Consider the following 57,376-nt stretch of genomic DNA (forward strand, 5'->3'; position numbering starts at 1 on the left):
GATGGCGGTGCCGTGCTGGTCGTCGTGGAAAACCGGAATATTCATCCGCTCGCGGCAGAGCTTTTCGACGATAAAGCAGTCCGGCGCCTTTATATCCTCAAGATTGATCGCGCCGAAGCTGGGCTCAAGGCTTTGCACGATGGCCGCCAGCTTTTCGGGGTCGTCCTCGGCCACCTCAAGATCGAAGCAGTCGATATTGGCGAATTTCTTGAACAGAACCGCCTTGCCCTCCATCACCGGCTTGGACGCAAGCGGGCCGATATTGCCCAGACCCAGAACGGCAGTGCCGTTTGACACCACCGCGACCAGGTTCCCGCGCGCGGTATAGCGCGCCGCATCGGCCGGGTTGGCCTTGATCTCAAGGCAGGCTTCGGCCACGCCGGGGCTATAGGCGCGGGCCAGATCGCGGCCATTCGCCAGCGGCTTGGTCGCCCGCACCTCGAGTTTTCCCGGGCGCGGAAATTCGTGATACTCCAGCGCCGATAACCGGGCCTTGTCCTGCCGCTGCTCATCCATGTCTGTCCCCCAAGACCCTTCGCGGCGCCTCTGCCGCATGTAGTTCAGCGTTAAACCATTTTTTGCGGCACTTAAAGCGGTCCCGTTTCGCGGCCAGCTTGCATCAGGTGCCGGGCGAGCGCAAAGTCGGCGCAGCCCACCAGACCCGGAGACCGCCATGTCGCTTCTTGATGCCGCCCGAGAGGTCCGCGAGGCCGCCTATGCCCCCTATTCCCGCTTCAAGGTCGGGGCGGCGGTGCGGGGCCGGTCGGGCGAGGTCTATCGGGGCTGCAACGTGGAAAACGTGGCCTATCCCGAGGGTACCTGCGCCGAAGCCGGCGCCATCGCGGCCATGGTCGCGGCCGGCGAGACCGAGCTGATCGAGGTCGCCGTCATCGCCGATTCGCCGGAACCCGTGCCCCCCTGCGGTGGCTGCCGGCAGAAACTCGCCGAGTTCGGACGGGCCGAGACGCCGGTCCTGCTCGCCACGACCGAGGGCGCCACCATCGCCACCACCATCGGCGAGCTTCTGCCCGGCCGGTTCGAGGCGGCGCATATGGGCGCGGGCGGCGCATGACCGGCGCGGGCTTCGATCCGCGCCCCATAATCGCGCTGCTGCGGGACGGGCAGGGGCTGGATGCGGGCGATGCGGGACGGATCGCGGCAGGGCTGGCCGATGGCGGCGTCACCGACGCGCAAGCCGCCGCGTTCGCCATGGCGGTGCTGCTGCGCGGGCTGAGCACCGATCAGCGCGTGGCGCTGACGCTCGCCATGCGCGGCAGCGGTCAGGTGCTGCGGTGGGATCTGCCGGGGCCGGTGCTCGACAAGCACTCGACCGGCGGGATCGGCGATGTGACCTCGCTGATCCTTGCGCCGCTGCTGGCCGCCTGCGGGGCGTATGTGCCGATGATCTCGGGCCGGGGGCTGGGCCATACCGGCGGCACGCTGGACAAGCTGGAGGCGATTCCCGGCTGGCGCGCCACGCTATCGACGGCCGAGTTCCGCGATCAGGTCCGCGAGATCGGCTGCGCCATCGTCGCGGCCTCGGATGAGTTGGCCCCCGCCGACCGCCGGCTCTATGCGATCCGGGACGAGGCCGCCTGCGTCGAATCCATCGATCTCATCACTGCCTCGATCCTGTCGAAGAAGCTGGCCGAGGGGCTGGACGGGCTGGTTCTCGACGTCAAATCCGGCTCCGGCGCGTTCCTGGGCGGTGCAGAGGCCGCGACGGCGCTCGCCGCCTCGCTGGTGACCACGGCCGAGGCCGCCGGATGTCCGACGACGGCGCTGGTGACCGACATGGACCAGCCGCTGGCGCGCGCCGCAGGAAACGCTGTCGAGGTCCGCGCCGCCATCGACTGCCTGCGCGGCGAGGCGTCGGCCCTGCGCGACCTGACGCTGGCCCTCGCGGCCGAGGCGCTGTCGCTTGCGGGGCGCGCGGATGCAATGGCCGAGGTGACGGCGGCGCTCGATTCCGGCCGCGCGGCCGAGATATTCGCACGCATGATCGCCGGACAAGACGGCCCGGCGGATCTCCTCGACGCACCCGACCGACATCTGGTCCAGGCACCCGTGATCCGTCCCGTGCCCACGCCCGCCGGAGGCTTCGTCGCCTCGATCGACACCCGCGCCTTGGGTCAGGCGGCCCTTGGCCTCGGCGCCGGTCGCCAGCGTGCCGGCGAGCAGATCGACCACCGCACCGGCCTCTCGGACCTGCTGCGGACTGCCGAGGCTGCGGACGGCCCGCTGGCGATGGTCCACGCCGCGAGCGAGGCGCAGGCCGAGCGTGCGATCGCAGCCGTTCAGGCCGCCTATCGTCTGACCCCCGATGCGCCGCAACGTCAGCCGCTGATCCTCGACCGCATCGCAAGTGCCGGCATGGCGGCCGCCGTGCCACCGGGTTAAATCTCGCCTGCCTCATCGAAAGCCATTCGCCATGCCCCGCGCCTTTCTGATCGTCATGGACTCCGTCGGGATCGGCGGCGCGCCCGATGCCGACCGCTTCTTCAATGACGGCCGCCCCGATACCGGCGCGAACACGCTGGCTCACATCGCAGCGCAGCATCAGTTGCACATGCCGCATCTGGACCGGCTGGGCCTTGGCGCGGCGGTGCAACTCGCCTCGGGCCAGACCGCGCCCGGCCTGACCGCCACACCCCACGGGCTGTGGGGGGCCGCGACCGAGGTGTCGTCGGGCAAGGACACCCCCTCGGGCCATTGGGAACTCGCCTGCGTGCCGGTCCCGTGGGACTGGCATTACTTCCCCGACCGCACCCCCGCCTTTCCACCCGAACTGACGCAGCGCGTCTGCGACCTTGCCGGGACCGATGGCATTCTGGGCAACATCCATGCCTCGGGCACGGTGATCCTCGACCAGCTCGGCGCCGAGCATCTGCGGACGCTCTGGCCCATCTGCTACACCTCGGCCGACAGCGTCTTCCAGATCGCCGCCCATGAAGAGGCGTTCGGTCTGGACCGTCTGCTGGCCCTGTGCGAAGGCATCGCCCCCGTGCTGCACGCGATGAAGGTCGGCCGCGTCATCGCCCGCCCCTTCACCGGCACCCCCGGCGCCTTCACCCGCACGCCGAACCGCCGCGACTATGCCATCGCGCCGCCCGAACCCACGATCTTGGACATCGCTGCAAAGGCCGGGCGCGAGACCAACGCTATCGGCAAGATCGGCGACATCTTCAGCCATCGCGGCATCAACCGGCTTTACAAGGGCGCCTCGGACGCCGATCTGGCCGAGCATCTGGTGCAGCTGACCGCGACCGCCGCCGAAGGCAGCCTGACCTTCGCCAATTTCGTCGAGTTCGACAGCCTTTATGGTCACCGCCGCGACTCCGCCGGTTATGCCCGCCATCTGGAGTGGTTCGACGGGATCGCCGGACGCGCCATGGCCGGATTGCGGCCCGGGGACCTGATGATCTTCACCGCCGATCACGGAAATGACCCGACCTGGACCGGCACCGATCACACGCGAGAACGCGTGCCCGTTTTGGCCGCAGGGACCGCCCCGAAAGCCATCTTGCAGGTCGGGTTCTCCGATGTCGGCGCCAGCATTCTGGACCATCTGGGACTGCCGCCCGCCGGGCATGGAAACAGCTTCCTCTGACCTCCTTTCCCTCGATTCGCAGGATCATCTTCCGATGAAAGAGCTAAAAAAGGTTGAACTTCATCTGCATCTGGAAGGCGCCGCGCCGCCTGCCTTCGTGCGCGGCCTGGCAGCCGAGAAGCGGGTGGATCTGGGGCATATCTTCGACCGGAACGGCAACTACAGGTTTAGCGATTTCAACGACTTCCTGCGCGTTTATGAAGCTGCCACCTCGGTCATCACGACACCCGCGGATTACGCCCGGCTGCTGCGCGAGGTGTTGGAAAACTGCGCTGAAGAAGGCGCGATCTATGTCGAATTGTTCGTATCTCCGGAATTCTGCGGCGGCGGCGACCTCTCCGCCTGGCGCGACTATCTGGCCGCCATGACCGAAACCGCCCGCGAGAGGGAGGCGCAGGGCATCGCCAGCCGCGCGATCCTGACCGCCATCCGCCATTTCGGGCCGCAACGCGCCCGCCGGACCGCTCTCTGCGCCGCGGAGACCGGTCATGCCGACGGCAGCGGCTGGGTCACCGGCTTTGGCATGGGTGGCGACGAAGCCTTTGGCAAGGCAACGGATTTCGCCTGGAGCTTCGACTGCGCCCGCGAGGCGGGCCTTGGCCTGACCTGCCATGCCGGCGAGTGGGGCGGCCCGCATTCCGTCCGCGAGGCGCTGGAACTCGGCGTCAGCCGGATCGGCCACGGCGTCCGCGCGATCGAGGACCCGGACCTGGTCCGCGAACTGGTCCACCGCGAGACGGTTCTCGAGGTCTGCCCCGGCTCGAACATCGCGCTCGGCCTCTATCCTGACTGGCCCTCGCACCCGGTGGCGAGGCTCGCGGATGCCGGCGTCCGGCTGACCATCTCGACCGACGACCCGCCATTCTTCCACACCACGCTTTCGCAGGAATATGAACGGCTTGCCGACGCTTTTGCATGGAGTGAGCGAGAGTTCGCCCGGCTGAATCTGACGGCCGCCGAGGCCGCCTTCTGCGACGACGCGACCCGACAGCGCCTGCGGGCCGCCTTTCGCTGAGAACTGGACAGCCCGGCCGCGGGCCTGTACCCGAACCGAAACCGAAACGGAGCGCCCGATGACCCCGCAGCATCTGACCATCGTCAAGCACCCTCTGGTCCAGCACAAGCTGACGCTGATGCGGGACAAATCCACCTCGACCGGCAGTTTTCGCCAGCTTCTGCGCGAGATCAGCCTGCTGCTGGCCTATGAGGTGACGCGCGAGCTGCCGCTGACGACGCGGCGGATCGACACGCCGATGCAGCAGATGGACTCGCCGGTGATCGAGGGCAAAAAGCTGGCTCTGGTGTCGATCCTGCGGGCCGGAAACGGGCTGATGGACGGGATTCTCGAGCTGATTCCGTCCGCGCGGGTCGGCTTCGTGGGCCTCTATCGCGACCCGAAGACGCTGCAGCCGGTGCAGTATTATTGCAAGCTTCCCAGCGGCTTGGACGAGCGGATGACGATTGCCGTAGACCCGATGCTGGCGACCGGAAACTCATCCGTCGCGGCCATCGATCTGCTGAAAGAGGCGGGGGCGGTCAATATCCGCTTCCTCTGCCTGCTGGCCGCGCCCGACGGTGTGCAGCGCATGCAGGACGCCCACCCCGATGTCCAGATCGTGACCGCCTCGCTGGACGAAGGGCTTGATGAGAAAGGTTATATCGTTCCGGGCCTGGGTGACGCCGGGGACCGGATGTTCGGCACGAAATAGTCTTTACCGGTTCGTAACCCGCGCCGCGTTACAACCGCCGAAGCGATTGATTCGGGTGGGCTGATGCGGCGTATGTTTCTGATCTGGGTTCTGTGTCTCTGGCCGTCGCTCGGTGCGGCCGCAGAGACCGGGCCTCGCGAGCTGCCCCCCGGCGATTTCAGCGGCGCGCAATATATCGACAGTCAGGGCTGCGTCTACCTGCGCGATGGGCGGCATTGGCGGCCGCGGCTCGATCCGGACGGGCAGCCGGTCTGCGGTTTTCCGCCCAGCCGCTCGGCGTGGCACTCACCGGATGGGGGCGCTGGGGCTGATGGTCTGGCAGGGATTGAGCAGGATCTTGCCGTCAGTATCGCAACCGCCGGGCTGATGACGCCGCCGCAGAGGCGCGCAGACGCTTTGCCTGTTGCGACGTCAGCAGGCGCGAGCAGCGGCGATGGGATCGCCGAGCAGCTCGCGCGGGCGTCCGTTAGCAGCGGAGTGTTGGCGCGGCAGGCGGCCCGGCCGAATGTGATGAGCAGCCGGCTCTGCGAGTTGCTAGGCCTCTCGGACGCGTCGCCGACCGGGGCGACCTCGTTCGCCGATCCGACTGGCGGTCATTGCTCCGGCGGCGGCGTTCCGTTGACGCTGCAAAAGCGTGCTCAGGCGTCGACGGCAGCGGCGGCGCCGCGTGCTGAAAGCGGCGCGAAGGCGGGCGATGGCCTGCCTCCGAAGCCCCGGTCCGCACGGGCTGATGCGGAGGCGTCGCCGGCTCAGCGCCAGCAGCTCGCCGCCAAAACTTCACGGCAGAGCCGCCCGCCTACGCCGCGACCCGAAATTCCGGCGACTGCGCGATATGTGCAGGTCGGAAGTTTCAACGAAGACGGGGTCGCGGCGGCCATCGCGGCCTTGCACCGCCTCGGTTATCCCGTCGCGCGGCAGGTGAAGGAGGGAGAATCCGGTCGCAGGATCGTCCTCGCCGGACCGTTCGCAAGCCGCGAGCGTCTGATCTCTGCACTCGACCGCCTGCGGCGGGCGGGGTTTGGCCAGGCGATGGCGCGGTAGAGTAGGATGGCTTGGCAGCAGGCTTCGTGTCAGCGACGGACTGACCAGCTACGTGCCGCTTCAGACGTCAGCGCAGATCGACGCTGGCGATGCCGGTCAGCAGAAGGCTCTGATCGACGTCGGCGGCGAGGGCGTCGAAGAACGCGCTCGCCTCGTCGCCCGCGTGTTCCCTTACGCTGTCCAGTCGCTGTGGAGTTGCCAAGGTGATGAGGAGTTGTCTCGTATCACGCGGCTCGCGGAGGCGCGCCAGCGGCACGTCGAAGCTGATTGCCCCGGTTGACCGGGTGAGAAAACCGCTGAGATCATGGACGATGCCGTTTTCATCGATCAGCAGCAGGTTTGCGAACAAACCGCCTGCTTCGGCGATCTGACCCTGCAGCGTATCTCCCGACGCAATCGCCGGCGACGCCAGCGTCAGCCCCAAAGCCGGCAGCGGATAGTCCGGTCCTTGCCTCAGAAACGCCACCGCCGGGCACTGTCGCGGGTCGAGCAGCAGTGTCTCGGTCGCAGCGAGACCCTCGATGCCGTCGACGAGGCGGTCTCGCACGGCGGACAGTCCTCGATCATTCGCCGAGAGCAGGCTGATCGTCAGTTCATCCTCATTCCGCAGAAGCGGCAGCGCCAGCAGGCAGGGATCGGAGGTCTCGGCGCGGATGCGTGTGACAAGTTCGTTGAAGTCCTGGTTGTCTCGGGGCGGGTTAAGAGAGGACGTCGGGCGAGAGAGGGTGCTTTCGTCAAAGCCGTCGCTTGATGAGTTGACCGCCTCGGTTCCCCCCTTGGCGTTGCTGTCCGAGGGCGCTGCTTCTGCGATCGGTAGAGTTCCGGCGGGCGTCAGAGGAAGTTCGTAAGGAACCGGCAGTAGCGCCTCGCCAGCGACCGGACTGGATGGCGCGTCGGGCGCGCCAACGACGCTGGTCAGCGTCTGGGCTGGGACCGCGGGAAGCTCGACTATTTCTGGTGCCGGGACCGTCGCGATCTCGATCAGCGGCGGGTGCGTCAAATGCGTCGGCTCCGTCCGCCACGGCCCCGGTTGCCAGACCAGCCACGCCAGCCCCAGCCCGTGGATCAGCAGCGACCCGAGGGTCGCGCCGATCCAGCCTTTAGCTTCGGGCCGTGCCCCGATCATGGCTCCTCCGGCTGGTTCAGCGTGACCAGTTGCAGCGTCAGCCCGCTCAGCGCGGGGTGGGCCAGGGCCTCGACCAGCAGCCGCGCCGGAGCGGCGCGGTCGATCATCACGTGCAGGACCGGTTCGCCGTCGGGCGGCAGCGCCGATGGCAGCAGTTCCGGCGAGACCTCGCGTCCGTCGAGACGCCATTGCCCGTCAGCCTCGATCTGCAGGACCGGATGCGGCAGGTTCGACAGCGGCAGGCGCGACGTGGTCGCCAGTCGCGTGTCGCTTTCGGGCGGCGGCAACTGCCCGACCAGCATGAAGAAGAACAGCAGCAGCAGCACGATGTTCACGATCGGCAGCGAGTGATCGAGGCGTCCGCGCTCGCGCCGGCGGCGGGGCAGGTCGAGCGCCACGCTAGAACCCGCCCTCGGCCACGGTGACCGTCACGCCGTCCAGTGCGGCGAGCGTCTGCAGCACCGTCACCAGTCGCTGGACCGGCACCTCGTCCCGCAGCAGGATCAGCACATCCGTCGTCCCCTGCGCCTCCAGCGCCCCGGCAAGCGCATCAAGCCGGTCGGGCGCAAAACGCTGCCCGCTGACCTGAATCGCGCCGTTTTCCTGCAGCGTCCAGATGACCGTGCGGCGAATGTCGGTGCCCTGCCGATCCTGCGTGCCCGCCGTCGCCCCGATCACGCCGCCGGCGCGGATGTCGAGCAGCGAATATGAGGTGATGTGAGAGGTCAGCATGAAGAAGATCAGCAGCTGGAACATGACATCGGCCAGCGGCGTCATCGAGAAGCGATAGCGCCGGTTGCGCCGCGGCAGCACGATGCCCGGACGCCGCGCGTGGGCCGAAACCGGCGCCGCCACGCTCAGCCCCGCGTCTGGTCGACGCGCCCGTGGATCGCGGCCGAGATCACCATCTCGATCGTCTGGCGCTCGTCGTCGATACGCCCTTCGAGCCAGGCGGCGATGAAATAGGCGACAAGCGCGATGGCCAGCCCCGCCGCCGTCGTGGTCAGCGCCGTCCAGATGCCCGATGCCAGCAGGCGCGGATCGGCGGCGGCCTGACTGGCGGCGAGGTTGCCGAAGGCGTCGATCATGCCCACCACCGTCCCCAACAGCCCCAGCATCGGCGCCATCTGCACCACCGCCTCGAGCAGGCGCATGCGGCTGCCCATCCGCGTCAGCTCGATCAGCGCCGCCTGCCGGGCCAGTTCTTCGCCGTAGAACGGCTGCTCGGGGCGGGCGCGCAGACCGGACATCACCGCCGCCAGCACCCGCGCCAGCACAGAGGGATCGGCGGCCGCAGCGCTTTGCGCCACGTCGGGGCGGCCGCTCAGCCAGTCGTTCAGGATCGCCTCGGCCTGCCGGTTCCGGCCCAGACCCATGCGGCGAAACTGCGCGAGCTTGAAGATTGCGACCGTCACCGTCAGCACCGACAGCCCGGCCAGCGCGGCAAAGATCAGCACCGTCGGCCAGGGCAGCGCGGCCATACCGCTCAGATCGAGGCCGCCGCTCACAATCCGAACTCGATGCCGCTGCGGTTGCGGGTCGCGAGGCCGCCGAGGCAGTCGTCGCGGCGGTCGCTGCCATCCTCGGCGCGGCACTCGGCCACGTCGTTGACGACGATGCGGCCGATGCGGCTGCAGTCGGTGCCGGGGATGTCGAACAGCGCGACCTTGGTCTTGCCAGCCATAAGGGCGCCGAAATCCAGCACCGGCAGCGCGGTCACCGCGCCCTTATCGTCAAAAATCGCGATCTGCCATGCGGCGCGCGAGAGGGCCTGCGGCAGGTGGTTGACGGCCACCACGGTCAGACGGCAGCTGTCGGGGTCGGCACGTGCGATCTCGTTCAGCTCCAGCACCAGACCGGGCGCGGCGGCAGGGACGCCGGGCGCCATGTCCTGCGCGGCGAGCGGGTTTGCCAGCAGGGCCGCCACAAGCCCCGCCAAGAGACGGTTGCGACGCGGGTGGTCGGTCGCTGGTCCAGTGGTGGCTGTCTCGGTGGCGGGGGTCATTTGCGGCTCCGGAAAGGGGGCGTTCGTGGCCAGAATGGCGGAAATCAGGCGGTTATCAACCTTAATGCGAGTGGGTCTGTGGTTGCGGCAGAAGGTGTGGCGGGCCGACCCGTCAGGGCGTCGGTTCAGGCGCAGCGGCATCGATCTGAACCGGGACAAGCGTCGCCGCGGCGTTCTGCGCGGCGGGCATCACCTCCTCCAGCAGCGCGGGCATCAGGCGCTCGGCAGAGGCAGCGGTGGGTGCGGCGGCGAGGGTCAGGGGCGGGGCCTCGGTCGCCAGCGCCAGCAGCAGCCATACGCCCTGATCGGCGTCCTCGGTGGGCAGGTTGATGGCGGCCTGGGCGGTGCGCACCCCCTGCGGATCGGTCAGCGATTGCGCTGTCAGGTCATAGGCCGACCCGTCCGGCGCGATCAGCGCCAGCCACAGATTGCGGGCCGACAAGCCGGGCACGCTGAGATTCAGCGCGAACCCGTCAGGCGTGGCCATGGCCTGCGCGCTCAGTTCCGGGGGTGTCGCGGCGCGACCGGCAAGCTGCGAAACCAGATCCAGCACCGGGCATTGCGCGGGGCTGACCCGATACGCGGCGATGCTGGGGCGGGTCTGGAAGGCGGCCTCGAAGGGGTCGAGGATGCGGGCCGGCGGGATGGGCGCGGGTGAAAAGACGGCAAGCGTCCCGGCCTGCGGCCCCGCCTCGACCCGTTGCGCAAGCGCGCAGGGGCCGAGGTCGAGTTCGGCGAGGAAGCCGTCGCGGGTGCGGGTGTCGCGGGCAGGCAGGGCGGTCGTGCCCGGTGGCGCTGCTTCCGCCGGCGGCGGGGGTGGCGGGATCGGGCGCAGCGTCATCCAGCCGAGGCCGGCAGCCGCGATCAGCACGACGCTTGCGGCCAGCAGGAAGGGGCCGCGCCCGGGGGATGCGGGGGGACCGGGCGCAGCGTCGGCTCCCGTCTCGACCGCCCCCGGCGCTTCGCCCGGCTCACCCGCTGCCACGCCTGCATCGCGCAGCACGGTCAGCGGCTTTGCGGCGCTGCTCGCCTCGGCCCCGGACTGCCATAGCGGCAGGCGGTAGCGCGCTGGGATCAGCATCGGGTCGTCCAGCATCTGGATCACCCGGCCCATATCGGCGGGCCGCGCCGCGGGGTCGGGCTCCAGCATGTGCTGCAGCAGCGGAAACAGCCGGTGCGAGACCCCGTCGAGCGGCGGGATCTGACGCCGCGCGGCCGAAGCGGTGGCCACCGAATCGCCCATCTCGATGGCCCGCCCCCGGATGATCGCGACCATCAGCAGCGCCAGCCCATAGATATCGGTGCGCGGGCCGATCAGCGCCGGATCATCGCCCAGTTGCTCGGGCGCGATATATTTGTATTTACCGGCAAAACGGCCATCGAGGCCATCGCCCAGCTCGGTCGAGCGGGCGATGCCGAAATCGATCAGCACGGCCTCTTCCACGCTGTCATGGCGCAGGATGACGTTGTCCGGCGACAGGTCGCGATGGGTCACCCCGCAGTCATGGGCGCGCGCCAACCCCTGCGCCAGCCGCCGCAGCAGCCGCCGCGCATCGTCGTCGGGCATCGGCACGCCGTCGCGCAGGCGGGCGCCCAGATGCGTGCCCTCGACGAATTCCATGATCAGGCAATAGCGGCCAAGCCCCTGATCCAGAACGAAGTTGTGATAGCTGACGATGGCCTCGTGGCGCAGCTGGACCAGCACCCGCGCCTCGCGGCGGAACATCTCGATGATGTCGCGGTCGCGGGCGAGTTCGGTCAGGATCACCTTGACCGCCACCGGATCGCCGGTGAACAGGTTGACGGCGCGATAGACCTCGCCCATGCCGCCGGTGCTGATCATCTCTTCGATGCGGTAGTTGTTGTTGATCAGCGTCCCCCGTTCGACAAGCCGGGCCCCCGGTGCGGCAAGGGGCGCGGCGAGTTCCGCCAGCACCGTCGGCTGCGCGGGCGGCAGGCCGAACTGCGTCAGCGGCGGGCGGGGCGGCTGCGTGTGACCGGCCAGTATCGTCTCGCCCAACCGGCCCGAGATGCGGGTGCGCGCGTCGGGTTCGGGAAAAGCCTGCGCGGCCGGGGGCAGGGTGGCGGGGCGGGGCCTGCGGTCGTCATCCATGGTCCGCCCCCTCGGGCGCGCGCTGCGCGCAATCGAGCACCAGCACCGTCACGTTATCCACGGCCCCCCGCAGCAGGGTCAGCGCCACCAGCCGGTCGACGCTGCCGCCGGGGTCGCGGCCCGAATCCAGCACCTCGGCGATCTCGTCATCGGCCAGATGCTCGGTCAGCCCGTCCGAGCAGATGAGAAAGCGGTCGCCCGGCTGCACGGTGCTGCCGGAAAATTCCGGCGCCAGATTCGGGCCGATGCCCACGGCGCGGGTCAGCACGTTGCGGCGCGGGAACTCGCGCGCCTGTGCAGGCGTCAGGTCGCCGCGTTCGACCATGGCCGCGACCTCGCTGTGATCGCGGGTCATGCGGCGCATCTGCCCCGCGCGCAGGCGATAGATGCGGCTGTCGCCGACCCAGGCGCAGGTCAGCTCGGTCCCGAAGACCATCAGCGCGGCGATGGTGCTGCCGGCCATGTCAAGGTCATGTTCCGCGATATGGGACCTGATCCGCAGATGCGCGCGATGCAGCCTTTCGCTGACCCGCCGTCGCTGATCGCTGGCCGAGACCGGCATCCCCAGCGCCGTCATCTCGCTGGTCACGATCTCGCTGGCGACATCGCCCGCCGCATAGCCGCCCATGCCGTCGGCCACCACCCACAGCCCGTATTGGGGCAGGCAGGCGTGGCTGTCCTCGTTCTGGCGGCGGACGCAGCCCTGATGGCTGCGGGCGGCGGCGCGATAGACCAGGGCCTCGGCGGTGTCGGTCATGGCCGGGCATCCCCCCGGCGCGCGGACGGGTGCGACGGGCCGGGGGGCCGCATGCGCTGATCCGGTGCGGGTTGTCGGGTCTGAATGTCCATGTCCGGCAGGATCACAGGTGAAGTATTCCGCGCCAAGCCTATCCCAACCCACCCCGCTTGGCGATCTGTGTCAGAACTGAAAGCGGAACTGCGCCGTCACGCCGACGCTGTCGATGGCATCGCCGAACCGCCCATCGACCCGGGCCGAGGTCGACAGCTGCCGCGCCTTGCCCCAACGCCCCGGCGCCAGCACCTTGACGTAGTTCGCCCCCAGACTGACCTCGCCAAACTCCTTGAGGATCTCGGAACGCATGATCTGGGTGTCGAAGCCCGCCAACTCGTCATTATACAGCCGCGAGACGGCGTCATCGGCGAAATCGCGGTAATAGGTCGCGGTGGCGAAGGCCTGGAGGGCGGCGTTCTGCTCCATGAACAGAAACGGCTTGCTGATCGAGGCGCCGAAGAAGCCGACCTTGCGCTCGCTGTCGTCGAAGGACATCAGGAACCCGTCCTCGAAGCTGATATTGTCGGTGCTGTAACGCGACCAGGCAAAGCCCGCGGTGGGGGCGATGCTCCAGCCGCTTTCGCCCATCGGCATGGTATAGCTGACCGAGCCGGACAGGGTAAAACCGTCGCTGCTGAAATCCGGGTCCGCGATGCCAAGCCCGCTGCCGGTGATGGCGCGGTTCTCGATCTGAAACGTGGTGCGCTCTTTGCGCAGTTGCAGGTCGGCCACCCAGCGGTCCTTGCTGGCGGTCGCGTACAGCCCGCCATAGCTCTGGGTGAAATCGGTCGTGGTGACGCTGGCGATGGCGCCGGTGGTGGCCTGCGAATCGGTGCCGTTGATGGCCCGGATCGGCTGGTCGGATTCGCCCTTGTTGACCCCCATCAGCACGCCAAAGCTGGTGTCCCAGCCGCCGAAACGGGCGTCGAAACAGCTAAGGTCGATGCCGCCCTGCATGCCGTAGTAATTTGCGGTCACCTCGTTTTCCAGCACGCTGACGCGGTTGTCGGTCAGTCCGGTCAGGGTGGCGCGCCCGCCGGTCGCGCGGCCCCAGCCGCCGGTGCCGCAGGGCTTGTCCGCGCTGTCGGTCACAAGGCCCGAGACATAGGGGCTTGTCGGGCGGTTCACGACCGAGCCGATCAGCGACTGCACCAGCGTGATATTGGCGAACATCGCGCCGATGGCGGGGTTCAGCTGGCTGACCAGCGTCAGATTGCCGCTCTGCCGGTCGCGGTCGACGGAGTAGACGATCCGCTCGGACGCGGTCGAAATCGGGTCGAAGGAATAGGCGAAGTCGTTGCCCGTGCCGAACCGGCGGTCGAGGGTCAGCAGCGTGATCCGCTCTCCGGTCGTGGCGGCGACCTGATCCGAGAGGTTCTGAAAGCCGAAATGCAGCCGCCCCGTCACCGGCCCGCCGCTGACCGCGATCCGGTCGGCGCGGCGGTTGCCGGTGTCGATGTCCATACGGATGTCGTTCTCGCCCGACAGCCCGGCCACGGTCAGCACGGTCTCGGTGCTAGCGTCCGACAGATCGACCAGCCCGCCCTGCGCGCCCTGCAGCGAACCCGCAACCTTCGCTCCCGCGCCCGAGGCGCGCAGCGTGCCCGCGTTCTGCAGCGGGGCCTGCAGGGTGCCTGCAAGGCTCAGCGTCGCGTCCCGCCCGATGCTGGCCGCGCCCGCCGTCACGCTATTCCCCGCCGCCAGCGCCAGATCGGCATTGGCCGCCAGCGTCCCACCGATCCGCAGCCCGTCGCCCAAGGTCAGCCGCCCGGAGTCAAACCGCAGATCGCCCGAGACGCGGCCCGCGACCTCGGCCACGCCGCCGCGAATGGTCAGCCGCCCGTCCAGCGTGCCGGTCTGACCATAGCTGCCGCTTGTGATCACATCGCTCTCCAGCCGCCCGGCCAGCGTCATCGACGCGCTCTGCTGGTTGATCGTCCCGCCCTGCGCGGTCACGCGGGCCTCGCGCCCCACCTCGAACCCGCCGGTCCCGCTGCCGGCGGTGTTGCGGATCTGGCCGGTGACCAGCAGATCCTGACCAAAGCTCAGCCGGCCGCCGTAATTGGTCACGTTGCCGTCGATCCGCCCGCCAAGCGCGGTCACGCCGCTCTGCCGTGTGATCACATCGCCGGTGATCGTGCCGGTGCCGTCAAGCTGCCCGCCATTGACGACCCGCCCGGCAATCTGCCCGTTCTGCAGGCCGACCCGCCCGGTATTCGTCAGCGCCGCATCCAGCCGCCCGGCCAGCGCCAAGTCGCCCGCATTGTCGATCGCGGCCTCTGAACTCAGCCGCTGCCCCGCACCGACACGCAGGATGCCGCCTTGCTGGTTTTCCAGCACGCCTGCGGCCAGCGCGCCATCGACCTCGAGCGAGCCCGAGTTGATCAGCGTCCCGACGCTGCCGCCGATCAGCGCCAGCCCGCGATTGCCGAGCCTGCCGGTGATGCTGCCCTGACCCTCGACGCGGCCGCCATTCGACAGCCCGCCCTCGATCAGCCCGCCGTCGAGCATGACGAGGCCCATCTGCGCGTTCCGCACCGTGCCGGTCAGCGTGCCGGACAGGCGCAACTCGCGATCATTGGCGACTTCGGCGGAGGTCAGGCGGTCGCCGTCGCGGACGATGACCGTGCCGCCGATATTGGTCAGCCCGTCCGCGACAAGATCGCTATTCGTGGTCAACACACCGCTATTGGTGACCGCGCCGGTCCGCCCGCCAATCGTCGCGCGACCGACGTTGTTCAGCGTCCCGGTGATGCGCCCCGTGCCTTCGACCGCGCCGAGATTCTCGACGCTGCCTCGGATCAGCCCGTCCGTCAGCACCATCCGCCCGGCGGCCTCGTTCTGCACCGGTGCGGCGAGTTCGCCGTTAATGACGAACTGGCCCCCGGTAACCCGCACGGCGGCGGCCGACACACGCGCGCCGGGTTCGATGGTAAAGCGGCCATCGCTGGTCAGTTGGTTCACGTTGCGCAGGTTGGCCTGGCTGTCCTCACCATTCTCGATCAGGAAATTGCCGCGATTGGTGATGTCATACCCCGCCGCGTCCAGATCGGCGCGGACCGTCACCCGTCCGGGCCGCTCGTTCACCAGATCCTGCGTCAGGACGGAATCGCTGTCATAGACCAGCCTTCCGATATTAATCAGCGGCTCGGCCAGAACGGGCAGAGACAGCAGCGAAATCAACGCCGTGCTGCCCAGAAGCAAAGGCGCGAGGCGGGCGGGGAATGCGGTCATGGGCGGGCTCGCTCGTCTCGGCTGAAGCTGTTCAAGGCCAGTATCGCCAAGGTGCAGCAGATCACAAGAGGTTTACCTGTGGTTGCGCCGCCAGCGCCTAGCGGCTGGCGCCAGAACCGAGGCCGCCGAGCAGGCTGGGGTCGATGCGCGGCGCGGTTGGCGCGGCGGGTGGCGCGGGCGGCGCGGCGCGGGCGGGGGCGGTTCGGGCGCGGGTTGCGGCGGGCGCGGCGGCGCGGGCAGGGGTGCTGCGGGCAGGTGCGGCGATGGGGGCGGGGCAGCTTATGCCCTCGGCATCGGCGAGGCGGCGGAACAGCGTCACATCGGGCACCGGCTCGGCCTGAGGCGCGCCGGGCAAGGCGAGATAGCGGCGCAGCGCCGCCAGCGTGCCCGCGCCCCATTGCCCGTCCACCGCGCCGCCATAGCAGCCAGCGAGCTGCAGCTCGGTCTGGATCGCCGCTGCCAGCCGGTCCTGCGGCGGGTCAAAGCGGCCGCGTTGCAGCAAAAGCTGGAACAGGCTGGGGTCGATCTCGCGCACCCGCTCGCGGTCGGCGCGGGGGATGCCGGTCTCGGCTGGCTGCCGGGGCGCGATCAGGATAGCCACCTCGCCCACAACAAGCGCCGGCTCTGGCTGGCCGGGCTTGCGCGGCGGGGCGGGCAGGCGCGCGGTGGCGAGCGCGTCGGCGGGCGCGGTGCGGGCCGTGATGATCGGCGCGGGTCCATCGGCCGCGGCGAGGCCGGGCGGCAGCGCGGCGATGACTGCGCCGGGTTTGGGCGCGGCGGTGCTGCGGGCGGTGACGGTCACCTGCGGGCGCGGCGGGGGGGCGATCAGGCGCAGCCCTTCCGCCAGCAGCAGCGCCAGCCGTTCGCCCTCGGGGCTGGCGGCGGCACGCGCGGCGAGGTCGGCGATTTGGCCGCTGTCGCACTCGCCCTTCTGCGGGGCGAGCAGCCAGACGGGGCCGGAAATGCTCTCGCGGATCTTGTCCGGCGTTGGCGAGCCCGCAGGCCAGTCGCAGTTGTTCAGCACGACGATCACCGGCCGCTGCGGCGGCATCCCGGGCCGAGGCGTGATTGGGAAGGTCAGATCCGTATCATTCGGGGGCTGGTCGAGATGGATCAGCCGTGCCACCTCCGGCGTCGCGCCTTGCGCCGCAGCGCCGCCCGGCGCGATCAGCGCCAGGGACAGCAGGGCCAAGAGGGCAAGTTCCGTGCGCATCATCACCACTTCCGCAAGGCTTGTCCGATGCTAGCAGACCCTCGCGCCCCCGCGAAGGCCCCGCGTCAGCCGGCGCTGTCCGCGCTGTCGCCCACGCGGCGGTTCCAGCGGATCGACGACCACAGCGACACCCCGATCAGCGCCGCCCCGCCCAGACCCGTCACGACCTCGGGGATGTGGAACAGCGATTGCAGGAACATGATGATCGACAGCGCGATGATGGCATAGAAGGCCCCGTGTTCCAGATAGCGGTATTGCGTCAGCGTCCCCTGCTCGACCAGCATGATGGTCATCGAACGCACATACATCGCCCCGATCCCCAGCCCGATGGCGATGACGAACAGGTTCTGGCTAAGCGCAAAGGCCCCGATGACGCCGTCAAAGCTGAAGGAGGCGTCCAGCACCTCGAGATAGAGAAACGCCCCCAGCCCGCCCTTGGCTGCGCCGGACAGCATCTGCTGGCTGTGATCCAGAAGCCCGCCCACCACCTCGACCAGCAGGAAGGTCAGCAGTCCCCAGATCGCCGCGCGGAAGAAGACCTGCGAATCCTCGGGCCGCAGGAAGCGCGAGAAGATCAGCACGGTGACAAGCACCACCGCGACCTCGATCCCGCGGATGCCGGAATAGCGCTGCATCGTCGCTTCGATCCACTGCACCCAATGGACGTCCTTTTCATGGTCGAAGAAGAAGCTGAGCCCGACCATCATCAGGAAGCTGCCGCCAAAGGCCGCGATGGGCAGATGCGCGTCGCGCATGATCGCGGCGTAATCGGCGGGCTTCGACGCCGCCAGCACCAGCGCCTGCCACGGCCCGATCCCGGCGGCGATGACCACGATCAGCAGCGGAAAGATGACCCGCATCCCGAAGACCGCGATGACGATGCCCCAGGTCAGAAAGCGGTGCTGCCAGACCGGCGACATGGACTTGAGCTTGTTGGCGTTCACGATGGCATTGTCGAAGGACAGCGAGATTTCGAGCACCGCCAGCACCGCGCAGATGAAGAAGACCGAGAGCATCCCGCCCATGGTCCCCGTCATCTGCCAGCCCAGAGCCGCGCCGAGCGCAAGCCCGATCAGCGTGACGATGAACGCCCATTTGAAATAATGCAGCATCCCCTTGCCAGAGGCAGCAGCGTTGTCGGTCTGCATGGCAGACTCCCCGAAGCGGCGGGTGATAGGTAAGTGCCGACATCACGAATGTGCCGCCACATTCGCCAGAGGGGCCCGGTCACCAAATCTGCTGCCGGGGCCGGTGGGGCCGGGCAGGTGGTCGGAAACTGGCGAAAACAGGCGCGGATTTCAAGGGGGGTCTGGCGGCGAGACGCGGCGGACCCTGCGTCCTGCGGCGATGGCGCAACAGGGGGCGAGGCCGTCAGGTCCGGTGGATTGGCGAGGCGTAACGCTCGCCGCCGCTGCCCCGGCAGCGGCTGCCCGTCTCAGCCGGCCAGTTCGACCTTCGCCGCCCGCCGCGCCTTGCGCCGCGCATAAGCCGCGGCACCCACGCCGACCAGCCACAGCGCCGCCAGCGTCCACAGATCGACCGCCAGCCGCCGTCCCCAAGGCGTCGGGCCGGGGGTGTTCATCAGCGCATCGCCCAGCACCGACAGCAGCACGCAGCCGACAAAGCTGATCAGCCCGCCGCGCCCGATCAGCGCCATGGCTCGGCCCGCGCCGGTCCCCGCCAGACGCGCCATCGGCTGCGCCAGCGGCACCGCGACGATCCAGGATGCGGCGAGGATGGCGATGAATCGCACCTCGTCCAGCGACCATTTGTCGACCGGCCCGACAAGCTGCCAAAGCTGCTTCGACAGCGCCTTGGCCTCGGGGCCATAGCGCCACAGCTGCGCCATCGCCAGCGAATACAGCAGGATGACACAGGCGGTGACGGTCAGCGTCCGGCGGTGCCGCAACAGGACCGGCATGAACTGCTCGCGGAACAGCCCCATCGCGATCCCGGCATGAAACAGCGCCTGCCAGCCGAAGGGGTTGAACAGCAGCCCGCCCGAGGCGCGCTGATTGGGCAGCATCGCGTTCAGCGGCACCGCAAAGGCCCAGACCGCGACCGAGCCGATGGCGAAAGCCAGCGGCCAGCGCCGCATCAGCGGCACGGTCAGCGGCACCACCGCCAGCAGCAGCACATACAGCGCCAGCACATCCATCAGGTTCGGCTGCATATACAGCGTGGCCAGCGTCACCACATAGCCCAGCGGAAACTCGACGATCCAGCGGGCATATTCGGACCAGACGGCGGTGTGGGGCAGTCCGGCCTCGAACAGCCCGCGCGACAGCAGCGCCAGCAGGACGCTGCCCGCGATCAGCGCCAGCCAGACCTGGATCGCGCGGCGGAAAAACCGCCATTGCGCGGCGCGGATGCCCTGCCGCGTCTCGATCCCCAGCCAGACCAGCCCGACCAGAAAGCCCGAGAGCAGCACGAACAGCTCGGCCGCGTCGAAGATGGCGAAGTTCGACAGCGTCACCTGCCGCAGCACGCTGATCGGCATGTGATCGAGCATGATCGCGATCAGCGCATAGCCGCGCAGCATGTCGAGGGCGACGATCCGCTTCATTGCGGCAAGCGCGCCCAGGCATCCAGCAGCGCGGCATCGCCCAGCAGGGCGGCGCGTTCCGGCCCATCTAGAAAGGACAGCGCCTGCGCCTGATCGCGGGCGACCGCGATCTTGGCCGCGGCCGAGACGGCGGGCAGGCGCTCTGCCACCGGGCGTTCGGGCTGCGGCGGGATCAGCGCCACATAGCTGTCCCGCGCCGCCGCGTCGCGGCCAAGGGTCAGGGTGGCATTGCCGCTGTGGCGCAAATGGCGGGCATGGGTGGTCGCGGCCGACAGGATGCGCGGCGGGTCACGCTCTTCCGGGGTCAGCAGCAGGCCCGCCGCCCGCGCCCAACGGCCGAGGACGGCAGAGGCGCTCCACCGCGAGGTCAGCGGCGCGAGGATCAGCCCGGCGAGGATCGGCGACAGCCAGACAAGCTGGCCGGGCGACAGGTAAGCCAGCACTGCCGTCACCAGAACCCCCGCCGCGACATGGATCGCGTGCCGGCGCAGGACCACGCCCCAGGGCGGCATGACACCCTTGCGGACCTGACTTTCCCAGCCGGAGCTGCGGCCCAGCAGGATCTCGGCGATCTGACGGGTCTGAATCAGCATCTGCACCGGCGCGATCAGGGCCGACATCACGACCTCGAACAACGCGCTCGCGGTGACGCGGGTGCGCCCGCCTGCATCGCGCGCCAGAGGCCGCCGCCACGCCCGCCAGATCGAGATCGCCTTGGGCAGCAGCAGCAGCGCCGCCGAGGCCGCCAGCAGCCACACCATGCGCCGGGCGTCAAAGGTCGGCCAGTCGGGAAAAAGCTGGTAGGTGGCGGGGAAATAGACCGGGCTCGACAGGATCACATTGGCGGTCAGGATCAGCCCGACAAGGATCAGCGCCATCCAGATCGGGCTCATCAGAAAGCCGAGGATGCCGATGGCGAAATGCACCCGGCTGATGGCGGTGAAGCCGCGCGCGCCGATCACGCGCAGATGCTGCAGATTGCCCTGCGCCCAACGCCGCTCGCGGATCGCCATGTCCAGAAGCGTGGGCGGGCAGCCCTCATAGCTGCCGCGCAGATCCCAGTCGAGCCGCACCTTCCAGCCCGCCCGGCGCAGCAGCGCGGCCTCGACAAAGTCATGCGACATCACCGTGCCGCCCCAGGGCGGGCGGCCGGTCAGTTCCGGCAGGCCGCAGCACTCGGCAAAGGCGGTGATGCGGATCAGCGCGTTATGGCCCCAGAAATTGCCGTTATCGCCTGACCATGCGGCGACGCCGCGGGCGATGGCGGGGCCATATATGCGGCCCGCGAACTGGACGACGCGGGCAAAGATGGTCTGGCCCTGCACCAGCATCGGCACGGTCTGGATCAGCGCCAGCGCCGGATCGGCCCAGAGCCGCGCCGAAAGCTGGCGCACGACATTGCCGCTGACCACGCTGTCGGCGTCCAGCACCAGCATGTGATCGTAACGCCCGCCCCAGCGGCGGATGAACTCGGCGATGTTGCCGGCCTTGCGTCCGGTGTGGTCCAGCCGGCGGCGATACCAGACCGGCACGGGCGAGCGGGCGCGCAGCCGCGACAGCGTCAGCGCCTCGGCCGCCAGCAGGTCGGGGTCGCGGCTGTCGGACAGCACGAAGATCTCGGTCCGGTCCGCCATGCCCTCGGCCGCGATCTCGTCGGCCAGCGCGGCCAGGATCGCCATGCTGTCGGCGGGGTCTTCGTGATAGATCGGCATGACCACGACCAGCCGCGCCTGACCATCGTCGCGCGGCGTTTCCGGTTGCCGCGCCAGAAGCCCCGCCACCATCGACGAAAAGCTGAAGCCGATCCAGGCAAAGGTAACGGTGAACAGCGCCAGCAGCACATATTGCATGGGCTGGATCTGGGTGCCGAAGGCCGACCACATCTGCCACGCCCCCAGCGCGCTGATCGCCAGCGCGCCGCCAAAGGCCAGCAGCCGGGCCAGCATCACCTCGGGCGCGGGGGCGCGAAAGCCGGGGCCGGGGGGCGGCGGGGCGGTAAAATCCTGCACCGGCATCGGCAGCGGGGATTCGCGCGGGGTGGCGGGCAGGTCTGTGCCGGAATCGGGGACGACATCCGCGCCCGGCGCAGGGGCGGGATCGGCGGCGCGCGCCAGCCCGGTTGGCTGGCTGTCGGAAAGGGGCGCGGGCACGCGATCAGCCCTCGGACCAGCGGAACAGCCAGCTTTCGGACAGCGCCACCTCGGCCGCCGTGATCTCGGCCCGCAGGTCGGCCACCAGCGCGCCGTTGGGGCGATATTCGAACGCCAGACGCATCAGCCCCTGTTCCGGCAGCCGCAGCAGATAGGAATGGTCGATGCTGCCGGCCGAGGCGGTGACATTCGGCACCGGATCGTCGCGCCCGACAAAGGGGGCGAGGTCGAAATCGACGAAAAAGCTGCGCACGCCCTTGCCGTTGATCGACCGGCCCGAGCGCGTGGCCACCACCTTGGCCAGCGGCCGGTCCGGCACAACCTGCGTCCCAAAGGACTGGACATAGGCGAAATCTGCGCGTTCCCCGGCCAGAAGCGGCGCGGCGGGCTGCCAGAAACTGACGATATTGTCGTGAAACTCGCTGTCGACCGGGATCTCGATCAGCGTCACCGTGCCCTTGCCCCAATCGCCCACCGGGTCGATCCATGCCGAGGGGCGGCGTTCGTAATGCGCCTCGGCATCCTGATAATCGTCAAAGCTGCGGGAGCGCTGGATCAGCCCGAAGCCGCGCGGGTCTTCATCGACAAAGGCCGAGATCTGCAGCTTGGCCGGGTTGCCAAGCGCGCGCCACAGCCATTGCCCGGCGCCGGTCTGCATCTGCAAGCCGTCGCTGTCATGGACGGCGGGGCGATAGTCGTCCTGCCCGGCCCCGTCGCCCGGCCCGAACCAGAACATCGAGGTCAGGGGCGCCACGCCAAAGCGTTCCAGCTTGCGCCGCGCAAACAGGGCGACGCGGGTGGTGACCAGCGTCTCGCGGCCGGGGGCGAGGATGAATTCATAGCCGCCGGCGACCGATTTGCTGTCCAGCAGCGCCTGAATGGTGACATGGCCGGTGCGCGGATCGGGGTCGTGCAGCCAGAACTCGCGGAAGACGGGAAACTCCTCGCCCTCGGGGCTGCCGGTGCCGATGGCAAGGCCGCGGCCCGACAGGCCATAGCGGTTGTCGCGGCCCAGCACGCGGAAATAGGATGCGCCCTGAAACACCGCCATTTCATCCAGCACATCGGGCCGGTTCAGCGCGTGGCGGACTCGAAAGCCGGACCAGCCCATCTGGTCGGGCGGGGTCTGCGCGGCCTCGGGCGGGAAATGCGCGGCGTCGAATTCCAGCATGGCGGGATCGAAGGGCACCGGCTGGGGCACGCCGTCGCGGACCAGGTTCATCCGCACCGGCTCGTGAAAGATCATCCCCGGCGGCAACAGATCAAGGCCAAAGCCCGCGATGCCCTTCCACGGATCGGCTTCGCGCCGGAAGCGAATGGCGCGATACTGGTCATAGCCAAGATCCTTGAACGTCCCGGTCAGCGGCGCCGAAGGGTTCTTCCAGTCTCGCGCCGACAGGCTGGCGGCGATCGCGGCCACGCTTTCAAAGCCGAAGGGCGGTTGCTGCACGACCTCTTCGGCGGCGGGTTCGGGCAGGCTTTGGCCGAACGCCGCCGATGTCCGCGCAAGCGCCAGAACCGCCGGAACCGAGCCAAGGAAAAGACGACGTTTCACCGAGACATACCCGCAGAGAGGAATCTGTCAGCCTGTTAAGTCATCCGCGCGAAAACGGCAAGAAATCCCGAAGGATGCGGGCGAAGATGCGCCCATCGCGAGGGCGTGAGCGGAAAGGCCCGCAGGCGCGGCTGTGTCCGCGCCAGCGGCGGGGCAGGGGTTACGCGCCGAGGACCCCCTTCACCGCTCAGCGCAGCCGCGACGGCGGCGTCGGCCGCATCGACAGCACGATCAGCGCCACGCCATTGGCCATCAGCTCCAACCCCAGCACCACGCCCAGGCTGCGGGCGAGGAAGCCCGGCACCCCGGTCAGCACCGCCGCCCCCAGCAGCAGCGAGACGACGCCCGCCGCGATGATGACCAGAAACAGTGGGTCCTGCCGCAACTGGCGCGAGAACCACAGCTTGGCGACACCCGATATCAGCAGCAGCACGCCCAGCAGGGTCCGCAGGAATGACCCCTCGGCGAAAGAGCCGAACAGCAGCAAAAGCCCCATGCTCAGCGCCGCCGCAGCCCCGATCCCGGTCCCCAGCCGGACCCGCATCCCGCTCGATTGCCAGGCCGAATAACCCTGCAAGGCGCCCACGATCACCAGCGCCCAGCCGGTCAGCGTCGTCGCCGCGACCGAGGCGGAAAGCGGGTTGAACACCGCCAGCAGCCCCGCAATGACCGACAGGACCCCCACGAAAATCCGCGTCATCGAGGGCTTCATGTCCGGCCTCCAGCCGCCTTGCGGCACCGGAGTTGCCCGTGGCCTGTCAGCCCGCCCCTGTCGCCTGCCATCATGCTCATCCGTTCACCCCCTCTTTGCCCGTTACAGCAGCCACTCGACCGGCAGCACGCCGATGACGACCAGCGCGATCTGTTGAAACCACGTCGCCTCGGGCTCTTCCTGATAGACGACCATCGTGCCATCCGGCGCGCGTTCGCGCCAGATCATCTTGTTTTCCGGCGTCAGGGCCGGGCGATAGCTGACCTGCTCGACCTGCCCGTCGAAATTGCGGCTGACCCGCTCGGCCAGCGTCGGGCTGTCGATCAGGAAGCCCATCTCGCAATTCAGCGTGGCCGAGCGCGGATCGAAATTGAACGAGCCGATGAAGATGCGCTGGCCGTCGACGGCAAAGGTCTTGGCGTGCAGGCTGGCACCCGAGAGACCGAAGGGGTTGATCTGCAACTCGCGTTCCGACGTCATCTCGCCGCGCAGCTTCAGCTCGTAAAGCTGCACGCCCGCCTCGAGCAGGGCGCGGCGATAGCGGGAATAGCCGGCATGGACCATCAGCACATCGGTGGTGTTGAGCGCGTTGGTCAGGATCGAGACCTTGACCCCCGACCGCGCCAGATCGCCGAACACCTTCGTCCCCTGCCGCCCCGGCACGAAATAGGCGGACACGAGGTCGAGCCGGCTTTCGATGCCGCCCAGAATCTCGGCCAGCCGGGTGATCATCAACTGGTCGCGGGTGGCGGTGCCCAGCCCCTTGACCGGATCGTCGGCGACAAGCTGGACCTCGGTCCACTCGATATTCGCGGCGTTTTCGGCATAGCGCTCGGCGCTGTTGCGGAACTCGTCCAGCAGGGTCGCGGCCTCGGCGCTGTCGCGGACCTGATCGACGCGGGCGCGAAAGCCATCGGCATCGCCCTGACCGCGAATGATGGTGGCCACGTCGAAAACCGATGCGCTGTTCCAGTAGTCGTCGAACATCGCGGCGGTTTCCGGCACGATCTGCCCGGTCGCCAGCGCGTCCATGTCGACATAGAACGCCTCGGGTCCGACCTGGAAATAGTCATTGCCGATATTGCGCCCGCCGATGATCGCCGCCGCACCGTCGACGATGAAGGATTTGTTGTGCATCCGCCGGTTCATGCGGAAGAAATCGAAGCTGTAGCCCAGCAGCTTGGGACGCCGCAGCATGGAGGGGTTGAACAGCCGGATCTCGAAATTCTCCTGCGCGTTCAGGGCGGCCATATAGGGGTCCAGCCCCGGCACGCCGTTATCGTCCAGAAGCAGCCGCACCCGCACCCCGCGCGCCGCCGCCTGCTGCAGGGCGTTCAGCAGCAGAATCCCCGAGGTGTCGTCCTGCCAGATATAATACTGCGCGTCGATCGAGGCCTGCGCCGCCGCCGCCAAGGACAGCCGGCTCGCCAGCGCATCATGCCCGCTTTGCAGCGGCAGAACGCCCGATTTGCCGGGATGGGTGGCCATGCCCTCGGCCATCAGCCGGCCGAGCAGGGTCGAGTTGTCGGCGGGGATCGCGGTCGAGGCGGGCCGGGTTGAGATATCGGGCGTGTGAAAGATCAGCCGCGCCACCACGATGGCCAGCGCCACCACGACGACCAGCACCGCGACCAGCTTCACCGCCCCCAGCATCGCACCCTCACCCGTCCTGCCATGCTGTCCCCTTTTCTTTGGCCGCGTCAGACCGCGCGGTTTCGGCATGGTGGCGCAGGAAAGGCCGAAGGTGCAAGGGATTTGGCCGATGGAAGCGCTTGCGGCGATCCAAAGTGTCACCCCTGCCGCAGCCGCGCTGCGCGGCTTTTCCATTGACCAAAGGCAGGTTTCGCAGCGAGGCTGGAATGACCGACCGTCCTCAACCCTATGCCCCACAACCACGGAGAGACCGCATGACCTGCCTTCGCTCTGCCGCAAGATCCGTGACGATGGGGGCGCTGACGATGGGGGCGCTGCTGGTCGGCGCCGCCTCTGCCCAGGAACCGGAGACGGAGACGACGATCTTCCGAAATGTCCGCATCTTCGACGGCACGCAGCCGACGCTGTCGCCGCCCTCGGACGTGCTGGTGCGGGGCAATGTGATCGAGACGATCTCGACCGATCCGATCGAGGCTGAGGGCGAGGCCACTGTGATCGACGGCGACGGCAGGACGCTGATGCCGGGGATGATCGACGCGTATACGCATATCGTCATGTCCACCATCCCGATCTCGACCATGATGACCGCCGATCCCAACTATGTCGCCCTGATCAGCGGGCAGGCGGCCGAGGGAATGCTGATGCGCGGCTTTACCTCGGCGCGCGATCTGGCGGGGCCGACCTTTGGCCTCAAGCGCGCCATCGACGAAGGGGTGATCCCGGGGCCGCGGATCTGGCCGTCGGGCGCGATGATCTCGCAGACCTCGGGGCATGGCGATTACCGCACCGTCCACGACATTCCGCAAAGCTATAACGAGCCGCTCTACACCACCGACCGGCAGGGCTTTTCCGCCATTGCCGACGGCCGCGCCGAGGTGCTGCGCCGCGTGCGCGAGCAGTTGATGCGCGGCGCCAGCCAGATCAAGCTGGCGGCCGGGGGCGGGGTGGCGTCCGACTACGACCCCTTGGATGTCAGCCAGTTCACCGAGGACGAGCTGCGCGCCGCCGTCGAGGCCGCCGAGGATTGGGGCACCTATGTCACCGTCCACGCCTATACCCCCGACGCCGTCCAGACCGCGATCGGCGCCGGGGTGAAGGTGATCGACCACGGCCAGCTTCTGGACGAGAAAACGGTCGAGATGATGGCCGAAAAGGGCGTCTGGTGGAGCATGCAGCCCTTTCTCGACGACGAGGACTCGGTCCCCTTCCCCGAAGGCTCGCCCAACCGCGCCAAGCAGCTCGAAATGACGAACGGCACCGACACCGCCTATGGGCTGGCCAAGAAGCACGGCGTCAACCTGGCCTGGGGCACCGATACGCTGTTCGACCCCAAGCTGGCGGCGCGGCAGGGCGCGCAGCTGGCCAAGATGGTGCGCTGGTTCGAGCCGGCCGAGGTTCTGAAGATGGCGACCCATGACAACGCCCAGCTTCTGGCGCTGTCCGGCAAGCGCAGCCCCTATGCGGGCGAGCTGGGGGTGGTGAAACAGGGCGCGCTGGCCGACCTGCTGCTGATCGACGGCGACCCGCTGAGCGACATCGACCTGATCGCCGACCCCGCCAATCTGGTGGTGATCATGAAGGATGGCGAGGTGTTCAAGAACGAACTGGCGGAGTGACCGGGGGCGTTGGCGCGTCGGCGGCTGCTAAGGGCGCAGCATGATGCGCGGCGCTTGATGCGCTGGAAGAAGGAACGCTGACGCTGCTGCAATTCGCGGGCGGTTGGGATTGGCAGCAGTTCACGGTTTCCGACGTCACATAGCCCGCCCAACGCTGCTGCTCGTGCTGCGGCACAGGTGCAGGTGCGACACTCCTACCCCTTCTCCCTCTCCCGCCGCGCCTCGACACGCTCCACCTCTTCACGCGCGGCTTCGGCCAAGGCGACGCGGGCGGGGCGGGGATGTCGCCCTCGCCGGCGGGCCAGCCTTCGCGTTGCAGGCGGCGGTCGCCGTCGGTTTCCTCGGTCTGGTCGTGGATCAGATGCACCTCGGTCGGGAAGGGCATGTCGATGCCAGCCTTCAGCAGGGCGCGCTGCACCGCGCCGATGACGCGGCCCTTGACGTGGACGACGCTGGTGCGTTCCGGCGCGGTCCACCAGCGCAGGCGGATGGTGTTCTGATAGGCGTCGATGCCATAGGGAAAGGCTTCGGTCCTCGGCTCGCGCAGCACGCCCTCGCATTCGTTCGCGGCCGCGACCATGATCTCGATGGCGCGGTCCCAGTCGTCGGCGCAACCGATGCCGACGTCGTATTCCGAGCGTCGCACCTCGTAGGCGGTATTGACCGTCACATTGCCGGTATAGATCGTGGCGTTGGGGATGATCACGCGCCGGCCGTCATAGGTCTTGATGAAGGTCGCGCGGGTCTCGATATCCTCGACCGTGCCCTCATACCCCGCGACCTCGATCTGGTCGCCGATGCGGAAGGGCTGGCGCAGCAGGATCAGCACGCCCGAGAGCAGGTTCTGCAAAATGTCCTTGAACGCGAAACCGATGGCGACCGACCCGATGCCCAGCCCCGACAGCAGATCGCCCGGCTTGAGCGAGGGCAGCACGATGGTCGCGGCCAGCAGGAAGCCCACGATCAGCACCGCCCACCGGACCATCGCCGCGCCCACGACGGCCAGGGCGGGCCGCCCGCGATAATGGATCGCACGGCGCGTGGCGTATTCGAGGCTGCGCGCGACCACCCATGTCAGCACCAGCAGCAGCGCCGCCGCGAACAGGTTCGGCAGAAGGTCCACGAAACCGTTGAACCAGCCCTGGATCTTCAGCCAGAGGCCGCTGATATCGTCCTGCAGGTCGCCCTGATCCATCCGTCCTCATCTCTGCCGTTGTGTCGAGCCTGCCATTCTGCGGCGGGTGGGGCGAAACATCAATGCCGTGTTCGCTGCGTGGCGGGACGGAAAGGGCAGAGAGGATAGGCGCGCAAGCCGCTATCGTCAAGGTTGTGCGGCTGCCTCGTTAACCGATTTGTCTTGACGTGGGCTGTCTTGGGGACAGAACATGGTGGGGACATATCGTCGGAATCGACCCGTGGGATCATCATGCAAGACTGCATGGCCGCCAGGCAAGATCGCGTCGCACGCGAGGCGTTGCCGGGCGCTGAGTTTTGGCAGTCCCGTCATCCTGAACCCACCGCAGACGGCTGGACATGGCGTTCCGCCGCGGGATGCGGGTCGCAGGGTTTTAACGAGTATTAATTTTAACCAGTGAACCCGGTGCGGCGTCAAACCCGCACCGGGCCCGATCAGCACCGGCCCTCGCCGTCGCTGCGCCCCCGTCATCACCGCAGACCCCGAAAACCCGGCATTTACATGCGGCAGGACTTCGTGTCACTTCCGTCCTGCGGGCCGCCCCCGCACGGAGGTCTGTCATGTTCTTCAACAGCTGGTACGACCTGCTGCGCCTGGTGATCGTGGGCAGCTTTGCCTATGCCGGGCTGATCATGATCCTGCAGACGACCGGCAAGCGGACGCTGGCGAAGATGAACGCCTTTGATCTGGTGGTCACGGTCGCCTTCGGTTCGACCTTCGCCTCGGCGATCCTCAACAAGGATGTGTCGCTCTCCGAGGCCCTGGCCGCCTTTGCCCTGCTTTGCGGCCTGCAATATTGCGTCACCTTCCTGTCTGTCCGGTCCGAGCGGTTCCAGGATCTCATCAAGGCCGAGCCGCGGCTGCTATTTCACCGCGGCCGCTTCCTCGAGGCTGCGATGCGGGACGAGCGGGTGACGAAAGAGGAGATCCTCGCCACCATGCGCAGCGCCGGTGTCGCCGACCTGAGCGGCGTCGACGCGGTCGTGCTGGAAACCGACGGCTCGTTCAGCGTCGTCAGGGGGGGCACGCCGGGGCCGATGGGGACGATGGCGAATGTGAACGGCGCGGACGACGCGGGCGATGCGTGAGCGATGCGCAACCGGATACCGCCCGGCGGCGTTGCGCCGGTGACGCAGGCTGACAGGACAGGACCGGAACACCCAAGATGATGCTGACGGTCCTGACCTTGCTGCTTTGGCTGCTGGCGCTGATCCTGATGGCGGTGACGCTGCTGCCGATGCTGGGGACCAAGTCGGGCATCATCCGGATGATGGATTTCCCGCGCCTGCAGATCGCCTTTGCCGCCGCCGCGGTGCTGGTTATGGCCGCCGCCACGCCGATGCCGGGCCGGGTGCTGATCCCGCTCGCGATGCTGGCGGTCTGCGGCTATCAGCTTTGGCGCATCCTGCCCTATACGATCCTCGCGCGGACCGAGCTGAGGCTGGCGCCGAATGCCGAGGACGCCGTCCGCATCCTGTCCGTCAATGTGCTGATGGAGAATGACCGCCACGCCGATCTGGCCGGGATCATCGCGGATTTCGACCCCCATATCCTGCTGCTGATGGAGACGGACGAGGCCTGGGTCTCGGCCCTCGAACCGCTGCTGGCACGGTATGAGACGGTCATCCGAGAGCCGCGCGACGATCATTACGGCATGATCTTCGCCACGCGCCTGCAGGTCGACGAGGCGCGGGTCATGCACCTGACCGTGGACGAGACCCCGTCGATCTTTGCGCAACTGAACGACCCCCAAGGCCGCTGCTTCCGCTTTGTCGGCCTGCACCCCAAGCCCCCGCTGCCGGGCGAAGGCACCGAGGATCGCGACGCGCAGATCCTTTACGCCGCCCGCTTTGCCCGCAAGGCGAATGTGCCGCTGGTCGCCACGGGCGATTTCAACGACGTCGCCTGGTCCGACACCTCGCAGACCTTCAAGCATGTCGGCCGCTACCTCGACCCGCGTATCGGCCGGGGTCTTTACGCCAGTTTTGACGCGACAAAACCCTATCTGCGCTTTCCCATCGACCAGTTCTATGTCTCGCGCGAGGTGGCGGTGGTGTCGCTGAAACGGCTGAGCTTCTTCGGTTCCGACCACTTCCCCATGGCCGCGACGGTGCGTTTCGACGCAAATCTGGCCGAGACGCTGAACGAGGCGCCTCGCCAGATCTCGGACGAGGAAGAGGCGCTGATCAAGCAATCCGTCGACCGCACCCGTGACGAGTTGGGGCATGTGAAGCTGAACTGACAAGCCGGGGTGAGGGGGAGAGGCGGTGCAAGACCGCAAGCCGGAACGGCGTTCCCTCAGCGACGTCTCGGGCGAGGACAGGCCCGGTCAGACCGGACCTGAAGCCTGCTCAGACCGTGCCGCCGAGGCTTTCCTCCAGCGCCACCAGCTCTTGCCCGCCGGCCATTAGATCCTGCAGCTCTTCCGGCGTGATCTCGCCGCGCATCGCCGTCCCCAGCGTCTGGCCGCGGTTCAGCACCGTGAAGCGGTCGCCCACCGCCATCGCGTGGCGGACGTTGTGGGTGATGAACACCACCGCGACCCCCTGCTTGCGGACCTTGTCGATGGTCGCCAGCACATTCGCCGTCTGGCGGACGCCAAGCGCGCTTGTCGGCTCGTCAAGGATCAGCACCTTCGCTCCGAAATGCACCGCGCGCGAGATCGCCACCGTCTGCCGCTCGCCGCCCGACAGGGTGCCCACGGCCTGATCGGCGCTGCGCAGGTTGATGCCCATGCGCCGCATCTCGTCCATCGTCACCTTGTTGGCGAAGCCATGGTCGAAGAACTTGAAGATGCCGAACTTCTTCTGCGGCTCGTTGCCCATGAAAAAATTGCGGCTGACCGACATCAGCGGGATCATCGCCAGATGCTGGTGGACGGTGGCGATCCCGGCGCTGATGGCATCGCGGGGGCAGGTGAAATTCATCGCCTTGCCCTCGAACAGGATCTCGCCGCCGGTGGGCTTGTGAACGCCCGACATGGTCTTAATGAAGGTCGATTTGCCGGCGCCGTTGTCGCCCAACAGGCAGTGACATTCGCCGGGAAAGATGTCGACCGAGACACCGGCAAGGGCGATGACGCTGCCGAAATGCTTTTCGATCCTGGACATCTGGATGATCGGTGCGGTGTGCGATCCCATCAGCGTTCTCCCGTGATGATGCGGCGGATATTGGTGTTCAGGATGACGGCCCCCAGCAGGATGACCCCCAGAAACACCCGGAACAGCGAGCTTTCGACATTGGCAAAGAACAGCCCCTGCTGGACCACGCCGAAGATCAGCGCGCCCAGCGCGGCCCCGATGACCGAGCCATAGCCGCCGGTCAGCAGCGCACCCCCGATGACGACGGCGATGATCGCCTCGAATTCCTTCAGCAGGCCGCGATCCGCACCGGCCGAGCCGAACTCCATCACCTGGCAGATGGCGAAGACGGTGGCGCAGAAGGCGGTGAACATGAACATCAGGATCTTGACCTTGGCGACCGGCACGCCCGAATTGCGCGCCGCCTCGGGGTCGCCGCCAGAGGCGAAGATCCAGTTGCCGAACTTGGTCCGGGTCAGCAGGACATGGCCGAACACGACCAGCGCCAGCGCCCAGACGATCAGCATGGGGATGCCGTCGACGACCGGCTCTCCGGCGCGGGCGCCGCGGTCGAAGACGCCGATCAGACCCGCATCGGCAAGCCAGCGAAACAGTCCGCCCAGGATCTTGCCCCCGAACAGCGCGCCCAGCCAGTCCCCTTCGGCCGCGTCGCGGATGCCGCCGATGATGGTCTTGCGCTCGATGGTCTGGGGCAGAAAGATCGTCAGCCCGCGCAGGATGAACAGAAACGCCAGCGTCACGATGAAGCTGGGCAGCCCGGTGCGGACCACGATCCAGCCGTTCAAGGCGCCGATGGTCACGCAGATGGCGAAAGTCACCAGGATCGCGGCCCACATCGGCCAGCCCATCGTCACCCCGAAGATCGCGACCAGCATCCCCGCAAAGCCGATCATCGAGCCGACCGACAGATCGAATTCGCCCGCGATCATCAGCAGGCAGGCACCGACCGCGATGACCATGAACTGCGCCGAGACGACAGACCAGTTCATGATCCCCTGGCTGCTGAACATGCCGCTGTCAAAGGCGAACAGCAGGAAAAAGGTGAATACCGCGATGGTGCCGACGATGCCGCCCAGTTCCGGCCGGATCAGCGCCTTGCGAAACGGTGAGATTTTCTTGACGCGCTCGTCCTGCAGCGGACTGGCTTGCGTTGCGTCGCCCATTTGCGCGCTCCTGACATGCTAACGGTTTCAGGGGCCGGGCCGGTCAGGGCCCGACCGTTCTGCAATCAGCGATACTCGCCCGCGAATTCCTCGATCAGGTCCAGGTTCTCGGCGGTGACGAAGCCGGGGCCGGCATTGACGTTGTTGCCCGGCAGCACGCCATAGCGGTGGTAATTGGTCATGAAGACCACCGGCAGATAGCCCTGCAGGAAGGGCTGCTGGTCGATGCCCCACTTGATGACGCCGGACTTGATGCCCTTGACGATCTCGTCACCCAGATCGAACGTGCCGAAATAGATGTCGCCCGCCATGCCGTTTTCTTCCAGCGCCAGCAGGGTCGGATCGGCAGAGATCGGGCCGAGGGTCAGGATCGCCTGGGTGTCGGGATTGGCCGACAGATAGGCCATCACCCGGTTCTTGATCTCGGCCGGGTCGATACCGCTGTCCAGCATGGACGAGCCGAGCTCGATCCCCAGCCCGTCGGCAAAGCCCTGACAGCGCTGCGCCAGCGTTGGCTGCTGGATCGCATGGTTCACGCACAGGAACGAGCCGATCCCGTCATCCTTGGCGCGCTGCCCGGCAGCAAGGCCTGCGTCATATTCGGGCTGGCCAATATACATCAGTGCGCCCAGCTCGCGCGCCTGCTCGCCGGTGCCGGTGTTCATGATAATGACATCGACGCCCGACGCGACCGCATCCTTGATCGGCTGCTGCAGCACGTCGTAATCGGCAAGCGTCGTGATGATGCCGTTCGGACCGGATGCGGCGGCCTGCTCGATGATGCGGGCCATGTCGGCGATGTCGCCGGTGGGCGGGTTGCGATACTCGACCTCGACCCCCATCTGCTCGCCGGCCAGGGCGATCGCGTTCTTGATGGTGTTCCACCAGCTGTCGCTGTCGGGCGCGTGGCTGACGAGGACGTATTTCTCGCCATCCGCCATCGCGGTCAGCGGCAATGGGGCTATCGCTGCGGCGACGGCCAGTGTCTTCAGGATCTTTTTCATGGTTCCTCCCTGATTCGCTACTCGTGGACGGTTGCAGTGGTGCACTTTCGCCCGATCATGGAAGCACAGCGCGAGCGATATTGCAACCGGTTGCAAAAACACAGCGCCGATCTAAATTGACAGGGCGCCCGGATTGCACGAAGCGCGAGCGGCACAGGAGGCGTGATGGCCGTCACATTGAAAGAGGTTGCGGAACATGCCGGGGTCAGCCGTTCGGCGGTCTCGCGCACCTTCACGCCCGGCGCGTCGGTCAGCGACAAGACCCGCCGCAAGGTCGAGAAATCGGCCCGCGAGCTGGGTTACAGCCCGAATGCGCTCGCCTCGTCCCTGACCACGGGCCGGACCAAGCTGATCGGGCTGATCTCGAACAACTTCCACAACCCGGTGTTTCTGACCGTCTTCGACCAGTTCACGCGGGGGCTGCAGAACCGCGGTCTGCGGCCATTGCTGGTCAACCTGACGGATGAGACCGACCCCGCGGCCTCGGTCCGGATGCTGCGGCAATATTCGGTCGATGCGGTGATCGTTGCGTCGTCGACGCTGTCGCCGGCCTTCTCGCAGGCGTTTCACGATGCGCGGATGCCCGTGGTCAATTCCTTTGGCCGGTTTTCCAGCGCACCCGATTTTCACATCGTCGGGATCGACAACGTCGAGTGCGGGCGGATGGCGGCGCGGACGCTGGTCGCGCGCGGCTACAGCCACGTGGGCTTTCTGGGCGGGCCGGAACACGCGACCTCGACGCAGGACCGGATGGCGGGTTTTCTGGCCGAGTTGCAGGCCCACCCTTCGGTCCGCGTCACCACCAGCTTTGCCGCCGCGTACAGCTTTGACGCGGGTCGCGAAGAGATGACGCGCCTGCTGCAGCAACCTTATGCCCAAGCCTATTTCTGCGGCGACGACGTGCTGTCCATCGGGGCCATGTCGGCCATCGCCGATGCCGGTCTTTCGGTGCCGGGGGACATCGGCATCATCGGCCTGAACGATATGGAGATTGCCGGCTGGGCCAATATTGCGCTGACGACGATCCGGCAGCCAATCACCGAAATCGTCGAATCCTCGATAGAACTGGTCGTGGCCATGCTGGACAAGCCCGACCGCTACCCCGAGGCGCGGATTTTCCCCTGCCGGCTGATCGAGCGAAAGACGCTTCGGCCGCTGCCGCCCGAGGGATAGGAACGCGACCGCCCGGCGGCGGTCGCGCAGGCGCCTTAGCGAAAGATCGACGGGCGCGCGTCCTTCCAGGCCCCGTTTTCGCGGGCCGAGGCGACCGCGGCATGAACGGCGGCCATGGACCGCACGCCGTCCTGCGCCAGTGGCAGCCCGTCGCGGATCTCGCCCGAAATCGCATCGGCCAGATCGCAATAGATGTTCGCAACGGCGAGGGGGAAGCCCTCGGGATGGGCGATGGCAACCCGGCTGAGCCGCTGCGCGTCTTCATGCAGCCTGCCTTCGCCCTTTTCGATAATCTGCGTCCGCCGGCCGAGGGGCGTATAGACCAGCTGGTTCGGCTGCTCTGACGTCCAGCGCAGCCCGCCCGTCTCGCCAAAGACCTGAATGTCGAACCCGTGCTGACGCCCGATCGCCACCGATGAGGTCCAGAGCCGCCCCACCGCGCCGCCTTCCATGCGGAAATTCACCATCGCGTCGTCTTCAAGCTGCCGGCTGGAAATCGTCGAGGCGAAATCGGCCGAGAGGCTTTCCACCTGATCGTCGGCGATGAAGCTGGCCATATGCAGCGCGTGGATGCCGCAATCGGCGAACTGGCCTGAAATCCCCGCCTGCGCCGGATCATAACGCCAGCGGACGCGGGGGTTGTCCGCATCCGTGGCGTCGCCGTGGTGCCCGTGGCTGAAATTGGTGACCACCAGCCGGATCTTGCCCAACTCGCCATTGCGCACCATCGCGCGCGCTTGACGGACCATGGGATAGGCCGAGTAGCAATAATTCACGGCGCAGATCTTGCCGCTGCGCGCGGCGATTTCGACAATCGCCTCGCCTTCCTCGACGGTCATGGTCATCGGCTTTTCGCACAGCACGTTGAAGCCGGCCTCGAGGAACGCCTTGGTGATCTCGAAATGCGTCGCATTGGGCGTGGCCACGGTCACCAGATCGACGCGATCCTCGCGCCCACGCTCGCCCGCCAGCATGTCTTGCCAGCTGCCATAGGCGCGGTCGGGCGCGATGCCCAGCTGCGTGCCGTAGTCGCGGCCGATCTCGGCCCGGTGATCAAGGGCCCCTGCGACGAAATCAAAGCGCCCGTCGGCGCGTGCGCCCAGGCGATGCGCGGGCCCGATCTGGCTGCCTTCGCCGCCGCCGATCATGCCCCATCCAAGTCTTTTCATGTTGCTGCCTTCTACTTGAAGCCGATGGATTCGAGGTATTCCCGGTTGTCGCGGCTATCTTCCATCGGCGTGACATCCAGCGTCGGATCGCAGTCCTGTTCGACCGTGCACCAGCCCTGATATCCCGCATCCAGCAACACCTGCCGCACCGCCGGGAAATCGACGTCGCCCTGACCCAGCTTGCAGAAGATGCCTTGCCCGCAGGCGTCATAGAAGCCGGTCCGGTTCTCGATGGCCGCGGCCTTGACGGCCGAGTCTATGTCCTTAAAGTGCATGTAGGAGATGCGATCGATGTGCCGTTTCATGAAGGCCACGGGATCGTAGCCGGCATAGGAATGGTGGCCGGTGTCGAAGCAGATTTTCAGGATGCTCTCGTCAACCTCGTCCAGCAGCCGCTCGAGCTCCGGCTCGAAATCCATGAAACCTGCGGCATGGGCGTGAATGCCGACGGTCAGGCCATATTCCTCGGCCCCGATGCGGGCTGATTCCGCGATGCGGTCGCGATAGGCCTGCCATTCGGGCTTTTCCATCTGCTCGGCCTCGCCGTCGCGTCCGGCGGTCGGCGCGCGCCGGGGCGAGATCGAATCGATCAGCACCAGATGCTGCGCCCCATGCGCCTTTAGCGCCCGCGCGGTCCGGTGGGTGGCGTCCAGCACATCCGCCCACGCGTCGGGGTCGTGATAAGGGCGAAAGACGACGCCGCCGATCAGCTCCAGCCCGTTTTCGGCCAGGGCATCGCCCAGAATGGCGGGATCTTCGGGCATGAACCCGACCGGACCCAGCTCGATCCCCTTGTATCCGGCCTCGGCACATTCTTTCAGAACCTGACGCCAATCGGGGTTGCGCGGGTCCGAGGCGAACTCGACACCCCAACTGCAGGGCGCGTTTCCGATACGAATGCTCATCTGCTTGTCTCTCCCTGTCTAGATGTCGCCAACGTCGACCCAGCGACGCTGTTCTGAGGATTCCAGTGCGGCATGGACCACCTGCGCGACCTCCAGCCCGTCGCGGAAGGTCGGCCAGACCGGCTTGCCGGTTTCGATGGCCTGCAGGAAATCGCGGGCCTCGATGATGATCTGATCCTGATAGCCGGTGCCGTGACCTGGCCCCTGACAGAATGCCTGATAGTCGGGATGGGCGGGGCCGGTCAGGATGCGGGTAAAGCCGCGCGTGGCCTCGTCCCCCTCGCTGCGATACAGCCACAGCGAGTTCTGGTCTTCCTGATCGAAACGGATCGCGCCCCTGGTGCCGGTGACCTCATAGGCATAACCCATTTTGCGACCGGTCGCGATGCGCGAGAAATACATCTGCCCCATCGCGCCGCTGTCGAAGCGGACCATCATCTGGGCGTGATCGTCATTGGTGACCGCACCGCCGGGCCGGCTGGCGTGGACGGTCTCGACCTCGGCCATGACACTTTTGATCGGTCCGATCAGCGCAAGCGCGCCGTTGATCATGTGCGGGGCCAGATCGCCCATCGTGCCGTTGGCGGTGCCGTCGGTCCGCCAACTGGCCGGTGCGTCGGGATCGGCATAGAAATCCTCGGTATGTTCGCCGCGGAACATGGTCACATCGCCGATGACCCCGTCGGCGATCAACTGGCGTGCGAACTGGCTGGCCGGGGTGCGGATATAGTTGAAGCCGACCATGTTGGGCTGGCCCGAGGCCAGAGCCGCGGCCACCATCGCCCGGCTGTCGGCGAGTGACGCGCCCAGCGGCTTTTCGCAGAAGACCGGCTTTCCCGCCGCAAAGGCGGCCTCGGCGATCTGGCGATGGGTCTGTTGCGGCGTGGCGATGATGATGGCCTCGACCGCGTCATCATGGACAAGTTTGCGCCAGTCATCCGTGGCGCGGCCAAATCCGTATTGCTGCCGATACTGTTCCGCCGTCTCGGGGCGCGAGGCGCAGATCATCTCGAGCCGCGGGCGCAGCGTCGTTGCGAACACGGCCCCGACCGCGGCCATGGCCACGGAATGCGCCTTGCCCATATATCCGCCGCCCAGCACACCGATCCCGATTTCCCGCAATGCCGTCCCTCCCTGAAAATTAGAATTGCAACCGGTTGCAAAATTTGTAACCTTGGAATCGACGAGCCGCAAGATGCAATCACGACTTCAAAACAATTGGCGAGGCGCTGCACCATGACGCAGGACACCATCACACTGACCACGGCGCAGGCCATCATCCGCTGGCTGGCGAACCAGTATATCAAGATCGACGGCACCCAGCATCGCATCTGCGGGGGCGGCTTCGGGATCTTTGGTCATGGCAACGTGACCTGTCTGGGCGAGGCGCTGAACTCCGTCCGGCAGGAACTGCCGCTGTATCGCGGGCAGAACGAGACCGGCATGGGCTTTGCCGCCGCCGGTTACGCCAAGCAGTGGTTGCGGCAGCGGTTCATGTTCTGCACGGCGTCCGCGGGGCCGGGGACGTCGAACCTGGTGACCAGTGCCGCGCTTGCGCACGCCAACCGGCTGCCGCTGCTGCTGCTGTGCGGCGACACCTTTGTCACACGGCTGCCCGATCCGGTGCTGCAGCAGATGGAGAATTTCGGCGACCCGACCTTTGGCGTGAACGATGCCTTCAAGCCGGTCACGCGCTATTGGGACCGCATCAGCCATCCGGCGCAGATCCTGCAATCCCTGCCGAATGCGCTGGCGACCATGCTGGACCCGGCCGATTGCGGGCCGGCCTTTCTGGGGTTGCCGCAGGATGTGCAGGGCTGGACCTATGACTATCCGTCCAGCTTCTTCGACGGCAAGCTGCACCGCATCCGCCGCCAGCACGCGGACGCGGACGAACTTGCCGAGGCCGCGGCCCTGCTGCGCAGCGCAAAGCGCCCCATGATCATCGCGGGCGGCGGCGTGCAGTATTCCCGCGCCGTCACCGAACTGACCGATTTCGCCGAGGCGCATGACATTCCCGTCGTCGAAACCATCGCCGGGCGCGCCAATCTGCGGGCGACCCATCCGCTGAACATCGGCCCCATCGGCGTCACCGGGTCCGACAGCGCCAACGCCATCGCAGCCAAGGCCGATGTCGTTCTGGCGGTTGGCACGAGGCTGCAGGATTTCACCACCGGGTCATGGACCGCCTTTGCGCCGGATGCCCGCATCATCGGCATCAACGCGGCGCGGCATGACGCGATGAAGCACGTCTCGGTGCCCGTGGTCGGCGACGCAAGGCTGTCGCTGACAGCGCTGGGGCAGGGGGCGGGGGACTACCGCGCGCCGCGCGACTGGGTCGAGTCCGCGCAGCAGCAGCGGGGGCAGTGGGATGATTACGTCGCCGACAATATCCGGCCGGGGAACCGCCTGAATTCCTACGCGCAGGTGATAGGCGTCGTGAACGCGCATTGCGACAGCCGCGACCGGATCGTGGCGGCCGCCGGTGGCTTGCCGGCCGAAGTCACCGCCAACTGGCGTACGCTAGAACCCGGCACCGTGGATGTCGAGTTCGGCTTCAGCTGCATGGGCTATGAGATCGCGGGCGCATGGGGCGCGCGCATCGCCCAATACCAGCAGGAACCCGATCGCGACACCATCACCTTTTGCGGGGACGGGTCCTATCTGATGCTGAACTCGGACCTCTATTCCTCGGTCCTCAGCAACCGCAAGCTGATCGTTCTGTTGCTGGACAATGGCGGCTTCGCGGTCATCAACAAGCTGCAGAACAACACCGGCAACGAGAGCTTCAACAACCTGCTCGAAGATTGCCCGACCATCGAAAATCCCTTCCGCGTCGATTTCGTCGCCCATGCCGCCGCGATGGGCGCCGAGGCCGAGCGGGTCGAGAACCCCGCCGAACTGGCCGAGGCGTTTAAACGCGCCAAGGCCAGCGACAAGACCTATGTGATCGTCATGGATGTCGACGCCTATGACGGCTGGACCACGCAAGGCCATGCCTGGTGGGAGGTCGGCACCCCCCACGCCTCGGACGATGCGCGGGTGCGGCAGGGACATCTGGATCAGGAAGCCGGGCGTGACGCGCAGCGGAGGGGGGTCTGATGCAGGACCTGATCGCGGCGGTCGCCAAGCGCCGTTTCGTGGTGCTGGGGCGTGCGGGTATGGACCTGTTCGCCGATCCGCCCGGCACCAAATCCGAAACTGCCGAGACCTTCCGTGCCGATCTGGGCGGGTCTTCGGCCAATATCTGCGTCGGGCTGGTCAAGCTGGGTTGCGAGGCCGCACTCGTCACCTCGGTCTCGGATGACGCGGTGGGCCGCTTCGCGACCAACAGGCTGTCCCATTACGGCGTCGACACGCGTTATCTGCGGGTGCTGGGCGGCGAATATCGCCTGTCGCTCGCGGTCTATGAAAGCTGCATCGAGAATTTCCAGAACGTCATCTATCGCAACAACGCCGTCGATTTCCAGATGACCAATGACGATGTTGACCGGGTCGATTACGCCGCCTATGGCGCCTTGATCACCGCCGGCACCGTCTTTGCCGCCGAGCCATCGCGCTCGGCCAGCTTTCGCGCCTTTGCCCGCGCCAGATCGGCAGGCCTGCCGGTCATCTTCGACATCGACTATCGCCCCTATTCTTGGGCCTCGGCCGACGAAGCCGCCCGCGTCCTGTCCCGCGCCGGTGCCGAAAGCGACATGATCGTGGGCAACGACGAAGAGTTCGGCTTCATGGCCGGCGGGATCGACAAGGGGCTGGACAAAGCCCGCGAACTGGCTTCGCAGGGCAAGCTGGTCGTCTACAAGATGGGCGAGGCGGGGGCAGTGACCTTTTCCGGCGGGCAAGAGATCCGGACCGGGATCTATCCCGTCACCGCGCTGAAACCGAACGGCGCCGGCGACAGCTTTCTGGCGGGGATGCTCGCCAGCCTCGCCGATGGGCACGAGCTGCGCGACGCGGTCCTGCGCGGCTCGGCCTGCGCCTCGATTGTGGTGTCCCAACCCGGCTGCGCGCCGGCCATGCCCGACCGGCAGGCACTCGACGACTTCACAGCCTCACGGCCAGACCCTGTCACAGGGTAAAGGAGAGATCATGCATATCGCACCCCACGACAACCGGAACCAGCCCATCGTCGATGTCGACCATCCGCTGGTGCCGCTCAATTACTTCAACATCGTCAAGCTACGGCACGGCGAGGTGTTCGACTATGCCGTGCCGGGATACGAGACCTGCATCGTCCCCGCCACCGGCACGGTCGATGTCGATGTCGACGGCGCAAGCTTTCCGGATCTGGGCAACCGTGTCGAGGATGTCTGGGACGGCGAGCCCGAGGGCGTCTATGTCCCCGTCGGCGCACAGGCGCGGATGACCTGCAAGACCCCCACCGCAGAGGTCTTCATCGCCGGGGCGAAATTCGACCGCGTTCTCGAACCCTTCGACGTGCGCGTGCCCGACCTCGATCTGGTGCAATACGGCTCGGACGAGACCAAGACCCACCGCAAGATCAAGCATATCTTGGGCGCCAACCATCACGACCGCGTCGGGCGCCTGCTGGTGTCGGAACTGTTCACCGTGGGCGAGGGCGGCTGGTCGGGGTTCCCCAGCCACAAGCACGACACCGACCGCAAGGCCGATGACGGCAGCATGATAGAGACGCGCCATGACGAGACCTATAACTTCCGCTTCAAGCCGAATTACGGCTCTGGCCTGCAGATGCTGCAGCGCGAGGATAACGAGCCGGGCGACGCCTATCACATCATGGACGGCTCGACCCTGTGCATCGACAAGGGCTATCACCCCTGCGCAGTGCTGCCGGGCTACCAGATGTATTACTTCACAATCCTCGGCGGCCTGACGCAGCGCAGCCTGAAGCAGTATTTCCAGCCCACCCATGCCGCGCAGCTGCACACCATCCCCGGCATCATGGACATGGTGAGCAAGTTCAAATGAGCCTTGTCACCCTGTCCGACGTTCTGCAGCCCGCCTTGCGCGATGGCTACGCCGTGGCCGGTCTGGTCACCCTGGGGTGGGAGGATATGCGCGCCTATGTCGCCGCAGCCGAGGCCGAAAACTGCCCCGTGATCCTGCAGGCCGGCCCCAGTTGCCGCGCCCACACGCCGCTGCCGGTGCTGGGGCGGATGTTCCGGCACCTGGCGGAACACGCCAGCGTGCCCGTCGTCGCGCATCTGGACCACGGCTATACGCTGGCGGAATGTCGCGAGGCGATCGACAGCGGCTTTACCTCGGTCATGTTCGACGGCTCGCGCAAGCCCTTGGCGCAGAACATCGCCGAGACCCGTCAGGTGGTGCAGATGGCGCATGAGGCCGGCGTTTCATGCGAGGGCGAGATCGGCTTCGTCGGCTATTCCGGCGGCGACGCATCGGCCGGCACTGACCCCGACGAAGCCGCCCGCTTTGCCCGCGAGACCGGGGTGGACGCCATGGCGATCTCGGTCGGGAATGTGCATCTGCAACAGAACCGCGAGGGCGGGCTGGACATTGACCGCATCCGCGCCATCGAGGCGGTGACAAGCGTGCCGCTGGTCATCCATGGCGGCTCTGGCGTGCCCATCGCGCAGCGGACGACGCTGGCCCGACAGACGAGGATCTGCAAATTCAACATCGGGACCGAGCTGCGCATGGTCTTCGGCAGCGCGCTGCGCGAGGTGCTGCAGCAGGACCCCGACCGCTATGACCGCATCGCGATCCTCAAGGAAACGCAAGAACCGATGATGCAGGCCGCCCGCCACGTCCTGACCGCCCTGAAGCGAGGCTAGAGGGCAGTCACTAACTTGACCGGAGAACACATGATGAAAGTTGCCCTTCTGGGTGCCGGGCGGATCGGACAGGTCCATGCGCGCGCCATCACCGCCCATTCCGACAGCGAGCTTGTCGCCGTAACTGATGTCGTGACCGCCGCGGCCGAGGCGCTGGCGTCCACCCATGGCATCGAAGTTCGGACGCTCGACGAGATCCTCGCCGATCCGTCCATCGATGCGGTGCTGATAGCGACTTCGACGGACACCCATTCCGACCTGATCGAGCGCGCGACCGCTGCCGGCAAGGCCGTCCTGTGCGAGAAACCGGTCGATCTGTCGCTGGATCGTGCCTTGGCCTGCCAGGCCCGCACCTCTGCTAGCGGCCAGCCCATCATGATCGGCTTCAACCGCCGCTTCGACCCGAATTTTGCCGCGCTGAAAGCCGCCTTGGACGCAGGCGAGATCGGCAAGCCCGAGCTTCTGTCGATCACGTCGTTCGATCCCGCGCCCCCGCCGGTTGCCTATGTGAAGGTCTCGGGCGGTCTGTTCCGCGACATGACGATCCATGATTTCGACATGGCCTGCTGGATGATGGGCGGCGCCCCGGCCGGCGTGATGGCTGTCGGCGCGTCGCTGGTCGATCCCGGGATCGGCGCGGCGGGCGATGTCGATACCGCGGTGGTGACGCTGAGCTGGGCCGACGGCCGGATCGCCGTCATCAAGAACTCGCGCCGCGCCGGATACGGCTACGACCAGCGGCTCGAGGTGTTGGGGTCCAAAGGGCTGCTGCAGGCCGAGAACGTGCTGGAAAATACCCTCACGAGGATGACCGAAGCCGGCTCGCTGCGCGCCAAGCCGCTGCATTTCTTCCTCGAACGCTACATGCGCGCCTACGAGCTTGAATGGGCCGCGTTCCTCGACGCCTGGCGCAACAAGACGCCGATGCCCGTCACCCTCTCCGACGGCATCAGAGCCCTCGCCTGCGCCGAGGCTGCAACGCGATCGCAGAGGTCCGGGGAAGCCGTGGCGCTGACGCCGGAGATGATGGGGCGGTAGCTGGGTTGGCTCCCGTGTTGCAGGGTCTGTTATGGTACTTGTGAGCGGAGGTTGGCCCGGCACCGCCACCTGCTCACCGCCACGAATCTCAGGCCGATGCTGCCCCGAGGCGCTTCAGCAAGGTTCCGGACCGCCCGCAAAGGTCTCTCAACCCACTTTCTGATCGACCGACCAACTGGGCTCGGCGTTGGAGACTTTTTTCGCGCTGCGCCTCAGGGCATTGACGACCTTGTTCAACTCGGTGCCATGAGACGCCTTGACTGAAACAAGGTCGCCCGCCGCGGCGATCTCGACCAGATGACTTGCCGCCTCATCCGCGTGATCGAAAGAGGTGCCCGGCAGACCCGCCTGGTCGAAGACAGTCTTCATGTGCGGTCCGACAGCAATGAACAGATCGGCGGCAGAGGAGCGGACATCCTCCATCAGGCTCCGATGCAGGTCATCGGCGCGGCTACCCAACTCGCGGATGTCGCCGAGAACGAGAATCTTCCGTTTCACCGCACTTCTCGTGCTGAAGTAGCGCAGCATCATGCGGATCGAGGCAGGGGAAGCATTGTAGCTGTCATCCAGCAATTCAAGCGCTCCTCCATCCGCCATCGTCAGGGCGTGACGCTCCATCCTTCGACCGGTGGGACTGAACCGCGACAGCGAGCGCATGGCGGCAAGGTCGCGGCCAGAGGCATGCAGCACACCGGCGCAAAGCAGGGAGTTGCGGATATGGTGATAGCCGGGCTGCCCGATGACGTAGGTGACGATCTCTCCCGCGACCGAGATTTCGACATGAGATTCACCCGGATGCATCTGGTAGGACAGCAGTCTGATGTCCGACTCGTCATTCGTGCCGCAGCTTACAACGCGGACGGCTCGCGCTTCGGCCTTCGCTTTCAGCTCTGGAAAGAAGGGGTCCTCGTCCGGGATGACGGCGATGCCCTGGGGTCCAAGGCTTTCGAAGATCGAGGCTTTTTCTTCCAGGATCCATTCGACGGCGCCGTCTTCGTGGTTCCCGATGTGACTTGTGTCAATGGAGGTCACAACTGCGATGTCGGGCTTCACCAGGCTCGCCTTCGCAAGAATGTCGCCCGGCTTGGTCATCGACACCTCAAAGACAGCGGCGTCGGTACGGGACCATAGCTCTGCCAAGACGTCGCGGAGAAAACGACCAATGTTTTGATTGAGGAATGTCGCTTGCACGGTTCCACAATGCCTGAGGACGTGCGTGATCAAATCCTTTGTCGAGGTTTTTCCGACACTGCCTGTGATGGCCACGGCAGTGCCTTGGAACTGCGACCTCGCGTGGCGGGCCAGTGCCTCGTGGGCCTTGTTCGGGTCCCTGACCAGCACGACCGGCAAATCCACCGAAACGGCAGGTGTCGAGGTCACGATGCAGGCCGCGCCGCGCGCAACAGCCATCCGGGCGCGCCTGACGGCGATACCGCGGAACGCATCCACGGTGACATAGACATCCCCGTTGCGAGTCGTTCCCGGCGCGGACGACACACCGGTGATGGGGTGTCTGACGACCGGCGGTAGCCGCAGTCGTCCTTCCGTGATCCGGGCAATGTCTTCTGGGGAATAGAGGACCGGATTGGACAGCATCAGGAACTCTACAAAATTAAAGTGGAACGATTAGCGCCTCGCAGGCGTGGCAGAGGATCAGACTGGCACCAGAGCCGGTCGGACCGTGAAGCCTGCCTGATTAGACGTTTCATCAGTCTCAGCGATCAGGGACACCGAACGGGGCTTTGCGATCCTGGGCCCTTTTCGGCAAGAGGCGATGACGGCGGCCACGACGCCTTTCGGGCCATGAAAAACCGCCTCGACCGCGGAATCGGCTGTATTCGCCACCCATCCTTGCAGATTGTAGGCGTGCGCCTGACGCTGAAGCCAGCGCCGATAGCCGACGCCGGTGACCTTTCCATCGATCCGGATGTGAACGGTGGTGCTGGCCGACGCGGCGTCCCGAGCGGTCATGCCCAGGGCATGCTCGATCAGTGCGCCCGCGACATCGCGGCCCCGACCGAAGACCGGGAAGTGATGCAGGGCGAATTCGGGCGAGCTGTTGATCTCGCAGATGGCCCAGTCCTGGCTGTCTTGCGGCAGGCTGATATCCGCCGCCAGCAGATCGACGCCGGCATAGCCCATACCGGGAATGGACTGACGGGCGCGGATGGCGATTTCGACGAAATCCGGGTGGATAAGGGCCGTCACGTCTTCGCTGTCGCCGCCGGCACCGATATTGGCGACCTCGTGAAGTTGCCAGACCTCGCCCTTGTCCAGAACGTGCTGAGGGCTTCGGCCGGCTTCCTCGAGCCGCCTGGTCATCGCGGGCGTCAGCACCAGCGTCTTGTCGCCGACATAGGGGATTGCCGCGCGATCTGCGCTCTTCAGGTCGAGAAGTTCTGCCACGGTATGTTTGCCATCGCCCGTGATGCTGGCGGGATGGCGGCGGGCTGCCGCAACGACTTTGTCGCCGATGACAAAGACCCGGTAATCGCGACCCGGAATGAAGCGCTCGACGATCACTCCGCGCCGGCTGATCTTGAGCGCCTCGTCCCACGCGGCACGGAAATGCGCTTCGTCGAGGATATTCACCGTCACGCCCGCGCCGCCGGAGCCTTCGATGGGCTTGACCACCGCCGGAAAGCTGAGGCTTTTGAAATGCGCGACCGCCGCGTTCAGCTGCCGGGGACCGAAGACCTTGCCGTTCGGTGTCTGAACGCCCTGCTTCTGCATCAGCGCCGCAGAGGCGATCTTGTTCCCCGCCAGCCGATGCGCGACGATCCCCATGACAGGCGTCGCCCGGCCCGAATAGCAAGTCGTCTTGCCGTCCGGGGCAGAGACGAGGAAAAGATTGTCGCCGATCGCATCGACCGTGCAGCCACGGCTCAACGCGGCAAGTTTCAGCAAATGCCCGTGCAGTTTTCCACCCTTCAGAAAGGCGTCGGGGGCGAAGGCCGACCAGGGTCGGGCAGGGTCGAGCGTCATCTGGTGGGGCTGCATTCTATAGTCCGGGACAGAGGAGGAGGTGGCATGAGAAGACCCGGTGTCGGGGTTTCAGCAAGCTGAGGCTGCATCGCGATGCGGCGGGAACTTGCGAACATCTCGAAGTTGGGAAAGCTCTTGCCGGATGAAATGTCGCAGGCAAGACGGGCGGTTGCGGCAATCATCTCTGCGCCGAGCAACATGTCGGTCCTGTCGTTGAAGGCATTGAAGCGTCCGGGCTCCGGCGTGATCTCGCCAAGATGGATGCCGGATCGCGAGATCAGCAGGTCGATGCGCGCGAAGGGCAGCGGGATGCGCAGGCTGATCTCGGCAGCCAGCCTTTGCGCCTCTGGCGGAATGCCCGTGCCCCCAAAAAGCCGCCGCGAATATTTTCCGGTCGTCGTCGGTTGAAGCTGCTGATCATACCAGCAGCGCCGGATATCGGGCTGGCGCTGCGTTTCCAGAACAAGCGGCGTGCGGCCATAAAAGGCATAGAACTTGACGTCCTTGGCCATCGTGCCGTCGGCTTGCAGCAAAAGTTCCTCTTGCACCCAGGCGTCCTGCGGAATGACCTTTTCGTCGATCAGCGATCGCGCACGTAGTCGCGCCTCATTCCAGCAGGCGTAGGTCTTGCCGGTCGACAGTTCGAGAACCCGCGTGTCGGAAAACAGCAGGAAGACCCCACGCGATGACACGGAGCCGAGGGGCTTGATCACGCAAGGCGGCTGCGGGACCAGTCCGGCCAGAGGAACCGCGAACATATCGGTGCGCGGACGCGGAAAGCCGTGAAAGTCGCAGAAGCGATAGGCCGAAAGCTTGTCGTCGAGCAGAAAGTAAGGTGACACCCGCCCTTCCTCTTTCCTCATCCGTCGGCATTCAGCCTGCGTCTGCCTGAGAAACGCTTCAAACGAAGACTGGCGCACCGGATACTCCCTTGAAGGCACACGCGTTTGGAAACCGATATTCAACCGGGGATATAACAGCAAGCATGACCGACAGAAGGTGGTAAATAATCGGATGGTATCGATTGTTTGTCGAGCCGAGCCGGTGCTGCGGCCGACATGGCGAAGAGAGGACTGCGGCGCTGCGCCGACCGATGGCCGCCACCAGCGTCAGTCGCAAGACCCACCACCCCGACAGCTCCGAAATTGACCGCCCCCCGTGCCCCATGTAAGCCCGTCCCATGACGGACCCCCACAACATCACCTTCCCTCGCCCCCGGGACGACGAGCCCTTTGCCTGGGGACTATCCGGCCCCGAGCCGCGCGAGATCTGGGAGCGATTTTCGCCTGCCTATGAGGCGCAGTTGGAGAGGCTGGTCACGACGCTGCGCGGGATGGGATTTTCGCCCACCATCGGCGGCGCCGGGTCAGAGGATGGGGAGTATGTCCGGGCGGAATACGACCAGAACAGCCGGGTGGTGTTTTTCTATCACCTCGAGGATCCCGCCGATGCGCGGTTCATTGCCTCGCTGGATGATGAGGCGCTGCGGGCTTGGATCGTGGAAAGCTGGATCGGCGGTTAGGCAGCCTCCGCCTTATTCCTTGCGCCCCGTGAACCCGCTCATGCTGTCATAGATCCCGAACCACCGCCCCACCACCACGTCAAAGGCGCGCCTGGGCAAGAGGCCGCGCACCAGCGGCAGGATGTTGACGATGCCGGGCATGCGCAGGAAGACGCGGTCGCGCTCGATGGCGCGGATGATGCGGGCGACTGCGGGTTCCGGCTTCAGGATCGGGATGATGGGCGATCTGACGCCGTCGAACATGCCGGTGTCGATGTAATAGGGGATGACGGTGGTGACGCGCACGCCGGTTGCCGCGGCCTCCATCTCCAGACGCAGCGAATCCGACCAGCCGATCACGGCCCATTTGCTGGCGCAATAGACCGACATGCCGGGATTCGACACCATCCCGGCGGCCGAGGCGATGTTGACGACATGGCCCTCGCCGCGCGCGATCATGCCGGGCAGCAGGGCGCGGGTCAGCTGCATCAGGGCGGTGGCGTTGACGGCCATGGTGCGCTCGATGTCAGCGGCGCTGTGCTGGGCGAAGGGGCGGCCGACGACGATGCCCGCATTGTTGATCAGCAGATCGACGGGCCGCCCGGTCTGATCGATCCGCGCCGTCAGGTCCAGCAGGGCAGGGGTGTCGGTCACGTCGATGCGGTGAAACTCTGCCTTCGGACCCAGGCGTGGGGCAGCGGCCGCGATATTGGCCTCGCTCAGGTCGCAGACGATCAGGCGGGCAAGGCCCTTTTGCAGCAGGCTTTCGCCCATCAGCAGCCCGATGCCAGAGGCCCCTCCGGTGATCAGGGCCGTGCGGCTGGCGATTTCGGTCATGTCGGCTCCCTTGTTCAGCGGCCCAGAATGCGGATGGTCAGATCGGCGAGCTTGCCGAAGGGCGGGCCGAGCGCCTCGAAGGCGTTGAAGAGGCCGGGCTTGTAGACGGCGCGGGCATGGCTCATGCGGCGGAACCCGGCGCGGCCGTGATAGGCGCCGATGCCGCTGTCGCCGACCCCGCCAAAGGGCAGGTCGTCCTGCGCGACATGCAGCAGGGTGCCGTTCAGCGTCACCCCGCCCGAGATCGCGCCATCCAGAATCGTCGCGCGCGCCTGCCGGTCATTGGTGAAGGCATAAAGCGCCAGCGGCCGCGAGCGACTGTTGATGAAAGCGAGCGCCTCATCCAGCGATCTGTAGGACACAAGCGGCAGGATGGGGCCGAAGATTTCCTCGCTCAGCAGCAGGCTGTCCTCGGGCGCGCCGATGACCAGCGTGGGCGGCAGCCTGTCACCATAATCGCCTGCGGGGCGCAGGAGGGTCGCGCCGGCCGCCTGCGCCTCGTCCAGCGCCGCGACGAGTCGCGAACGGTGGCGGGCGGTGACGATGTTGGCGTAATCCTTGCGCGCGCCGGCGGGATAGGCGGCCTCGATCCGGGCGATCAATGCGTGGGCCAGCGCCTCGGCCTGACCCTCGGGCACCAGCACGTAATCGGGCGCGATGCAGGTCTGGCCGGCATTGGTGAATTTTCCCAGCACGATGGACCGCGCGGCCTTGTCCAGCGGGTAATCGGGCGCCACCACGGCAGGCGATTTGCCACCCAGTTCCAGCGTCACCGGCGTCAGGTTCGCCGCCGCGGCCTGCATCACCTTGCGGCCGACCTCGGTCGAGCCGGTGAAGATCAGATGGTCGAAGGGCAGGGCTGAGAAGGCCTGCGCGACCTCGACGCCGCCGGTCTCGACGGTGACCAGATCGGCGGCGAAATACCTAGCGATCAGCCGCTGCAGCAGATCCGAGAAGCCCGGCGTCAGTTCCGACGGCTTGATCATCGCGCGGTTGCCGGCGGCGAGGACATCGACCAGCGGGCCGAGGGCGAGGAACAGCGGATAGTTCCAGGGCGAGATGATCCCGACCACCCCCAACGGCTCGTGCCGCACCCAGGCCGCGCCGGGTTGAAAGGGCCAGGCAACATGGCGGCGCTGATCGCGCATCCAGCGTTTCAGATGGCGCGCGCTGTGCCTAAGGGCGTTCAGCAGCGGCACGATCTCGAGCAGTTCGGTCTCGTGCCGGGGGCGGCCGCCGAAATCCGCGTCTATGGTGCGTGCGATGTCGTCGCGGTTCTCGACCACCATGCGGCGCAGCGTGGCCAGCCGGTCCTTGCGCGTCGCCAGATCGGGCAGGCGGTCCCGCCGCGAGGCATCGTGTATAACGTGGAAAGCCGGAAATTCGGGATGATCTGCGTCTGGCATGAACAGGCTTTCTTTTCCGATCCGCCGTGACCGACCGGGCAGGCGAAGCCAAGACCGCTTGGGCAGGGTAGCGCTGGATCACATCATGCAGATTCGCGGGGGCCGGCCAAGCTGTTGTTGCGGCGCCGTAGCGTCAACCGGAGACCGGGCGGTTTCGTCGGCTTATTGACCGCGATCAGGTCTCGCTCGCACCGTCCGTTCACCCGAAAACGGACTGAACCGGACAGAGCAGAACAGAGGGACAACCTGACGAAGAATCACCCCAAGATCATCTTATCCTCCGCCTGTATATAGATAAAATAAATAAAATCATAATTATACGCCGGAAACATAAGAAACACTCAGAAGTCGTATTTGCGCCTTGAGTTCTCACCATGGTTGTTCCATCAATCTATGGTGTAGCGAGTTGCAGCTTTAGCGTGTGTCCCCCATCACAAGCGCGAGGCGAAGCGACATGCAGACCGCAGGCCATCTTTCTCCCCGTTCCGCCCATGAGGGGTCCGAGCTTCCGGATCATCTCCTTCACGACGCCGGCACCGCGGGCGGCACCATCCACGCGCCCAGCCATTCCAGCGATGGCGGCATGGTGGTCGGCACCCATGGCGATGATATCATCTATTCCGCGCCGATCGGCGCCGCGCAGGCCCATATTTTTGCGCTCGACGGCGACGATGTCATCCACATCAACAGCGGCGACAAGATCGCGCCGCATGGCTCGCACGTCTTTGGCGGCGAGGGCAGCGACACCTTCAACTTCATCACCGAAGGCTCGACGAAGAAGATCGTCGGCCGGCTCGATGATTTCGACGCCTCGCGCGACAAGATTGCGGTGGACGGCAAAGAGATCGACTTCGCCAACCTGCCCTCGCATGTCCGCATTGTCGAACATAACGAGCAGCCTTGGATCTTGATCAACGGGAACATCCTCTATGCGTTGGAAGGCGCGCGCGAGGTGCCGCCCGAAGAGGCGATCCGGGGCAATCAGGAACCGCATTTCATCGAATGGCCGAAGGACTGGGCGCACGGCGTCCCGGCCAGCGCCGACATCGCATACGAGGATTATGTCGACACCTTCCCCGCCTTCGATCTGGACCGCGACGAGAGCGAGTTTCACCACCAGCGCGGCGGCCGCGACGCCGAGGAAATCCACGCCGACAATGACGACGGCGTGCATATCGACGGCGGAATGGGTGCCGACACCATCTATGGCGGCGATGGCGGCGACTGGATCGATGGCGGCAAATCGACCGACGTGATCCATGGCGGCAAGGGCGATGACAGCATCGCCGGCGGGCTCGACGACGACTGGATCGACGGCGGCGAGGGCGATGACATCATCTATGGCGGCAGCGGCAACGACACGATCTATGGCGGCGCCGGCAATGACACGCTTTACGGCAACGGCGGCGATGACCGGATCGAGGGCGGCTTCGGCGACGATTTGATCTCGGGCGGGCGCGGCAATGACACGCTGCTCGGCGGCGCCGGCAACGACACCATCAAGGGCGGGCCGGGCAATGACATCCTGAACGGCGGCGCCGGAATGACCTGCTGGAAGGCGGGGAGGGCGCGGACCGGCTGCTTGGCGGGGAGGGCCACGACAAGCTCGACGGCGGCGCGGGCAACGACGTTCTGATCGGCGGCAAGGGCAGTGACACGCTGATCGGCGGCGACGGCGATGACCGGCTGCAGGCGGGCGACGAATACGGCCGCGCCGACGAGGGCGACGTCGACATCCTGATCGGCGGCAATGGCAACGACACGCTGATCGGCGCCGATGGCGGCGAGGTGATCATGACCGGCGGCGCCGGCAGCGACACCTTTGTCATCGTCAGCAATTCGGTGACCACCATCACCGATTTCCAGGTCGGCGTGGATTTCTACGAGTTCAACATGACCACCGGTGCGCGCGCCTTCTCGGCCGGGTCCGAATACGCCTGCGAGCCCGAACCCGCCTCCGACGGCAGCGACCGCATGGACATGAAGGTCACCTACAGCGACGGCACCACGACGCTGTTCAAGGGTCTCGGCCACATGAGCGTCGAGGACTTCACCCGCGACGTCATGGACGGCGAGGCTCCCGCCGACCCCGACCGCGTCCCGCCCGAGGACGACCCCGCCTCCACCCCCGACAGCGGCGGCTCGTGCTTCGTCGCCACCGCCACTTACGGCGACCCGATGCACCCCGACGTCTGCTACCTGCGCGCCTTTCGCGACAACACGCTGCGCAACTACAGGTCAGGGCGCGCCTTCATCGCCTTCTACTGGTGGATCGGCCCCAAACTCGCCCGCTGGTTCACGCCGCGCAACCCGGCAGGCCGCGTCTCGCGTTTCCTGCTGTCCCGGATGGTGAGGCGGCTGCAGAGGCGGTGGGTTTATTGAGGGCATTTTCGGCTATGCAGCCGCTGCCGCTCACGGGATTGGGTTGTTCTAAAAGGCTGACTCGTGGTCGGCTAGGCCACAGCCGTAGGGACATTGTGCGGACCCTCTTACGCTGGCTAAGGTTAAGGTGCTCTTTCACCTCCGTCACCGAATGGCCTGTGACTTCTGGATCCAATAGTTAGCGGAAGTCGATCATCCTGCGCGTGGCCGCTTTTGTCTGGGGCAGCCCCGATCTCGTGCAGACGTGTTGCGCGACCAGCAACGGGCTCTAAGGGCTTGCGAGTGCTGTCAATGTGACACTCCTGCCGCTGGACGAACTAGGGGAGGCGCGAAGCCAGGATACCGCTGGCAAACCGCAAGGGAGCAGCGCGTCCGGCACGGACGTGGCGGTTGATGGTGCAGTCCACAGGCGCACTCAGTCGCTCTGTTAATGGCCTAGAGCGATCGCCGGATCGCGGCCGGACAGCAGCTTCGTTTCGTCGAACTGCAGGCGGATGGGCGACCCCGGCGCTTTCGACGACCTTCATGGCTTCAAAGATGACGCCGCTCTTTCACGAATGGTCGCAGAAGCCACGCCCTGTACTTAGGCGTTGCCGGGCTCGCTTTCGCCAAAGCACTGCTGGAGCATCGGTAGGATGGACTTGATGAGGTGCGACGCACCATTGCCACCTTCGTCAATGAGGTAAGCCTCTGCAGGAGTTCCGAGGCGAAGGGCAGACGCAGCGTGTGGCGCATCGCTTCGGCCTTGTGCGCCGGCGGGAGAACCGGCCCCAGCCTGGTATGGTGGGCTAGTTTCAGGGAATGGCGGAAGCGGCTGTCAACAGGGCGTTGGGCCTATGGCTTCCGGCGCGTGGCGGCGAGGGCCGCTCAAGGCGGGAGCAGCACTGCTGGGTACATAAGACCGCCAACTTCCTCAACGCTCTGCCCAAGTCGATGCACGGCGAGGCGAAGAAGGACCTGCACGCGATCTACCAGGCCGAGGGCCGCGCCGATGCCGAGGCGGCCTGTCACCGCTTCGCCGCCAAGTACGGCCCGAAGTACGACAAGGCGGTGACCTGCCTCACCAAGGCTCGGACGGCGTCGCTCGCCTTCTACGATTTCCCGGCCGAACACTGGAAGCACGTGCGCAGCTCGAGCCCGGTCGAGAGCACCTTTGCCACCGGGCGGCTGCGAACCGAAAAGACCAAGGGCTGCCTCTCCCGCGAGACCACGTTCGCCATGGTCTTCAAGCTCGGCAAGTCGGCTGAACGACATTGGCGCCGCCTCGACGGCGACAACCGCCTCGGTCAGCTCGTCGAGGGCGTCAGGTTCCGCGATGGCGAGTTCGTTCAAGACGCCGAGGCTCAAGCCGCTGCCTGAGCCGTACACCAGGATTGACCATAGCCCTGAGGCTCGCTCAAAGGCGGTAGCAAGTTGGATTTCTGTTCTATCTCGCTGAACGCCACCCACGTCCAACTGCTTAGCAGACGCTCTCAAAAAGTTCTGCACGTTCAGTTACTTGCAAGAAATCCGCCTTAACGGCGCAGTCATCAGGTCCAGAGAATACCGGCCCGGAGAGACCGCTTTCAGGCCTGGTTGCATCGTAGGCCAGTGCTCAGCCCCTCCCGCATACCCTCGGAAACAACGGAAAAATCCGGCCACAGCCGGATCTGGAGAACGCTTTCGCGAGGTCAAGTGGCGGAGACGAAGGGGGCCGAAAATATTCTCTAACATATTGTTTTATATAAAGTTTTGTGTCTAAAAATTCTGGAAGACCACCTTTTATACCACATGCAAAGATAGCAAGGCTTCAACAATTGGAGTTGTGTCGACGTGCCTCCCCTTCGGTCACCAAGCGATCTTGCAGTGCGCGCAAGATGATATGCTCGATCTCCCAAACTCGGAGACCATGCTCATACGCAAGCTCCTCGACAAGATTGGCAATTTCAGGATTTTTAGGACCATACATCGGCCAATCATGCAGCTCGTGGCTGTCAGGGTGAGCGCGGATCGTCATCAGCTGTCCTCCTATTGGCACCAAAGCTAGATGTAGCTGGCTACGGCGGCAACGGACTTTGATCGCGATCACGTGCGCTAAGATTCTGAATTCTATCACCCTTTCGTAAATCTATGGCTTCATTGGATTTTATTGTGTTCGAGCTACACTCGATGATAAGGTCAGAAGTGCGAACCAACCAAGTAGGCGCGGCGAGTGAGACTATGAGCAAAAGCTACACGCTGTACATCAATGCCTATACGCCCGAGACCATCCCGATGGCTCGGCTAGCTCAGTACATGCAAAACTTGGCCGCTGTGCTGGGTCATACAACAGCGGTTCACTTCGAGACACTGAAGCCTGGCAGCACACAGCTGGTCACGAGAGTCGACTATGAAGAGGTGCCCAAGGTAGAGGCCCACCTTGCCCAGGTTAAGCGTGGCGAGGGTAGCACCGAGGCGACACGAGCAAAGGCGGAAATCGACCGTTTGCTTTCGGAAGATAACGCCACGGGCTTTGTTTACGAAGATGATGATCAGGGGGCTGAAATAATTGTCTTCCCTGGCGCGAGCCGTCCTAAGCCCGCGACCTATGGCCCATTCAATCAAGAAGGTTCGCTTGACGGTATCCTAATTAGCGTTAGCGGCGCCGATCAGACAGTGCACCTACAACTGCAAAGTGGTGAGATAAGGTACACCGGAATTGACACCAATCGCGATACTGCTCGCCGTCTTGCCAAATATATGTATGAGCCCGTGCGTATTTTTGGCACAGGACGGTGGCTGCGTGATCAATATGGAAATTGGCTCCTCAAAAAATTTCGAGTCGACAGCTTTAGCGTTCTCGCTCAAGAAGACCTAAAAGACGCAATCAGTCATTTGCGTGAAGTTACCGGTAGCGAATGGAAAAGTATGGACGATCCTATTGGGGTGCTCAAGGCTCTTAGAGAGAAAGGCAATGGACTGCACTGATGGTTGTTTTCGACAGTTCTATCCTGCTCTTAGTTCTCGACCCCAACGCTAAGGCTCCGATTGATAATAATACTGGTGCGCCCGTAGATCACGCCGGAGAGAGAATTGAGTATCTAATCTCGAATCTTTCCGCGGATAAGGAGAAAATAATAATCCCAACTCCTGTGCTGAGCGAGGTTTTGGTTCACTCTGGCGCTGCGCTGCAACCCTACCTTGAGGCCCTTAATGAACAAGCTGCGTTCAGGATAGCACCATTCGATCAGAAGGCGGCGATTGAGGCCGCTCTTGCCATGAGTGATGCGATCAAACGCGGTGGACACAGGGTGGACGCTGCAAACCCAGATGCAACAAAAACGAAAATTAAGTTTGATCGCCAGATAGTTGCTATCGCGAAATCAGAAGGCGCTCGTGCGGTCTACTCAGATGACGCAGATGTACATAACTACGCTAGGTATGCTGGTTTAGATTCCTTCAGAACAGAAGATCTCGATCTTCCGCCAGAAGACCCTCAACAATCCTTAAATTTTGACCCGAATTGATAGCACGTTTGCACTATCCTCGGGTAGAAAAAAACGAAAAAGATCGAGGCACAAAAAAAGACAGCGTTGGTCTTTTTCAGGACGACCAAACAAGTGCCTAGTTGTATTATATAGGTGCTTTTAAAAGACTACTCTGCCCTGTTTTTTGGGGAGTGCTGAGAAGTGGTCTAAGATCTCCTCCATGATGTCTAGGATCGGGGAGAAGGCGTCAAAATTGATCGTTGCTTGGTCTTTAGACACTTTCTCAGCTAGAATTCTCTTTCCATAGTGTTTTTTCTTATCGAAAGTCTTCTCGTCAGGGTTGAAGGTTTTTCCGCCGAGGACTTGAGATACCACGGCGGGTGGAAGGAAGTCTTCGATCATGCTGTCTTTTCCACCGGCGAGCTTCGGGGTCGGAATCACATAGAGATTCTTGGTGACGTGATAGAATTTCTTTTTCCCATCAACATTCTTCTTCGAACCTGATGTTGTCTTAATCGCCCCCCAAAGGCCATCTCGCGACCCCTGATCATTATCAACTAAGAGGATAACAGGAGAAATGAACCCCCTTTTTCCCAAGTCAGCTGTGCGAACCTTGTACTTGTGAATCAGCTCTTTGAGGTCACCGGTGCCGCCGTTTAAGTGTTGTACTGAGCTTGGGACTCTTAATTTGCTTCCAATTTTTGGATACTGGAACAACTTAACTGCTAGACCATTCGAAGAACCGCTGTCTTGCAGTTTAGGGCGCGCGGTCTTGCTGCGCTTGATAGCGCATTGCAAATAAATATTGTCTGTTACGCCCTCGCAGAGAACTACAGGCTGCTGAGACGCCACAAAAGTCTTGTAATCCAAGAAGCGCCGGTACTCTTTGTAGAAGCCTGGCTCCGCTGGCCCTGTGGCCTTGTTGAGCCTTTTATATTCAAACTCAGCGCCCTTCACCCAGAAGATGTGACTTAGAAACCCTTGGAGGGCGGCTTCAGTTACTTCAACTTCACTTTCGACACCTCCAATTTTAACCTTCTTGGAACAGGTGTCGTTTTTTATGAAGTTCTGAACTTGAGCTCGGACCTGTTTATAGAGTTCACGCTTGACATTGACCTTCTTATTTACAACGAGGCCAGTAACATCCTGCCTAGACCTTCTATACTGCATGCGAGTTTTATCAGGATTTATTTCGAAG

General features: G+C 65.5%; 51 protein-coding genes (2 of these 51 running past the window's edge). 21 read left to right on the forward strand and 30 right to left on the reverse strand.

The features are described 5' to 3' along the window. Window positions 1-516, reverse strand: partial view of an NADP-dependent malic enzyme gene (locus CYR75_RS05010; protein ID WP_101499079.1) — the 5' end (the start) only. It extends 1,764 nt beyond the left edge of the window; the window shows 516 of its 2,280 coding nt (coding positions 1-516); it begins with the start codon at window positions 514-516; the stop codon falls past the left edge of the window. A 157-nt stretch (window positions 517-673) separates the two neighbouring features. Here CYR75_RS05010 and CYR75_RS05015 point away from each other — a divergent pair, with 157 nt between their 5' ends. The 6 genes from CYR75_RS05015 to CYR75_RS05040 all read left to right on the forward strand — a co-directional run bounded on the left by CYR75_RS05015 (window position 674) and on the right by CYR75_RS05040 (window position 6,360). Further along, window positions 674-1,072: a cytidine deaminase gene (locus tag CYR75_RS05015; protein ID WP_101499080.1), complete on the forward strand. Its 399-nt coding sequence runs from the start codon at window positions 674-676 to the stop codon at window positions 1,070-1,072. Then, window positions 1,069-2,400: a thymidine phosphorylase gene (locus CYR75_RS05020; protein WP_101499081.1), complete on the forward strand. Its 1,332-nt coding sequence runs from the start codon at window positions 1,069-1,071 to the stop codon at window positions 2,398-2,400. The genes CYR75_RS05015 and CYR75_RS05020 overlap by 4 nt, the downstream gene beginning before the upstream one ends. Before the next feature lie 31 nt (window positions 2,401-2,431). Then, window positions 2,432-3,610, forward strand: a complete 1,179-nt coding sequence (locus CYR75_RS05025; protein ID WP_101499082.1) for a phosphopentomutase — start codon at window positions 2,432-2,434, stop codon at window positions 3,608-3,610. 34 nt (window positions 3,611-3,644) lie between these two features. Then, a complete protein-coding gene (locus tag CYR75_RS05030) occupies window positions 3,645-4,625 on the forward strand; it encodes an adenosine deaminase (protein ID WP_101499083.1) in 981 nt (326 codons plus the stop codon). Between the two features lie 58 nt (window positions 4,626-4,683). Next, window positions 4,684-5,319: a uracil phosphoribosyltransferase gene (upp, locus tag CYR75_RS05035; RefSeq protein WP_101499084.1), complete on the forward strand. Its 636-nt coding sequence runs from the start codon at window positions 4,684-4,686 to the stop codon at window positions 5,317-5,319. Window positions 5,320-5,391: 72 nt separating this feature from the next. After that, complete coding sequence (locus CYR75_RS05040; protein WP_158644578.1) at window positions 5,392-6,360, forward strand: SPOR domain-containing protein; 969 nt, start codon at window positions 5,392-5,394, stop codon at window positions 6,358-6,360. Between the two features lie 67 nt (window positions 6,361-6,427). Here CYR75_RS05040 and CYR75_RS05045 read toward each other — a convergent pair whose 3' ends face one another. From CYR75_RS05045 to CYR75_RS05115, 15 genes are all read right to left on the reverse strand, one after another. Then, window positions 6,428-7,486 (reverse strand): hypothetical protein, encoded by a 1,059-nt coding sequence (locus tag CYR75_RS05045; protein ID WP_101499086.1) that lies wholly within the window; start codon window positions 7,484-7,486, stop codon window positions 6,428-6,430. Further along, window positions 7,483-7,884, reverse strand: coding sequence for a biopolymer transporter ExbD (locus CYR75_RS05050; RefSeq protein ID WP_101499087.1), 402 nt, complete (start codon window positions 7,882-7,884; stop codon window positions 7,483-7,485). Before CYR75_RS05050 ends, CYR75_RS05045 begins: the two co-directional genes overlap by 4 nt. 1 nt (window position 7,885) lies before the next feature. Then, on the reverse strand, window positions 7,886-8,341 hold the full coding sequence (locus tag CYR75_RS05055) for an ExbD/TolR family protein (RefSeq protein ID WP_101499088.1): 456 nt from the start codon (window positions 8,339-8,341) through the stop codon (window positions 7,886-7,888). Window positions 8,342-8,343: 2 nt separating this feature from the next. After that, a complete protein-coding gene (locus tag CYR75_RS05060) occupies window positions 8,344-8,967 on the reverse strand; it encodes a MotA/TolQ/ExbB proton channel family protein (RefSeq protein WP_101500881.1) in 624 nt (207 codons plus the stop codon). A gap of 23 nt (window positions 8,968-8,990) precedes the next feature. Next, window positions 8,991-9,491, reverse strand: a complete 501-nt coding sequence (locus CYR75_RS05065; protein WP_158644579.1) for a hypothetical protein — start codon at window positions 9,489-9,491, stop codon at window positions 8,991-8,993. Between the two features lie 112 nt (window positions 9,492-9,603). Then, window positions 9,604-11,604, reverse strand: a complete 2,001-nt coding sequence (locus CYR75_RS05070; protein ID WP_101499090.1) for a serine/threonine-protein kinase — start codon at window positions 11,602-11,604, stop codon at window positions 9,604-9,606. Beyond that, window positions 11,597-12,361 (reverse strand): PP2C family protein-serine/threonine phosphatase, encoded by a 765-nt coding sequence (locus CYR75_RS05075; RefSeq protein ID WP_101499091.1) that lies wholly within the window; start codon window positions 12,359-12,361, stop codon window positions 11,597-11,599. Before CYR75_RS05075 ends, CYR75_RS05070 begins: the two co-directional genes overlap by 8 nt. A 162-nt stretch (window positions 12,362-12,523) precedes the next feature. Further along, complete coding sequence (locus CYR75_RS05080; protein WP_101499092.1) at window positions 12,524-15,631, reverse strand: autotransporter outer membrane beta-barrel domain-containing protein; 3,108 nt, start codon at window positions 15,629-15,631, stop codon at window positions 12,524-12,526. A 97-nt stretch (window positions 15,632-15,728) separates the two neighbouring features. Then, on the reverse strand, window positions 15,729-16,847 hold the full coding sequence (locus CYR75_RS05085; RefSeq protein WP_101499093.1) for a hypothetical protein: 1,119 nt from the start codon (window positions 16,845-16,847) through the stop codon (window positions 15,729-15,731). A 62-nt stretch (window positions 16,848-16,909) separates the two neighbouring features. After that, window positions 16,910-17,992, reverse strand: a complete 1,083-nt coding sequence (locus tag CYR75_RS05090) for a DUF475 domain-containing protein (RefSeq protein ID WP_101499094.1) — start codon at window positions 17,990-17,992, stop codon at window positions 16,910-16,912. 287 nt (window positions 17,993-18,279) lie between these two features. Next, window positions 18,280-19,410, reverse strand: coding sequence for an OpgC domain-containing protein (gene opgC / locus CYR75_RS05095; RefSeq protein ID WP_101499095.1), 1,131 nt, complete (start codon window positions 19,408-19,410; stop codon window positions 18,280-18,282). Further along, window positions 19,407-21,560, reverse strand: a complete 2,154-nt coding sequence (mdoH, locus tag CYR75_RS05100) for a glucans biosynthesis glucosyltransferase MdoH (RefSeq protein WP_225972847.1) — start codon at window positions 21,558-21,560, stop codon at window positions 19,407-19,409. Before mdoH ends, opgC begins: the two co-directional genes overlap by 4 nt. Window positions 21,561-21,564: 4 nt before the next feature. Next, the gene (locus CYR75_RS05105; RefSeq protein ID WP_101499096.1) at window positions 21,565-23,115 is read right to left on the reverse strand and encodes a glucan biosynthesis protein; all 1,551 of its coding nucleotides are present in this window, start codon (window positions 23,113-23,115) and stop codon (window positions 21,565-21,567) included. Between the two features lie 187 nt (window positions 23,116-23,302). Further along, the gene (locus CYR75_RS05110) at window positions 23,303-23,827 is read right to left on the reverse strand and encodes an HdeD family acid-resistance protein (RefSeq protein WP_101499097.1); all 525 of its coding nucleotides are present in this window, start codon (window positions 23,825-23,827) and stop codon (window positions 23,303-23,305) included. A gap of 102 nt (window positions 23,828-23,929) precedes the next feature. Beyond that, complete coding sequence (locus CYR75_RS05115; RefSeq protein ID WP_225972848.1) at window positions 23,930-25,549, reverse strand: phospholipase D family protein; 1,620 nt, start codon at window positions 25,547-25,549, stop codon at window positions 23,930-23,932. Window positions 25,550-25,770: 221 nt separating this feature from the next. On the opposite strand from CYR75_RS05115, the gene CYR75_RS05120 reads away from it, so the two are divergent. Continuing rightward, on the forward strand, window positions 25,771-27,096 hold the full coding sequence (locus CYR75_RS05120; protein WP_225972849.1) for a metal-dependent hydrolase family protein: 1,326 nt from the start codon (window positions 25,771-25,773) through the stop codon (window positions 27,094-27,096). On the opposite strand, the gene CYR75_RS05125 is transcribed toward CYR75_RS05120, so the two are convergent. Next, window positions 27,074-28,291 carry a mechanosensitive ion channel family protein gene (locus tag CYR75_RS05125; protein WP_101499100.1) on the reverse strand — a complete coding sequence of 406 codons (1,218 nt, stop codon included), beginning with the start codon at window positions 28,289-28,291 and terminating at the stop codon, window positions 27,074-27,076. The genes CYR75_RS05120 and CYR75_RS05125 overlap by 23 nt on opposite strands. A gap of 560 nt (window positions 28,292-28,851) precedes the next feature. Between CYR75_RS05125 and CYR75_RS05130 the strand changes: the two genes are divergently transcribed. Together CYR75_RS05130 and CYR75_RS05135 are read left to right on the forward strand one after the other, a co-directional pair. Then, a complete protein-coding gene (locus CYR75_RS05130; protein ID WP_101499101.1) occupies window positions 28,852-29,379 on the forward strand; it encodes a DUF421 domain-containing protein in 528 nt (175 codons plus the stop codon). Between the two features lie 77 nt (window positions 29,380-29,456). Then, a complete protein-coding gene (locus CYR75_RS05135; RefSeq protein WP_101499102.1) occupies window positions 29,457-30,533 on the forward strand; it encodes an endonuclease/exonuclease/phosphatase family protein in 1,077 nt (358 codons plus the stop codon). A gap of 109 nt (window positions 30,534-30,642) precedes the next feature. Here CYR75_RS05135 and CYR75_RS05140 read toward each other — a convergent pair whose 3' ends face one another. The 3 genes from CYR75_RS05140 to CYR75_RS05150 form a co-directional block, all read right to left on the reverse strand. After that, complete coding sequence (locus tag CYR75_RS05140; protein ID WP_101499103.1) at window positions 30,643-31,431, reverse strand: ATP-binding cassette domain-containing protein; 789 nt, start codon at window positions 31,429-31,431, stop codon at window positions 30,643-30,645. Continuing rightward, window positions 31,431-32,555 carry an ABC transporter permease gene (locus CYR75_RS05145; RefSeq protein WP_101499104.1) on the reverse strand — a complete coding sequence of 375 codons (1,125 nt, stop codon included), beginning with the start codon at window positions 32,553-32,555 and terminating at the stop codon, window positions 31,431-31,433. The genes CYR75_RS05140 and CYR75_RS05145 overlap by 1 nt, the downstream gene beginning before the upstream one ends. Before the next feature lie 65 nt (window positions 32,556-32,620). Beyond that, window positions 32,621-33,559, reverse strand: coding sequence for a sugar ABC transporter substrate-binding protein (locus tag CYR75_RS05150; RefSeq protein ID WP_101499105.1), 939 nt, complete (start codon window positions 33,557-33,559; stop codon window positions 32,621-32,623). Between the two features lie 165 nt (window positions 33,560-33,724). On the opposite strand from CYR75_RS05150, the gene CYR75_RS05155 reads away from it, so the two are divergent. Then, the gene (locus CYR75_RS05155; RefSeq protein ID WP_101499106.1) at window positions 33,725-34,732 is read left to right on the forward strand and encodes a LacI family DNA-binding transcriptional regulator; all 1,008 of its coding nucleotides are present in this window, start codon (window positions 33,725-33,727) and stop codon (window positions 34,730-34,732) included. 35 nt (window positions 34,733-34,767) lie between these two features. On the opposite strand, the gene CYR75_RS05160 is transcribed toward CYR75_RS05155, so the two are convergent. Genes CYR75_RS05160 through CYR75_RS05170 form a run of 3 tightly spaced genes read right to left on the reverse strand, consistent with a single transcriptional unit; the run spans window position 34,768 to window position 37,928 of the window. After that, window positions 34,768-35,901 carry a Gfo/Idh/MocA family protein gene (locus CYR75_RS05160; protein WP_101499107.1) on the reverse strand — a complete coding sequence of 378 codons (1,134 nt, stop codon included), beginning with the start codon at window positions 35,899-35,901 and terminating at the stop codon, window positions 34,768-34,770. An 11-nt stretch (window positions 35,902-35,912) separates the two neighbouring features. Then, window positions 35,913-36,806, reverse strand: a complete 894-nt coding sequence (locus CYR75_RS05165; protein ID WP_101499108.1) for a sugar phosphate isomerase/epimerase family protein — start codon at window positions 36,804-36,806, stop codon at window positions 35,913-35,915. Window positions 36,807-36,824: 18 nt separating this feature from the next. Then, window positions 36,825-37,928: a Gfo/Idh/MocA family protein gene (locus tag CYR75_RS05170; protein WP_192876687.1), complete on the reverse strand. Its 1,104-nt coding sequence runs from the start codon at window positions 37,926-37,928 to the stop codon at window positions 36,825-36,827. 114 nt (window positions 37,929-38,042) lie between these two features. Between CYR75_RS05170 and iolD the strand changes: the two genes are divergently transcribed. From iolD to iolG, 5 genes are read left to right on the forward strand one after another with little or no spacing between them, the layout of a single operon-like run. After that, complete coding sequence (gene iolD / locus CYR75_RS05175; protein WP_101499110.1) at window positions 38,043-39,908, forward strand: 3D-(3,5/4)-trihydroxycyclohexane-1,2-dione acylhydrolase (decyclizing); 1,866 nt, start codon at window positions 38,043-38,045, stop codon at window positions 39,906-39,908. Beyond that, a complete protein-coding gene (gene iolC, locus CYR75_RS05180) occupies window positions 39,908-40,888 on the forward strand; it encodes a 5-dehydro-2-deoxygluconokinase (protein WP_101499111.1) in 981 nt (326 codons plus the stop codon). The genes iolD and iolC overlap by 1 nt, the downstream gene beginning before the upstream one ends. A gap of 10 nt (window positions 40,889-40,898) precedes the next feature. Continuing rightward, entirely contained in the window at window positions 40,899-41,756 is an 858-nt protein-coding gene (locus CYR75_RS05185; protein ID WP_101499112.1) for a 5-deoxy-glucuronate isomerase, read from the forward strand. After that, entirely contained in the window at window positions 41,753-42,583 is an 831-nt protein-coding gene (locus tag CYR75_RS05190; RefSeq protein ID WP_101499113.1) for a class II fructose-bisphosphate aldolase, read from the forward strand. The genes CYR75_RS05185 and CYR75_RS05190 overlap by 4 nt, the downstream gene beginning before the upstream one ends. Window positions 42,584-42,613: 30 nt before the next feature. Beyond that, complete coding sequence (gene iolG / locus CYR75_RS05195) at window positions 42,614-43,621, forward strand: inositol 2-dehydrogenase (protein ID WP_101499114.1); 1,008 nt, start codon at window positions 42,614-42,616, stop codon at window positions 43,619-43,621. Between the two features lie 147 nt (window positions 43,622-43,768). Here iolG and CYR75_RS05200 read toward each other — a convergent pair whose 3' ends face one another. The 3 genes from CYR75_RS05200 to CYR75_RS05210 are packed head-to-tail and all read right to left on the reverse strand — an operon-like array spanning window position 43,769 to window position 47,469. Further along, the gene (locus tag CYR75_RS05200; RefSeq protein ID WP_101499115.1) at window positions 43,769-45,217 is read right to left on the reverse strand and encodes a UDP-N-acetylmuramoyl-tripeptide--D-alanyl-D-alanine ligase; all 1,449 of its coding nucleotides are present in this window, start codon (window positions 45,215-45,217) and stop codon (window positions 43,769-43,771) included. Window positions 45,218-45,274: 57 nt separating this feature from the next. After that, window positions 45,275-46,621, reverse strand: a complete 1,347-nt coding sequence (locus CYR75_RS05205; protein WP_101499116.1) for an acylphosphatase — start codon at window positions 46,619-46,621, stop codon at window positions 45,275-45,277. Beyond that, on the reverse strand, window positions 46,603-47,469 hold the full coding sequence (locus tag CYR75_RS05210) for an ATP-grasp fold amidoligase family protein (protein WP_101499117.1): 867 nt from the start codon (window positions 47,467-47,469) through the stop codon (window positions 46,603-46,605). Before CYR75_RS05210 ends, CYR75_RS05205 begins: the two co-directional genes overlap by 19 nt. 317 nt (window positions 47,470-47,786) lie before the next feature. Between CYR75_RS05210 and CYR75_RS05215 the strand changes: the two genes are divergently transcribed. Next, window positions 47,787-48,128 (forward strand): hypothetical protein, encoded by a 342-nt coding sequence (locus CYR75_RS05215; RefSeq protein ID WP_101499118.1) that lies wholly within the window; start codon window positions 47,787-47,789, stop codon window positions 48,126-48,128. Between the two features lie 12 nt (window positions 48,129-48,140). Here CYR75_RS05215 and CYR75_RS05220 read toward each other — a convergent pair whose 3' ends face one another. Together CYR75_RS05220 and CYR75_RS05225 are read right to left on the reverse strand one after the other, a co-directional pair. Beyond that, window positions 48,141-48,944, reverse strand: a complete 804-nt coding sequence (locus tag CYR75_RS05220; RefSeq protein ID WP_101499119.1) for an SDR family oxidoreductase — start codon at window positions 48,942-48,944, stop codon at window positions 48,141-48,143. Between the two features lie 14 nt (window positions 48,945-48,958). Beyond that, the gene (locus tag CYR75_RS05225; RefSeq protein ID WP_101499120.1) at window positions 48,959-50,350 is read right to left on the reverse strand and encodes a coniferyl aldehyde dehydrogenase; all 1,392 of its coding nucleotides are present in this window, start codon (window positions 50,348-50,350) and stop codon (window positions 48,959-48,961) included. A gap of 454 nt (window positions 50,351-50,804) precedes the next feature. Here CYR75_RS05225 and CYR75_RS16595 point away from each other — a divergent pair, with 454 nt between their 5' ends. The 3 genes from CYR75_RS16595 to CYR75_RS05240 all read left to right on the forward strand — a co-directional run bounded on the left by CYR75_RS16595 (window position 50,805) and on the right by CYR75_RS05240 (window position 54,091). Further along, on the forward strand, window positions 50,805-51,986 hold the full coding sequence (locus CYR75_RS16595) for a calcium-binding protein (protein ID WP_101499121.1): 1,182 nt from the start codon (window positions 50,805-50,807) through the stop codon (window positions 51,984-51,986). Continuing rightward, window positions 51,929-52,732 carry a calcium-binding protein gene (locus tag CYR75_RS05235; protein ID WP_264080917.1) on the forward strand — a complete coding sequence of 268 codons (804 nt, stop codon included), beginning with the start codon at window positions 51,929-51,931 and terminating at the stop codon, window positions 52,730-52,732. The genes CYR75_RS16595 and CYR75_RS05235 overlap by 58 nt, the downstream gene beginning before the upstream one ends. Before the next feature lie 801 nt (window positions 52,733-53,533). Next, window positions 53,534-54,091: a transposase gene (locus tag CYR75_RS05240; protein WP_101499123.1), complete on the forward strand. Its 558-nt coding sequence runs from the start codon at window positions 53,534-53,536 to the stop codon at window positions 54,089-54,091. Between the two features lie 430 nt (window positions 54,092-54,521). On the opposite strand, the gene CYR75_RS05245 is transcribed toward CYR75_RS05240, so the two are convergent. Continuing rightward, a complete protein-coding gene (locus tag CYR75_RS05245) occupies window positions 54,522-54,728 on the reverse strand; it encodes a hypothetical protein (protein ID WP_101499124.1) in 207 nt (68 codons plus the stop codon). Between the two features lie 113 nt (window positions 54,729-54,841). Here CYR75_RS05245 and CYR75_RS15985 point away from each other — a divergent pair, with 113 nt between their 5' ends. Continuing rightward, window positions 54,842-55,678, forward strand: coding sequence for a hypothetical protein (locus tag CYR75_RS15985; RefSeq protein WP_158644580.1), 837 nt, complete (start codon window positions 54,842-54,844; stop codon window positions 55,676-55,678). Further along, entirely contained in the window at window positions 55,678-56,217 is a 540-nt protein-coding gene (locus CYR75_RS15990; RefSeq protein ID WP_158644581.1) for a PIN domain-containing protein, read from the forward strand. The genes CYR75_RS15985 and CYR75_RS15990 overlap by 1 nt, the downstream gene beginning before the upstream one ends. 120 nt (window positions 56,218-56,337) lie before the next feature. Here CYR75_RS15990 and CYR75_RS05255 read toward each other — a convergent pair whose 3' ends face one another. Beyond that, window positions 56,338-57,376: the 3' portion of a retron Ec67 family RNA-directed DNA polymerase/endonuclease gene (locus CYR75_RS05255; protein WP_101499126.1), read on the reverse strand. The gene runs 725 nt beyond the window's last position; only the last 1,039 of its 1,764 coding nucleotides appear in the window; its start codon lies off the right edge, out of view; the stop codon is at window positions 56,338-56,340.

The sequence above is a fragment of the Paracoccus jeotgali genome (genome assembly GCF_002865605.1).
GTDB classification, from domain to species: Bacteria; Pseudomonadota; Alphaproteobacteria; order Rhodobacterales; family Rhodobacteraceae; genus Paracoccus; species Paracoccus jeotgali.

Coding starts and splice junctions, on each gene's coding strand:
- CYR75_RS05015 (WP_101499080.1), top strand. CDS start 674: ATGTCGCTTCTTGATGCCGCCCGAGAGGTCCGCGAGGCCGCCTATGCC.
- CYR75_RS05020 (WP_101499081.1), top strand. CDS start 1,069: ATGACCGGCGCGGGCTTCGATCCGCGCCCCATAATCGCGCTGCTGCGG.
- CYR75_RS05025 (WP_101499082.1), top strand. CDS start 2,432: ATGCCCCGCGCCTTTCTGATCGTCATGGACTCCGTCGGGATCGGCGGC.
- CYR75_RS05030 (WP_101499083.1), top strand. CDS start 3,645: ATGAAAGAGCTAAAAAAGGTTGAACTTCATCTGCATCTGGAAGGCGCC.
- upp (WP_101499084.1), top strand. CDS start 4,684: ATGACCCCGCAGCATCTGACCATCGTCAAGCACCCTCTGGTCCAGCAC.
- CYR75_RS05040 (WP_158644578.1), top strand. CDS start 5,392: ATGTTTCTGATCTGGGTTCTGTGTCTCTGGCCGTCGCTCGGTGCGGCC.
- CYR75_RS05045 (WP_101499086.1), bottom strand. CDS start 7,486: ATGATCGGGGCACGGCCCGAAGCTAAAGGCTGGATCGGCGCGACCCTC.
- CYR75_RS05060 (WP_101500881.1), bottom strand. CDS start 8,967: ATGGCCGCGCTGCCCTGGCCGACGGTGCTGATCTTTGCCGCGCTGGCC.
- CYR75_RS05065 (WP_158644579.1), bottom strand. CDS start 9,491: ATGACCCCCGCCACCGAGACAGCCACCACTGGACCAGCGACCGACCAC.
- CYR75_RS05070 (WP_101499090.1), bottom strand. CDS start 11,604: ATGGATGACGACCGCAGGCCCCGCCCCGCCACCCTGCCCCCGGCCGCG.
- CYR75_RS05075 (WP_101499091.1), bottom strand. CDS start 12,361: ATGACCGACACCGCCGAGGCCCTGGTCTATCGCGCCGCCGCCCGCAGC.
- CYR75_RS05080 (WP_101499092.1), bottom strand. CDS start 15,631: ATGACCGCATTCCCCGCCCGCCTCGCGCCTTTGCTTCTGGGCAGCACG.
- CYR75_RS05085 (WP_101499093.1), bottom strand. CDS start 16,847: ATGATGCGCACGGAACTTGCCCTCTTGGCCCTGCTGTCCCTGGCGCTG.
- CYR75_RS05090 (WP_101499094.1), bottom strand. CDS start 17,992: ATGCAGACCGACAACGCTGCTGCCTCTGGCAAGGGGATGCTGCATTAT.
- opgC (WP_101499095.1), bottom strand. CDS start 19,410: ATGAAGCGGATCGTCGCCCTCGACATGCTGCGCGGCTATGCGCTGATC.
- CYR75_RS05110 (WP_101499097.1), bottom strand. CDS start 23,827: ATGAAGCCCTCGATGACGCGGATTTTCGTGGGGGTCCTGTCGGTCATT.
- CYR75_RS05115 (WP_225972848.1), bottom strand. CDS start 25,549: ATGCCGAAACCGCGCGGTCTGACGCGGCCAAAGAAAAGGGGACAGCAT.
- CYR75_RS05120 (WP_225972849.1), top strand. CDS start 25,771: ATGGGGGCGCTGACGATGGGGGCGCTGCTGGTCGGCGCCGCCTCTGCC.
- CYR75_RS05125 (WP_101499100.1), bottom strand. CDS start 28,291: ATGGATCAGGGCGACCTGCAGGACGATATCAGCGGCCTCTGGCTGAAG.
- CYR75_RS05130 (WP_101499101.1), top strand. CDS start 28,852: ATGTTCTTCAACAGCTGGTACGACCTGCTGCGCCTGGTGATCGTGGGC.
- CYR75_RS05135 (WP_101499102.1), top strand. CDS start 29,457: ATGATGCTGACGGTCCTGACCTTGCTGCTTTGGCTGCTGGCGCTGATC.
- CYR75_RS05140 (WP_101499103.1), bottom strand. CDS start 31,431: ATGGGATCGCACACCGCACCGATCATCCAGATGTCCAGGATCGAAAAG.
- CYR75_RS05145 (WP_101499104.1), bottom strand. CDS start 32,555: ATGGGCGACGCAACGCAAGCCAGTCCGCTGCAGGACGAGCGCGTCAAG.
- CYR75_RS05150 (WP_101499105.1), bottom strand. CDS start 33,559: ATGAAAAAGATCCTGAAGACACTGGCCGTCGCCGCAGCGATAGCCCCA.
- CYR75_RS05155 (WP_101499106.1), top strand. CDS start 33,725: ATGGCCGTCACATTGAAAGAGGTTGCGGAACATGCCGGGGTCAGCCGT.
- CYR75_RS05160 (WP_101499107.1), bottom strand. CDS start 35,901: ATGAAAAGACTTGGATGGGGCATGATCGGCGGCGGCGAAGGCAGCCAG.
- CYR75_RS05165 (WP_101499108.1), bottom strand. CDS start 36,806: ATGAGCATTCGTATCGGAAACGCGCCCTGCAGTTGGGGTGTCGAGTTC.
- iolD (WP_101499110.1), top strand. CDS start 38,043: ATGACGCAGGACACCATCACACTGACCACGGCGCAGGCCATCATCCGC.
- iolC (WP_101499111.1), top strand. CDS start 39,908: ATGCAGGACCTGATCGCGGCGGTCGCCAAGCGCCGTTTCGTGGTGCTG.
- CYR75_RS05185 (WP_101499112.1), top strand. CDS start 40,899: ATGCATATCGCACCCCACGACAACCGGAACCAGCCCATCGTCGATGTC.
- CYR75_RS05190 (WP_101499113.1), top strand. CDS start 41,753: ATGAGCCTTGTCACCCTGTCCGACGTTCTGCAGCCCGCCTTGCGCGAT.
- iolG (WP_101499114.1), top strand. CDS start 42,614: ATGATGAAAGTTGCCCTTCTGGGTGCCGGGCGGATCGGACAGGTCCAT.
- CYR75_RS05200 (WP_101499115.1), bottom strand. CDS start 45,217: ATGCTGTCCAATCCGGTCCTCTATTCCCCAGAAGACATTGCCCGGATC.
- CYR75_RS05205 (WP_101499116.1), bottom strand. CDS start 46,621: ATGCAGCCCCACCAGATGACGCTCGACCCTGCCCGACCCTGGTCGGCC.
- CYR75_RS05210 (WP_101499117.1), bottom strand. CDS start 47,469: ATGAGGAAAGAGGAAGGGCGGGTGTCACCTTACTTTCTGCTCGACGAC.
- CYR75_RS05215 (WP_101499118.1), top strand. CDS start 47,787: ATGACGGACCCCCACAACATCACCTTCCCTCGCCCCCGGGACGACGAG.
- CYR75_RS05220 (WP_101499119.1), bottom strand. CDS start 48,944: ATGACCGAAATCGCCAGCCGCACGGCCCTGATCACCGGAGGGGCCTCT.
- CYR75_RS05225 (WP_101499120.1), bottom strand. CDS start 50,350: ATGCCAGACGCAGATCATCCCGAATTTCCGGCTTTCCACGTTATACAC.
- CYR75_RS16595 (WP_101499121.1), top strand. CDS start 50,805: ATGCAGACCGCAGGCCATCTTTCTCCCCGTTCCGCCCATGAGGGGTCC.
- CYR75_RS05240 (WP_101499123.1), top strand. CDS start 53,534: ATGGCGGAAGCGGCTGTCAACAGGGCGTTGGGCCTATGGCTTCCGGCG.
- CYR75_RS05245 (WP_101499124.1), bottom strand. CDS start 54,728: ATGACGATCCGCGCTCACCCTGACAGCCACGAGCTGCATGATTGGCCG.
- CYR75_RS15985 (WP_158644580.1), top strand. CDS start 54,842: ATGGCTTCATTGGATTTTATTGTGTTCGAGCTACACTCGATGATAAGG.
- CYR75_RS15990 (WP_158644581.1), top strand. CDS start 55,678: ATGGTTGTTTTCGACAGTTCTATCCTGCTCTTAGTTCTCGACCCCAAC.